Here is a 56,782-nt window from a genome sequence, read left to right on the forward strand (position 1 = left end):
GAGCAGTGTGTCCGACGGCACGCGATAGCGTGACCACCGTGGACGCCGGCCGGGAACCCGGGCGCGGTATCGCCCGTTGACCTGCGAGAGGCTCACAGGGGATGAACGCGGCAGCGGACGGTACCCTGATGGGACGGGTGTCCAAGGCACCGCGGGTTGTCAAGATCGTGATGGCGGGTATCACAGGAGCCGCCCAACCAGGGAGGGTCGAGGCCACCAGGGCCGAGTCGTATGAACCGGAAGAGCGTGCTCAGGAACCCACTGCTGTGGATCGTCGCGGGGTTGCTGGCGTTGTTCGCGTACAACACGATCTTCGACAGTGATCGTGGGTACACCCAGGCACCCATCTCGGTGGCGAACTCCCAGATCACCTCGAACAACGTCAAGGAAGCGAACCTCGAGGACAAGGAACAGCAGCTCAAGCTGCTGCTGATCAAGCCCATCGACGTCGACGGCCAGCAGGTCACCCAGATCATTTCGCAGTATCCGTCGGATGCCACCCGGCCGATCTACGATTCGCTGATCGCGACCAAGCCCGGCGTCCCGCCGATCAAGTTCACCACCAAGGTGACCCAGCAGGGCGTGCTGACGCAGATCCTCATCTTCGCCATCCCGCTGGCCCTCGTCCTGGGCCTGCTGATGTGGATGATGAACAACGCGCAGGGCGGCGGCAACCGCGTCCTCAACTTCGGCAAGTCCAAGGCCAAGCAGCTGAACAAGGACATGCCCAAGACGACCTTCGGGGACGTCGCGGGTGCCGACGAGGCCGTCGAAGAGCTGTACGAGATCAAGGACTTCCTGCAGAACCCGGCGCGATATCAGGCGCTCGGCGCGAAGATCCCGAAGGGCGTGCTGCTCTACGGGCCGCCCGGTACCGGCAAGACGCTGCTCGCGCGGGCCGTCGCCGGCGAGGCGGGCGTGCCGTTCTACACGATCTCCGGTTCGGACTTCGTCGAGATGTTCGTCGGTGTCGGCGCGTCGCGTGTCCGTGACCTGTTCGAGCAGGCCAAGCAGAACGCGCCCTGCATCATCTTCGTCGACGAGATCGACGCGGTCGGCCGCCAGCGCGGCGCCGGCCTCGGCGGCGGGCACGACGAGCGCGAGCAGACGCTGAACCAGCTGCTCGTCGAGATGGACGGCTTCGACGCCCGCGGCGGCATCATCCTGATCGCGGCGACCAACCGGCCCGACATCCTCGACCCGGCGCTGCTGCGCCCCGGCCGGTTCGACCGGCAGATCCCGGTGTCCGCGCCCGACCTGCGCGGCCGCAAGGCGATCCTCGAGGTGCACGCCAAGGGCAAGCCGATCGCCCAGGGCACCGACCTGACCAGCCTGGCCAAGCGGACCGTCGGCATGTCCGGCGCCGACCTGGCGAACGTGCTGAACGAGGCCGCGCTGCTCACCGCCCGCCAGAACGGGCACGTGATCACCGACGTGGCGCTGGAGGAGTCGGTCGACCGCGTCGTCGGCGGCCCCGCCCGCAAGAGCCGGATCATCTCCGAGAAGGAGAAGAAGATCACGGCCTACCACGAGGGCGGGCACGCGCTCGCCGCGTGGGCGATGCCGGACATCGAACCGGTCTACAAGCTGACCATCCTGCCGCGCGGCCGCACGGGCGGGCACGCGCTGCTCGTCCCGGAGGACGACAAGGACCTGATGACCCGCTCCGAGATGATCGGGCGGCTGGTCTTCGCGATGGGTGGCCGCACGGCGGAGGAGCTCGTCTTCCACGAGCCCACCACCGGTGCGTCGTCGGACATCGAGCAGGCGACGAAGATCGCCCGCGCGATGGTCACCGAGTACGGCATGAGCGCCCGCCTCGGCGCGGTCAAGTACGGCCAGGAGCAGGGCGACCCGTTCCTCGGCCGGTCGGCCGGGCGGCAGGCGGACTACTCGCTCGAGGTGGCGCACGAGATCGACGAGGAGGTGCGCAAGCTCATCGAGACGGCGCACACCGAGGCGTGGCACGTGCTCAACACCTACCGCGACGTGCTCGACGAGCTGGTCATCGAGCTCCTGGAGAAGGAGACGCTGACCCGCAAGGACCTGGAGCGGATCTTCGCGACGGTCGAGAAGCGCCCGCACATCACCGTGTTCAACGAGTTCGGTGAGCGGACGCCGTCGGACAAGCCGCCGATCAAGACCCCGGGCGAGCTGGCGATGGAGCGCGGCGAGCCGTGGCCGCCGCCGGAGAAGGAGAAGCCGGTCCTGAAGCCGGAGCCGACCCCGGTCGGCACCGCCCAGGGCGCGGGCGACCTGCCGGGCGGCCCGCCGTACCCGGCGCCCGACCCGAACGCCAACCCGTACGCCCCGCCACCGCCGGGCGCCTACCCGAACGGCGGCCGTCCGTACGGCGGCGCGAACGGCGGACCCAACGGCACGGCGCACTGGCCGCAGAACTACGGCGGCCAGCAGGCCGGCGGCCACCCGGGTGGCCCGGCGGGCCAGAGCGGCCCCCCGAACTACGGTGCCCCTCCGGGCTGGACGCCCGCGACCTCGCCGGGCGGCCAGCCGGGCCAGTCGTGGCGGCCCGGTGGTGAAGAACGCCCTCGTGAGCACGGCTGGTTCGCCGACCAAGCCGGCAACCAGCAGAGCGAGGGGGAGCGACGTGACGTGGATGGACCAGACAAGTCCCAGTGACGCCGACCGCCCGGTCTTCGACCAGGACCGGGCGGAGAAGGCGATCCGCGAGCTCCTCTTGGCATGCGGCGAAGACCCGGAGCGGGACGGTCTCAAGGAGACCCCCGCCCGGGTCGCCCGCGCGTACCACGAGATGTTCGCGGGGCTGTACACCGAGCCGGACTCGGTCCTGGACCGCACTTTTGACGAGTCCCACGAAGAACTCGTGCTGGTCACGGACATCCCGATGTTCAGCCAGTGTGAACACCACTTGGTGCCCTTCCACGGCGTCGCGCACGTCGGGTACATCCCGAACGCCGCCGGGAAGGTCACCGGGTTGTCCAAACTGGCCCGGCTCGTCGACCTCTACGCCAAGCGGCCCCAGGTCCAGGAACGCCTGACCTCCCAGGTGGCCGATGCCATCGTCCGGAAGCTCGAGCCGCGCGGCGTGATCGTCGTCATCGAGGCCGAGCACCTCTGCATGGCCATGCGCGGCATCCGGAAGCCGGGTGCCCGCACGACCACCTCCGCCGTGCGGGGGCAGCTGAAGAACTCGCCGTCGTCGCGGGCGGAGGCGCTCGATCTGATCAGGGCACGCCGGTGAGCGTGGGGCTTCCCGCTCCCGGCCGGTGCGTCGTGATGGGCGTGCTGAACGTGACGCCCGATTCCTTTTCGGACGGTGGCCGGTACCTCGGGCTCGACCAGGCGCTGGAGCACGCCCGCGAGATGTGGGCGCGCGGGGCCGACCTGATCGACGTCGGTGGCGAGTCGACCCGTCCCGGTGCGGCGCGGGTGGCCGCCGACACCGAAATGCAGCGCATCCTGCCGGTCATCCGCACCCTCGCCGGCGAAGGCATTCAGCTTTCGGTCGACACCACCCGCGCGGCCGTCGCCGCGGCCGCGCTGGAAGCCGGGGCGAAGGTGATCAACGACGTCTCGGGTGGGCTGGCCGATCCGGACATGGCGCGGGTCGCCGCGGACAGTGGGGTGCCGTGGGTGCTGATGCACTGGCGCGGGCACAGCAAGGACATGCAGGCACTGGCGAAGTACGAAGACGTCGTCGCCGACGTCCGGGCCGAGCTGCTGTCCAGAGTGGACGAAGCGCTCGCGGCGGGCGTCGCCGAGAGTGCCATCGTGCTGGATCCTGGCCTGGGTTTCGCGAAGAACGCCGAGCACGACTGGGCGTTGCTGCGTGGGCTGGATTCGTTGCTGTCCCTGGGTTTCCCGGTGCTCGTCGGCGCTTCGCGCAAGCGGTTCCTCGGCCGCCTGCTGTCCGAAAAGGACGGTACGCCGCGCCCGCCGGACGGCCGTGAGGACGCCACCGCCGCCATCTCCGCGCTCGCCGCGGCCGCGGGGGCGTGGGGCGTGCGGGTGCACGAGGTCGGGGCGTCGCTGGACGCGGTCGCCGTGGCCGCCGCCTGGTGGAAGGGTTCGCCGGATGCCTGACCGGATCACGCTGACCGGCCTGCGGGTGTTCGGCCGCCACGGCGTGTTCGAGCACGAGAAGCGGGACGGGCAGGAGTTCGTCGTCGACGTCACGGTGTGGCTGGACCTCGGGCCGGCCGCCGCGTCGGACGACCTGACCAAGACGCTGCACTACGGCGAGCTGGCCGAACTGGCGGCGGGGATCGTCGCGGGCGAGCCGTACGACCTCATCGAGAGCGTCGCGGGCAAGATCGCCGGCGAAGTCATGCGTGACGAGCGGTTGAGCGCGGTCGAGGTGACGGTGCACAAGCCGTCGGCGCCGATCCCGCTGACCTTCGACGACGTCGCGGTGACGGTGCGGCGGAAGCGATGAGCCGCGCGCTGCTGTCGCTGGGCTCGAACCTCGGCGACCGGCTCGAGTTCTTGAAGCTGGCCCTGGACGCCGTGCGGCCCGCGTTGGTCGCGGTGTCGAGCGTCTACGAGACCAAGGCGTGGGGCGTCGAGGACCAGCCGGACTTCCTGAACGCGGTCTGCGTCGTCGACGACCCGGCGCGCGACCACTGGGCGTGGCTGCGCACCGGCCAGGCGTCCGAGCGGGCGGCGGGCCGCGTCCGCGAGCTGCGCTGGGGCCCGCGGACGCTGGACGTGGACGTCGTCACCGTCGACGGCGTCACGTCCAACGACCCGGAGTTGCTGCTGCCCCACCCCGGAACCCCGGACCGCGCGAGCGTGCTGGTGCCCTGGGCCGAGATCGAGCCGGCAGCGGTCCTGCCGGGCCACGGCCCGATCGCGGAGCTGCTGGCAGCGCGCCCGGCGGCCGAAGTCGCGACGGTCCGCCGGACGGATTTCGTCTTGCGCTGAGTAAGTCAAGACCCCGGCGCCCGTCGATCGCCGAGCTGTGGTTGCGGGTCGGCGATCGGGCCGGGGTCAGCCGCGTAGCGCCGCGATCATGAACTGGACCGCCGGTTGGACTGTCGGGACCGGGGGCCACCCGTTGATGGTCGCCAGCAGCTGCCAGTACCTCTCCGCTCGCGGGTCGCCGCTCGTGGCGAACCGGTCCGCCATCTCGGCGCGGAACTCCGGCGAGGACGGGTCCTGGTCCGGCCGGGCCGTCGCCGCCGCGATCTCGGCCGCAAGCGTTTGCCCTGCCTTCGACGTGGGCGAATCGCCCGCCGTCACCGCCGCTTCGGCGCGTGAGACCCAGCTGGGCCAGTTCTCCTGCCAGGCCGAAGACGGCTGCTCGAAGTCGCCCTCGCGGATCTGCCGGGACTGGGTTTCGCTCATGCCGCGGATCAGGGCCCGGAAGTCCGGGTCCTGCACCAGCTCGGCGAACTCGATCCAGGCCTCGAGCTGCTCCGGCGACGGATCGTCCGGCAGCTCCGGCTTGCCCGCGCGCATGCGGCGGTAGAACTCCTCGTCCACCTCCAGCCCGGCCACCATTTCGTCCCAGAACTCGTCGACCAGCCGCTTGCGCTCTTCGTCGGACATCGACGCGAGACGGTTCATCAGGTTCACTTCCTCCAGCTCGGAATTCCGCTTGGCCACCGCGCGCAGCACCGCCCGGCGCAGCCGCAGCCGCCGGATCTGCTCGTCCAGCGCCTCGACGTGCCGGGTCGCCAGCTCGCCGACCGTCGCCGACTGCGTCAGCGCCGCGGAGACGTCGGCGAGGCCGAGGCCCAGCTCCCGCAGCGTGCGGACCAGCTCGAGCCGGGCCATCGCCGCCGCGTCGTAGAGGCGGTAGCCGGCATCCGTCCGGTCGGTCGGGGGCAGCAGGCCCTCGTCCGAGTAGAAGCGGATGGTCTTGACCGGCAGGCCGGTCCGCCGGGCCAGCTCGCCGATGGTGAAGATCGCGGTGGTGCCCACAAGACGCATGGTGAACTCTCCAGTCGGGGGAGAGTCAACCCTCCCACGGTACGGTTGGGGCATGCACTTCACCCGGCCCCGTGACCTGGTGGTGGCGGGGGTACTCGGCCTGGTTCTCGGCTACCTGCTCTTCCTGACCGCGTACGGCTCGCTGCCCCAGCTGCCGACGTTCGCCGGCGTCACCTTCGCCGTGCTGGCGGTGATCGAGGCCGGGCTCGCGCTCTCCATCCGCTCGCGGATCAAGAACGGCCGCGTCGTCGCCGCGATCGGGATCGCCCGATCGGTGGCCCTCGCCAAGGCCTCGTCACTCGCCGGCGCGTTCATGGGCGGCGCCTGGCTGGCCGCGCTCGCCTACGTTCTGCCGCGACGTGACGAACTCGTCGCGGCGGTCCTCGACACCCGGGCCGGCGTCGTCGGCGTGGCGTCGTCCGCAGCCCTGGTAGCAGCGGGTTTGTGGCTCGAGCACTGCTGCCGGACCCCCCGTGACCAAGACCGTGAGCACACCCGCGGGACGACCGGTTAGCGCTCGATTCCCACCGCTCGCGGGACCGAGTAGGTCTCGTTCGGATTACGAGCAGGTACGGTGTCAGTCATGACCGGCGTGGGTGACGACTCGCGCGGCCGCCTACTGGGCAGGCCGTGGCTCGTCGTCGGATTCGTCCTCGCCATCGGAGCCACCCTCGCACTGGTGCTCAGCAACGATCTCCGCTATCTCCGGCTCGGGATCGTCGCCGCCCTCTGGGCTGCCCTGATCGGCGCTTTCCTCGCCGTGAAGTACCGCAAGCACGCGGCACAGAGCGAGGACGCGGTCGCCGAGGCGCAGGCTGTGTACGAGCTGGAGCTGGAACGCGAGATCGCGGCCCGGCGTGAATTCGAGCTGGAGGTGGAGGCGGAGAACCGGAGCGAGGCCGACTCCCGCGGCCGCGAGGAGCTGGAGGCGCTGCGCGCCGAGGTGTCCGCGCTGCGCGACAGCCTCCAGTCGCTGTTCGGCGGCGAGGTGCTGCTCGAACGCGTCGCGCTGACCGCGCAGGCGACCCGGATGCGCAAGCTCTCCGACGAGAACCGGATGATCCCGGACGCCGCGCCGAAGAAGAAGCCGGCTCAGCTGATGGCCGGGAAGAAGCCGGCCGAGCAGGGCGAGCGGCCGACCGAGCTGATCGACCGCGTGCTCGACGAGCGCCGCCGCAAGGCGTCGAACGGCAAGCCCGCGAACGGCAAGGGCCTCGGCAAGGGCAAGGGCTTCGGCGGCAAGCCGGCCCCGAAGGCCCCGGCGAACGTCACCGCGCAGAGCACCCAGCAGATCGCCCGGCCGAAGCCGCTGAGCGATCGCCGTCCGCCGGTGCCGGCCGTCGACCCGGCCCTGAACGCCGCGCAGCGCGAGCTGAAGGCCGCCGAGCTGCGTGCCGAAGCCGCGCGCCGCCAGGCGGAGTCCCAGCCGATGCGGCTGCCGAAGCCGGACGAGGTCAAGCAGCCCGAACGCCGTCCCGAGGCCGCCGCCGAGCCGACGCGCCAGGTGCCGCGGCCCGACCCGCAGACCGAGATCCGCCGCCCCGTGGAGCCGAACACGGAGATCCGCCGTCCCGAGCCGCCACCCGCGCGCCGGGCGGAGCTGTCGCGTCCGGCGATGCGGCCCGCCGAGGTGTCGCGGTCGGACATCCCGCGCGTGGAGCGGTCGATGCCGGCCATTCCGCGGGTGGAGATGTCGCGTCCGGACATTCCGCGCGTCGAGATGTCCCGGCCCGACATCCCGCGGGTCGAGCGGTCGATGCCGGCCATTCCGCGGGTGGAGATGTCGCGTCCGGACATTCCCCGCGTCGAGATGTCCCGGCCCGATATCCCGCGCGTCGAGATGTCCCGTCCGGACATCCCGCGGGTGGAGATGTCCCGCCCGGACCTGCCCCGCGTCGGCGGTCAGCCGAACGGTGCACGTCCCGAGCCGCGCCAGCCCGAGCCGCCGCGGCCCGCGCCGCCCCGGCCGGCCCCGCCGGTGAGGCCGTCGGAGATGTCGCGGTCGGACATCCGTCTGGTGACCGACCTGAGCGCGGCCTTCCAGAACCGTGACGACTTCGCCGAGCGGCAGCGGCCGAACCGGCCGAAGCCGCCCGAGCCGAAGGCCCCGCCGATGCCGAGGGACGCCTCGGCCTCGCGCCGCGACCTTCCCCCGGTCGTCCCGCCGACGACGCCCGTGCCGAACAACGCCCCGGCCGCGCGCCAGCCGTCGCGGACGAACCTGCCTCCGGTGGTGCCGCCGACCACGCCGGTCCCGGCCGCCGACGGGCGCCGTCCGTCGCGGCTGGAGCAGTTCTCGCGGGCGGACATGTCGCCGATCCTCGACGAGCCCGCGTCCCGCCACGGCGGTTCGCACCGCGCGCCCGCCGAGGCCGCCAACGCCGACGGGCCGATGGCGAACCCGACGCTCCCCGAGTCGGTCCGCAACTACCAGGGCCGCTCGGGTGGCCGCCGCCGCAAGCCGGACGAGTCGCAGCAGATGCCGGCGGTGCCCGCCCCGGAGCCCACCGGTGGCGGCCGCCGCCGTCGCCCGGACGGCGAGCCGCCGGCGTGGGAAGGCATGGTCGCCGAGCGGGCGTCGATGTCGCGCCGCAACATGACCCCGGTCGACCCCGCGGACATCGAGCAGAACGGAAACGGCCACAACGGAAACGGCCACAACGGTGCGAGCAACGGCCACGCCCGCAACGGCCACCGGTCGGCCGAGGCGCCGGGCAGCGGTTCGCACGCGGCCGGCCGGTCGGTGAGCGAGCTCCTGGCGGCCAACGGCGGCACGGGGTCGACGCCCCGCCGCCGACGCCGCGCGGAGGACTGAAGCCCGGGCCGCGCGAGGTCGCCCCGCGGGATCTGAGCGGATGGCTCGCGTGTCCGGGCGGTCGGCTCAGATACGAGGAGGGTCGGCTTGCGTGCCTGGGCGGTCGGCTCGCGTACCTGAGCGGACGATCCGTGTACTGGGCGGTCGGCTCGCGTACCCATGCGGTCGACTCGCGTGCCCGAGTCGGCTCGCGTGTCTGGGGCGGCTCAGGTGTGGGCTGGCTGCCGTCAGGCGGTGGTCACCGGCGGTGATCTGCGGTCGCCGAGTCACGCGCGGCGGTACCGGTGCCCGTGGCGCGCCTTGTGTGCCAGGTGGCGTTTCCGTTCGTGTCCGGTCTGCGTAGGGTGACCGGCTGTGAGCGGAACCCTCTCGCCCGCGACGGGACTCGATCGTGGACGGCGGCCTCGCCGGATCACCGTGCTGCTGCCGGTGCTCGGGCTGATCGTGGTCGCCCTGTGCGGCCTGTTCCTGTTCGGCCTGGCCACCGCGCGGGTCGGCCCGCTCGCCGTCACCATCGGGGTGCTCGCCGCGCTCGTGCCGGTCGCGGGCGTGGTCGCCGGGTTCCTCTGGGTCGACCGCTGGGAGCCCGAACCGGCCAAGTTCCTGCTTCTCGCCTTCGCCTGGGGCGCCTGCATCGCGACGATCACCGCACTGCTCATCAACACCACCGCCGAGGCGGTCGGGGACGAGCTGCTCGGCAAGGGCAGCGGCAACACCGTCGCCGCGCTGGTGTCCGCGCCCATCGTCGAGGAGGCAGCGAAGGCGCTCTTCGTGGTCCTCATGCTCTGGCGCCGGTCGGAGGAGTTCGACGGCGTCGTGGACGGGGTCGTCTACGCCGGGTTCAGCGCCGCCGGGTTCGCGTTCACCGAGAACATCTACTACTTCGGCCGCGCCTTCTACGACTACGGCTTCGGCGACGGGCACAGCCAGGGCGTCATCACGGCGTTCTTCCTCCGCGGCGTCCTCGCTCCCTTCACGCACCCGCTGTTCGCCGTGCTCACCGGGATCGGGATCGGCATCGCGGCGCGGACGACCACGAAGGCGATGAAGGTCGTCGCGCCGCTCGCCGGCTACCTGGCCGCCGTCTGCCTGCACGCGCTGTGGAACAGCGCCGCGCTGCTCGGCGGGTCGAAGTTCCTCACCGTCTACTTCCTGATCATGCTGCCGCTGTTCCTCGGCGTGGTCTACCTGGTCGTCCTGCAACGACGGCGGGAGCAGCGGATCATCGCCACCGCGCTGCCGCACATGGCCGCGCAGCGCTGGATCGCGCCGTCGGAGGTCGACCTGCTCGCCAGCCTGCCCGGCCGCCGCGCGTGGCGCCGTCAGGCGAAACGCCAGTCCGGAAAACGTGCTGCCCGCGCCGTCGCCGTGTACCAGGCGAGCGTGACCGAGCTCGCGTTCCTGGACCGGCGGGAGATCACCACCGACGCCGACCGGCAGCGCCAGCAGGAGCTGCTGCGCACGTTGAAGGCCGCCCGGGCAGAAGCGACGCGCCTCGCCGACGAGGCCGCCCGAGGGTGACCCGGTCCGGGTGAAGCTGGTCACCCGGGCTCAACGCGTCGAGCTCAATCGAGTTAGTCTCGCGCCGTTCGTCCGGTACCCGGAGCGGGACTGGAACGAGAGCAGAGGGAGTCTGCCAGCCATGAGCGTCCACAGGCGCACGCCATGATGAGGCCCGCTCGCCTCGCGGTCGGTGTCGTGTCCGCCGGCCGGGTGGGCAGTGTGCTCGGCGCCGCGCTGGCCCGGGCGGGGCACACCGTGGTCGCCGCGTCGGGGCTGTCCGCCGCGTCGCTGGCCCGCGCCGAACGCCTCCTCCCCGACGTGCCCCTGCTGCCGCCCGACGAAACCGTCCGCCGGGCCGACCTGGTGCTGCTCGCCCTCCCCGACGACGCGCTGGCCGGCATGGTCCGCGGGCTCGTCGCGACCGAATCGCTGCGGCCGGGGCAGATCGTCGTGCACACCTCGGGCGCGCAGGGCGTCGGCGTGCTGGCGCCGGCGGCCGAGGCCGGGGCGCTGGCGCTCGCCCTGCACCCCGTGATGACGTTCACCGGCCGCGAAGAGGACCTCGAGCGGCTGACGGCGTGCAGCATCGGCGTCACCGCGGCGGCGGACGACGAGGCGGCCTGGAACGTCGGCGAGGCGCTCACGGTCGAGATGGGTGCCGAGCCGGTGCGCATCCCCGAGTCCGCGCGGGCGCTCTACCACGCGGCGCTGACCCACGGCGCGAACCACCTCATGACCCTGGTCGCCGACTGCACGGAAGTCTTGCGGGAAGCGGGAATCGGGCACTCCGAACGCCTGGTGGCGCCGCTGCTTTCGGCGGCGTTGGATAATGTGCTCCGACACGGCGACCGCGCGCTCACCGGCCCGGTCGCGCGTGGCGACGCCGGTACCGTCCGCAAGCACCTCGAAGTGCTGGCGGAGCGGGCGCCGGACGTGGCGCCGGCCTACCGCGCGCTGGCCAAGCGCACGGCGGAGCGTGCCGAAGCCGCCGGGCTGCTGGACACCGCGGCCGCCAAAGACCTCACCGAACTCCTCGACGATCCCGCCGAAGGGCACCAAGACCAGTGACCACACCGAAATTCAGCCGCGGCACGCTGAACACGTTCGCGTCGCCCGAGCAGATGAGCCAGGTCAGCCGGGCCCTGCACGGCGTCGGCCGCAAGCTCGCGCTCGTGCCGACCATGGGCGCGCTGCACGCCGGGCACCGCGAGCTGATCCGCCGCGCGAAGCGGCTGCCGAACAACGTCGTGGCGACCTCGATCTTCGTCAACCCGCTGCAGTTCGGCGAGGGCGAGGACTTCGAGGCGTACCCGCGGCCGTTGGAGAACGACCTGGCCGTCCTGGGCGAGGACGGCGTCGAAATCGCGTTCACGCCCAGTGCCGAGGCCCTCTACGGCGAAGGCGCCGTGGTGACCGTGCACCCGGGGCCGCTCGGCGAGCAGCTCGAAGGCGCCGTCCGGCCCGGCCACTTCGCGGGCGTGCTGACCGTCGTGGCGAAGCTGTTCAACCTGCTCCGTCCGGACTACGCGCTCTTCGGTGAAAAGGACTACCAGCAACTGGTCCTGATCAAGCGGATGGTGCGCGACCTGAACATCGACACGCACGTCATCGGCGTGCCGACCGTGCGCGAGCGCGACGGGCTGGCGCTGTCGTCGCGCAACGTCTACCTCACGCCCGAGCAGCGTGAAGACGCCGTCGTCCTGTCGGCCGCCCTCACCGCGGGGGCGTTCGTCGGGCGCGACGGTGCCGAGGCGGTCCTCGAGACCGCGTGGAAGACCCTCGCCGCGCGGCCCGCGGTCGAGGTGGATTACCTGGAGTTGAGGGGAACCGACCTCGGGCCCGCGCCCGTCGACGGTGAAGCACGACTGTTGATCGCGGCCCGGGTGGGGAGTACCCGGCTGATCGACAACGTTCCGGTGTTGCTCGGCGCCGCGGTGGAACACCCGGCGCACCCGGAGCGGGACGCAGGGGAATAGGAGTCCACGATGTACCGCACCATGCTCAAGTCGAAGATCCACCGGGTCACCGTCACCCAGGCCGACCTGCACTACGTCGGCTCGGTGACGGTCGACGAAGACCTGATGGAGGCCGCGGACCTGCTGCCGGGGGAACAGGTGTCCATTGTGGACGTCACCAACGGGGCGCGGCTGGAGACCTACGTCATCAAGGGGGAACGCGGCAGCGGCGTGCTCGGCATCAACGGCGCCGCGGCGCACCTGGTGCACCCGGGCGACCTGGTCATCCTCATTTCCTACGGGCAGATGGACGACGCCGAAGCCGCGACGTATGAACCGCGCGTGGTGTTCGTCGACGCGGACAACCGGATCGTCCACCGGCACACCGACCCCGGCCACGCGCCGGAGGGGTCCGGGCTGCTGTCCGGCACGGTGCCCCTGCCGCCGGAGGAGGAGACGGCGGTGTTCCCGGTCGCGGAGACGGCGGACGCCCGCCGCCTCGACGCGCTGCTGCACGCGGAAAGCTGACCCGCTTGCTGCTCACCGTCGACGTCGGCAACACGAACATCGTGCTGGGGCTCTATTCCGGCAGCGAACTGGTCGGCGACTGGCGCATGCGCACGGACGCCCGCATCACGGCGGACGAGCTGGCGTTGACGGTCCGCGGCCTGCTGGGCCCGCACGCGGACGCGGTGACGGGCATCAGCGCGCTGTCGACGGTGCCGGCGGTGCTGCGCGAGCTGCGGGTGATGCTCGCGCGGTACTACGAGCGGATCCCGAAGATCGTGGTCGAGCCGGGGGTGCGCACGGGGGTGGCGCTCCTGGTGGACAACCCGAAGGAGGTGGGCGCGGACCGGCTGGCGAACACCCTGGCCGCGCACCACCTCCACCGCGGGACGGCGTGCGTGGTGGTCGACTTCGGGACGTCCACGAACGTCGACGCGATCTCGGCGCGCGGCGAGTTCCTCGGTGGCGCGTTCGCCCCCGGGATCGAGATCTCGGTGGACGCGCTCGCGTTGCGCGCGGCGGCGTTGCGGAAGGTCGAGCTGGTCCCGCCGCGGTCGGTGATCGGGAAGAACACGGTGGAGTGCCTGCAGTCGGGGATCCTGTACGGCTTCGCCGGCCAGGTGGACGGGTTGGTGCGGCGGATCGTCCGGGAGCTGTCGCCGAGCGGCTCGGAACCGGTGGCGGTGCTGGCCACCGGCGGCCTGGCGCCGCTGGTGATCAGCGAGTCGGAGACGATCACCGACCACGTCCCGGACCTGACGCTACTCGGGCTGCGGCTGGTGTTCGAGCGGAACATCCGCCCCTGACGGCTAGGGCCTGTATCGAAGTCGGTCATAGCCATTCGTTGATCGCTGCGATCTGGACGGTGGCTTCGTAGCGAACGGCAAGCTTGTCGTAGCGGGTAGCCACCCCACGGTGGCGTTTAAGCCGGTTGATACCGCACTCCACCGCATGACGCTGCTTGTAGATTTCGGGGTCGAAGGCCGGTGGCCGACCGCCCTTCGACCCCTTGGCCTTACGATGCGCGTCCTGGTCGGTCTTGCTCGGGATGGTCGCCTTGATCCCACGACCGCGCAGGTGCGCCCGGTTGGCCTTCGAGGTGTAAGCCTTGTCCGCCAGGACCCGATCCGGACGGGTCCGCGGCCGGCCACCGCCCGGTCGGGGCACCCGGATCCCGGCCAGGACCGGAACGAACTGCGGGCTGTCGCCACGCTGCCCGGCGGTCAGCACGATCGACAACGGCTTCTGTCCCTGCTCACACCCCAGATGCACCTTCGTGGTCCACCCACCACGGGACCGGCCCAACGCGTGATCATCCGGTTCGGTGGTGATCCCGCCCGGCGGTTCGGCCTGCAGGTCCCCCTTTTCCGCGCACCCGCAGCATGCTGATGCGCCCGCGCGATCGTGGAATCCACGCTCACGTCCCAGGTGATCCGCCCCTCGACTTCGGCCAGAGCCTGCAACGCGGTCAGAATCCGCTGCCAGACACCAGCCCGTTGCCAGCGCCGGAACAACCCATAAACAGCCGCCCAGGATCCATATCCGACCGGCATGTCCCGCCATGGTGCGCCGGTGCGGACCCGCCACCGGATCCCGTCGATCAGCTGCCGTCTGCTCCACAACGACGGCCGACCCGGCCGTGACGGCGCGGGCAGCAACGGCTTCAGCGTTGCCCACTGCTCGTCGGTCAGGTCGAACCGCCCCGTCCCCGCTAGGGTGTCCACGAGGTCTCCGGTGGTGTTCAGGTTCTTCTTGGTCGACGAACCACCTACCGGAGACCTCACCTATTTCGGCCATCGACACGCCCGACAGCGCCAACTCAACCAGCTCGAGATGACTTCGATACAGGCCCTAGTCGCGGGCCAGCCGCCGCCGCTCCAGCACGTAGCCCAGCGCGGTGATCGCCAACGCCGGGAAGGCCACCACGGCCTGGGGGAACTTGGCCGTCCCGGGTGGGTCCACCGCCTTCGACTCCGGATAGGCCAGCGCCGAGATCTGCGTCAGCCAGTACAGCGACGCCAGGACCGCCCCGGCGTCGAGACCGGCCCGGCTCGGCCGTCGCCACAGCTGCCAGAGGCTGGTGGTCCCGAGCGCGAGCCCGAGGCTCATCGTCTGGCCGTTGTGGAACTTCGCGTGCGGTGGCCAGGCGGGGTTCTTGACGTGCGTTTCGTTCCAGTCGGCGCGGTACGGGCCCACGGCCGTCACCACCGACACCAGCGAGATCAGGGTTCGTCCCAGTGATTTCCTGCTCATCGTGCCAGTATCGTCCCACTACGGCGATCGAGGTCGATCACCGGCGGCGGGCGCGGAACGTCCAGGTGCGCAACGGCAGGTCGAACTCGCCCGACGCGGTGTGCGGATTCGCGGCGAGGAACCGCCGGATCTCCGCCAGGCCCGCGGCCGCTTCCGCCGGATCCGCGACGATCATGTGCGAATGCGTGGCGATCGTTTCGACGAGGCTTTCCGCCGTGCGCCGTTGCACATGGCGAAACGTCGAGCTTTCGAAGGAATCGAAGGCGGGGTGCGTGGCCGGTTCCCGGTCGCCTTCGGTCCACGCCCGGCTCACCCCGGTTCGGCCGAGCTTCGCGAACTCCGCGACCCACGGCACCGAATCGTCTTCGTAGTTCCACATCGGCACGAGCACGCCGCCCGGGCGCAGTACGCGCCCGATCTCCGTCATCGCCGCCGGCACGTCGAACCAATGGAACGCCTGCCCGACGAAAACCGCGTCGACGTCGGCGTCGGGCAACGGGATCCGTTCCGCCTGCCCCTCGAGAGACGTCGCAGAGGGCACCACGCGGCTCAGTTCGGCGCGCATTTCCGGGTCGGGCTCGACCGCGACGACGTCCAGCCCGAGCCCGGCGAGACCGAGGGTGAGCTTGCCCGTTCCGGCGCCCAGATCGAGTACCCGCCGCGGTGTTCCGCTCGCGCCCGAAAGGCCCCATTCGATCGCTTCCCGCGGGTAGCCGGGCCGGTGCTCGGCGTACGCGGCCGCTCGGCTGCCGAAAGAAGAAGCGCGCTGGGCGCGTGTGGGATCACTCACCGGCCCAGGCTAATGGACGGAAAGGAAGGGTAATCCGGTTGGCGTAGCGCGCGGCCGGGTTCGTACCCTAGTGGCCATGACCGAAAACCCCGCTTCCACCAGCGAGCCCGCCGAAGACGAACTGCCCGAGCAGATGCGGGTGCGCCGGGAGAAGCGCGACCGGATCCTCGCCGAGGGTATCGATCCCTACCCGGTCGAGGTACCCCGGACGCACTCGCTCGCCGAGGTGCGGACGGCGCACGAGGGGTTGCCCGTCGACACCGCCACCGGCGACGTCGTCGGCGTCACCGGGCGGGTGATGTTCCTGCGCAACACCGGCAAGCTGTGCTTCGCCAGCCTCCGCGAGGGCGACGGCACCGAGCTCCAGGCCATGATCAGCCTGGCGAAGGTCGGCGAGGACGCGCTGGCGGCGTGGAAGTCCGACGTCGACCTCGGCGACCACGTCTTCGTGCACGGTGAGGTCATCACGTCCAAGCGCGGCGAGCTGTCCGTGATGGCCGATTCCTGGCGCATCACGTCGAAGGCGCTGCGCCCGCTGCCGGTCGCCCACAAAGACCTCGCCGAGGAGACGCGGATCCGCCAGCGCTACGTCGACCTCATCCTGCGCCCGCGCGCGCGGGACGTCGTGCGCACGCGCGCCGGCGTGGTCCGGTCGCTGCGGGAGTCGTTCCACCGCCGCGGGTTCACCGAGGTCGAGACGCCGATGCTGCAGACGCTGCACGGCGGCGCCGCGGCCCGGCCGTTCGTCACGCACTCGAACGCGTTCGACCTGGAGCTGTTCCTGCGGATCGCGCCGGAGCTCTACCTCAAGCGCTGCGTCGTCGGCGGCATCGAGAAGGTCTTCGAGATCAACCGCAACTTCCGGAACGAGGGCAGCGACTCGTCGCACTCGCCGGAGTTCGCGATGCTCGAGTACTACGAGGCGTACGCGACCTACGACACCAATGCGGTGATGACGCGGGAGCTGATCCAGGAGGCCGCGCAGGCGGTGCTGGACACCCAGGTCGTCACCCTGCCCGACGGTTCGGAGTACGACCTGTCCGGCGAATGGACCACCCTCGGAATGTACGAGTCGTTGTCCGATTCCCTCGGCGAAGAGGTGACGCCGGAGACGCCCGCCGCCAAACTGCACGGATTCGCGCAGGCCAGGGGCCTGGAAGTGGATCCGAAGCTGGGGCACGGCAAGCTGGTCGAGGAACTGTGGGAACACCTCGTCGGAGATCACCTGCACGCACCCACGTTTGTCCGTGATTTTCCGCTGGAGACGTCGCCTTTGACGAGGCAGCACCGCTCGCGGCCCGGCGTGGCCGAGAAGTGGGACCTCTACGTGCGCGGATTCGAACTCGCCACCGGATACTCCGAGCTGGTCGATCCGGTCGTCGAACGGGAACGGCTCACCGAACAGTCCCGGCTGGCCGCGCAGGGCGATAGCGAAGCCATGCGCCTCGACGAGGATTTCCTGCGTGCCCTCGAGTACGGAATGCCGCCGAGCGGTGGCGTCGGAATGGGGATCGACCGGCTGCTCATGGCGCTGACCGGTCTCGGTATCCGGGAGACGATCCTCTTCCCGCTCGTGCGTCCCGAATAACCCGGCAGTGTCGTTTACCGCAATGAGATTTGCGCTGTCCTCCGGAAGCGGGTACTAATGTTCTAGACAAAGTCTTCTGTCCCGGGGCTCGCCCCGTAACCAGATCATTGCGCAAGTCCCCGCAGGAGGAATCGGATGGCACAGAAGGTGCTCGTCTCGCTGGTCGACGACCTCGACGGCAGTGAGGCGGAAGAGACCGTCGAGTTCGGTTTGGACGGCGTCAGCTACCAGATCGACCTCTCTTCGGATAACGCCGAGGAGTTGCGGGACGCCCTCGCCCAGTATGTCGAGCACGCGCGTCGCGCGGGTGGCCGCAAGCGCGCTTCCGTGCGCCCGGTCGCGGGCAAGGGCTCGGCCCGGCCCGCCGCCGTCGACCGCGAGCAGAACCAGGCCATTCGGTCGTGGGCGCGCAAGAACGGTTACGCGGTTTCGGACCGGGGCCGGATCCCGTCCGAGGTCGTCGAGGCCTACCACAAGAAGAACTGAGGATTCTTCGGCTACCCGGGTGTCCGCAGGTCACCGGGTGGCCGGGGAAACTCCTCGAAGCGGGGTTCAGCCGAGGCCGCCGGGCGAATTGCGCCCGGCGGCTTTCTTGATGTCCGATCCTTGTCCGGTGTCCGTTCGGCCCACTCGCGCGGTCCGGGCGTACTCGGCGGGCGGCTGACCCGTGACCGCGTGGAAATCGCGGATGAAGTGCGACTGGTCGCTATAGCCCAGTCGAACCGCCAGTCCGGCGTAATCCGGCTCTCCTTCCGCCGCGATCCGCTGCGCCGCGTCGTTCAGCCGGTATATCCGGATCGCCCACTTGGGTGGGCAGCCGACGTGTTCGGCGAACAACCGCTGTACGGACCGGGTGGTCAGTCCAGTATCCGCGCACAGTTGCGCCACCCGGGTAATTCCCGGATCCCGTGCGATTGATTCCACGGCGTCGGCCGCCAGCCGCGCGGCCGGCGTCAGCTCCACCGGATTTGCGATCAGCAAGTTGTCGATCGCACGCACCATTTGCGCGTCGCCGGCCGCCTTCTGCACCGATTCCGCGGCTTCGATCGACTTCGGGCCGAATACGTCCTCGAGCGGGACAGCCCGGTCGGCGATGTCACTTACCGGGCCGCCGAGGAACGCGCGGAAGCACCCGGGCCGGAAACGCACGCCCAAGCCCTGGACGCGGCCTTCGAGCCGGTGGGAAAAGACGTCGCGGGCCGGTCCGTACACCCCGGACGCGCCGGGGAAGAACGTCACGTGCACGGCGAGGTTCGGCAGGACGCGCTGGTCGTGCGGCGGCCGGCCGCGCAGGTCCCAGCGCAGCACCCAGTGGTAGTCGACGAACTCCGCCAGTTCGGGCGCGGGTGCGTGCCTGGTCAGCGTGAACATCGTGCGCGCGGTGGCCTCGGCCACGATGCCGCGGGGGATCCGGTGCTGGCCCACGTGCCCACGGTAGCTGTCGCGTTCCTTCAAGACGGCCCCCACGGCTCTCGGATGGGATCAGCGGATGACTGCCTCGCTCGTCCGGCCCGCCGCGGCCGAGTTCCTCCGGGTCGCCCACGCGGTGACCGACCTGTCCGCCCCGACGCCGTGCGCCGGCTACGACGTCCGCGGGCTGCTCAACCACCTCTTGTACTGGGCCCCGTGGCTCCTCGCCGCGGGCCGCCGCGAGGACCCGCCGTCGCCGTCGGCCCCCGAAGCTTCGGCGGGGCTCGTGACGGCGGACTGGCGGGCGCGGCTGGAGAAGCAGACGGAGACGCTCGTGGACGTCTTCGGGACGCCGTCGGCGTGGGACGGCATGACGGCGCTGGGGACGGCCCGGCTGCCGGCGTCGGTGGTCGGCGACATGGTGCTGGGCGAGTTCGTCCTGCACGGCTGGGACCTGGCCCGGGCGAGCGGCCAGGAGCTGCGATGCCCGCCGGAGGCGGCGACGGCGGTGTACGAGTCCGCGGTGGCCATGGGCGAGCAAGCACGCTCGATGGGCGTCTACGGGGAGGCCGTGACGGTGGCGGCCGAGGCTTCGCCGCTGGAGCGGGCGCTGGGTGCCTCGGGGCGCGATCCGGGCTGGACCGCCTGATTCAGCGGGCACACGTGCGCGGGCAGCCGTCGCATTCCGGCTCCGCCGGGAGCAGGTAGGAGAAGCAGCAGCTCTCGCGGCGGCGCGTCCACTCGCGGTGGCCGTCCGGGCCCTCGGCCAGGCGCAACGTCGATGCCGACGTCAGCGGCGGGTACCGCGCGTCGAGGACCAGGGCCGCGTCCGCGACGCCCGCGCCCTCGGACTCCGGGGTGCCGCCCTGGCGGCCGGCCCACCACAGCGAGTTCTCCAGCGCGTCGGTCGCCGCGGCCCAGAGCATGCGGCGGCCGAGCCTGCTGACCGGCGCGTACGCCCGGACGAACCGGGCCGCGTGGGCCAGGTAGCGGGCGCGCAGGACCGCCGCCAGGGCCCGCTCGTCCCGGACCACCGTCGCCTCCGGGCGCGCCGACCCCGGGTCGGTCGGGAGGCAGTGGAACGCGTCACCCAGGACCGCCATGCCGTCCGGGTGGGGGCGGTCGTCGGCCAGCCGGAACGCCAGCTCCTCCGGCTTCAGCGACGGCACGCGCCGCTCGTGGTGCAGCAGCAGCGCGCCGACGTACGCCGGGACGTGCAGGTACCACGTCATGACGTAGCTCGCCGTGGTCCGCGCCGGGGCCGCGTCGTGCTCGCGCAGCAGCCAGTCGCCGAGGACGGCGCGCCACTCGTCGAAGTACGCGGGCGTCTCCAGCAGCTCCGAGCAGCGGATCCAGCCCGGTGGGACGTCCCGCCGCAGCTCGCTGCGTTCCTGCAGGCCGGAGACCCGCAGGAGCGACGACGCGAGGCCGTCGCCGACCTCGCGCGCGTCACGGAAGGACCGCTGCTGGTTCACCTGCGGCCCTCCTTCGCGGCGTAGTATTAGGACTGCCTAACCTTACAGGGCGAGGGAGGCTGCGCCAATCGGGTGGGGCACTCCCAGCTTGCGGACTGTTCGCGGTGAGCGGACACCGCGCGGATGGCGGAATCCGGGTGGCCGCCCGCACGTTGGGGTTGACGTAAAGGTGCAGGGCAACCTGAAGATGGAAGCACCCGGCAGACCCCACGTCCGGGTGCGGAAAAGGCCACGAAGAGCCGTAGTGGTACGCCAGCGCGACGGCTTGGCTACTAGAGTGGTCTCACGGTGCTGAATCCATCGCGGTGAAAGCACGATGGAAACGGGCCGCCGGCGCAGCAGTCGAGGGAGTGCACATGTTTGAGAGGTTCACCGACCGCGCGAGGCGGGTGGTCGTCCTGGCTCAAGAAGAGGCCAGGATGCTCAACCACAACTACATCGGCACCGAGCACATCCTCCTGGGTCTGATCCACGAGGGTGAGGGTGTCGCCGCCAAGGCGCTGGAGTCGCTGGGCATCGCCCTGGAGGGCGTGCGCCAGCAGGTCGAGGAGATCATCGGCCAGGGCCAGCAGGCGCCGAGCGGGCACATTCCGTTCACGCCGCGGGCGAAGAAGGTGCTGGAGCTGTCGCTGCGCGAAGCGCTGCAGCTCGGCCACAACTACATCGGTACCGAGCACATCCTGCTGGGCCTGATCCGCGAGGGCGAAGGCGTCGCCGCGCAGGTGCTGGTCAAGCTGGGTGCGGACCTGAACCGCGTCCGCCAGCAGGTGCTGCAGCTGCTCTCGGGCTACCAGGGCAAGGAGTCCACCGAAACCGGTTCCGGCGGCCGTGGTGAAGGCACCCCGTCGTCGTCGCTGGTGCTGGACCAGTTCGGCCGCAACATGACCGTGCTCGCCCGCGAGGGCAAGCTCGACCCGGTCATCGGGCGCGGCAAGGAGATCGAGCGGGTCATGCAGGTGCTGTCCCGCCGGACCAAGAACAACCCGGTGCTCATCGGCGAGCCCGGCGTCGGCAAGACCGCCGTCGTCGAGGGCCTCGCGCAGAGCATCGTCAAGGGCGAGGTGCCCGAGACGCTCAAGGACAAGCAGCTCTACACGCTGGACCTGGGCTCCCTGGTCGCCGGCTCCCGCTACCGCGGTGACTTCGAAGAGCGCCTGAAGAAGGTGCTCAAGGAGATCAAGACCCGCGGCGACATCATCCTGTTCATCGACGAGCTGCACACGCTGGTCGGGGCGGGTGCCGCCGAGGGTGCGATCGACGCGGCTTCGATCCTGAAGCCGATGCTCGCCCGCGGTGAGCTGCAGACGATCGGCGCGACCACGCTCGAGGAGTACCGCAAGTACATCGAGAAGGACGCCGCCCTCGAGCGCCGGTTCCAGCCGATCCAGGTCGGCGAGCCGTCGCTGGAGCACACGATCGAGATCCTCAAGGGCCTGCGTGACCGGTACGAGGCGCACCACCGCGTCTCGATCACCGACTCGGCGCTGGTCGCCGCCGCGACCCTGGCGGACCGGTACATCAACGACCGGTTCCTCCCGGACAAGGCGATCGACCTGATCGACGAGGCCGGCGCCCGGATGCGCATCCGCCGGATGACCGCGCCGCCGGACCTGCGCGAGTTCGACGAGAAGATCGCGAACGTCCGCCGCGACAAGGAGTCCGCGATCGACGCGCAGGACTTCGAGCGGGCCGCCCGCCTGCGTGACGAGGAGAAGACCCTCCTCGGCCAGAAGGGCGAGCGGGAGAAGCAGTGGAAGGACGGCGACCTCGACGTCGTCGCCGAGGTCGACGACGAGCAGATCGCGGAGGTGCTGGCCAACTGGACCGGCATCCCGGTGTTCAAGCTGACCGAGGAGGAGACCACCCGGCTGCTGCGCATGGAGGAAGAGCTCCACAAGCGCATCATCGGCCAGGAGGACGCGGTCAAGGCCGTCTCGCAGGCGATCCGCCGTACGCGCGCCGGTCTGAAGGACCCGAAGCGCCCGTCGGGCTCGTTCATCTTCGCCGGCCCGTCCGGTGTCGGTAAGACCGAGCTGTCCAAGGCGCTGGCGTCCTTCCTGTTCGGCGAGGACGACGCGCTCATCCAGATCGACATGGGTGAGTTCCACGACCGCTACACCGCTTCGCGGCTCTTCGGTGCCCCTCCGGGCTACGTGGGCTACGAAGAGGGTGGCCAGCTGACCGAGAAGGTGCGGCGCAAGCCGTTCTCGGTGGTCCTGTTCGACGAGATCGAGAAGGCGCACCAGGAGATCTACAACACGCTCCTGCAGGTGCTGGAGGACGGCCGCCTGACCGACGGTCAGGGCCGCACGGTCGACTTCAAGAACACGGTCCTCATCTTCACGTCCAACCTGGGCACGTCGGACATCTCGAAGTCCGTCTCGCTCGGGTTCGCCGGGTCCAACGACACCGGCACCCGGTACGAGAAGATGAAGCAGAAGGTCAACGAGGAAATGAAGAAGCATTTCCGCCCGGAGTTCCTGAACCGGATCGATGACATCATCGTGTTCCACCAGCTGACGCAGGAACAGATCATCATGATGGTCGACCTGATGATCGGTCGTGTGGAGAAGCAGCTCAAGGCCAAGGACATGGAGCTGGAGCTGACGGCGAAGGCCAAGGCTCTGCTGGCCAAGCGCGGCTTCGACCCGGTGCTGGGCGCTCGCCCGCTGCGCCGCACGATCCAGCGCGAGATCGAAGACCAGCTGTCGGAGAAGATCCTCTTCGGCGAGGTCGAGCCCGGCCAGATCATCCTGGTCGACGTCGAGGGCTGGAGCGGCAACCCCGAGGACAAGGACGACCAGGCCAAGTTCACCTTCCGCGGTGAGCGCCGACCGTCGTCCATCCCGGACGCCCCGCCGGTCAGCATCGGCGCGGGCCACGAGGAGCAGGGCGGCGAAGCCGAGAACGACTGATCCCGGCTCGTAGTTCGCAGGAGGGCGGTTCCCCGATGGGGAGCCGCCCTTCTCGCGTGCCCGGGGCCGGACCTGACAGCGTCCGGTCGGAAGCATGAGACGATGTCCGCGGGGCTTGGGGAGGGGAACCGCGTGGACGTGCTGTCGATCGACTTCGGGACTTCCAGCACCGTCGGTGTCCTCTCCGCCTCCGGGCGCGGGCCGCGGGCGGTCGAGGTCGATGGGTCGGTCACCATGCCCTCCGCCGTCTTCGTCGCCGATGACGGGCTGCTCGTCGTCGGGCAGGAAGCCGAACGGCGGGCGCGGCTCGATCCACGCCGGTTCGAGCCCCTTCCCAAGCGGCGCATCGACGAAGGCACCCTGCAACTCGGCGAGACCACTGTCGACGTCACCGACGCCTTCGCCGCCGTGCTGCGCAGGATGGGTGAGGAGGCCGGTCGGCAGCTCGGCCGCCCGCCCGCGCAGACGCGGATTTCGCACCCTGCCGGCTGGGGTGCCACCCGGCAGGGAGCCATCCGCACCGCGGCCGCCAAGGCCGGCTTCGGTGACGTCCGGCTGATTCCCGAACCGGTGGCCGCCGCCGCGCACTACGCGAGTGCCGGGCGGCGCAACGCCGGGCCCATCGGGGTCTACGACCTCGGGGCCGGCACGTTCGACTGCGCGGTCGTCGGCGTCAGCCGGCAGGGCTTCGCCGTGCTCGCCGAGGACGGCCTGCCCGACCTCGGCAGCATCGACATCGACCAGGCCCTGCTCGTGCACATCGGCCGCTCGGTCTCGCACACCGATCCGGCGCAGTGGCAACGTCTTCTCCGCCCGCGGTCCACCGCCGACCGCCGCACCCGGCGTGCGCTGCTGCTGGACGTCCGCGACGCCAAGGAAAGCCTCTCCCGCCACAGCCGGACCCACGTGCCGATGCCGGAGCCGTTCGGTGACGTCCTGGTCAGCCGCGACGAACTCGACGCGCTCGTGCGGCCCAGCCTGCTCCGCAGCGCCGAGCTGCTCGGCGCGACGATCCGCCGCGCCGGCCTGCACCCCGGGCAGCTGGGCGGGGTCTACCTCGTCGGCGGGCCGAGCCGGATGCCGCTGCTGGCCACGCTGCTCGGGCGCCAGCTCGGCGTCGCGCCCACGACGCAGGACCAGCCCGAGACGGCCGTCGCGTTCGGCCTCCACCACGTGCCGCTGGGCGCCACCGACGACCTCACCGTGCCCGCGTTCGCGCCGGTCCGGCCGCCCGTTCCGCCGCCGCCCCAACCCTGGCGGCAGCAGGCCGTCCGGCCGCCGCGGTACGCGCCGCCAACGGCCGAGCGCCGGAGCTGAACCCGACCTGGCTCACCAGGTCTCGTCGAACCACGGTCCCTGGCCGGACCGGTCGCGACGCGGTGGTCAATGCTCCGCGCCCGCGCTGACGGCCAGGTCCTCCGTCGTGCGCAACGCCGTGTCCACCAGCACTTCCAGCGCGTCGGCGACCCGGTCCACCCCGAGCGACGGTGCCGCCGTGCCGGACGCCGCGACCTGCTCCGGGCTGAACGGGACGTGCACGAACCCGCCGCGCACGCCCGGCAGGGTCGACAGCAGGTGCATCAGCCCGTAGAAGACCTGGTTGCACACGTATGTACCCGCGGTGTGGGACACCGAAGCCGGCACGCCCGCCGCGCGGATCGCCGCCACGCACGCCTTCACCGGCAACGTCGTGAAGTACGCCGCCGGGCCGTCCGGGACCACCGGGACGTCCACCGGCCGCTCGCCCGCGTTGTCCGGGATCCGGGCGTCGATCAGGTTGATCGCGACGCGCTCGGGCGTCACGTCGAGCCGGCCACCCGCCTGGCCCACGCACACCACCAGCGACGGCCGGTGCGCCAGGACCGCGTCGCGCAAGACCGGCAGCGACGCCGAGAACTCGCACGGCAGCTCGACCGCGGCGACGTCGTCCCGGCGCGCGCCGAGCAGCGAAACCGCCTGCCACGACGGATTCACCTGCTCCCCGCCGAACGGCGCGAACCCCGTCATCAGCACCTCGGCCATGCATCCTCCCCAAAACGCCGTGAGGGCCACCCTACGACGGCAGGGTGGCCCTCACGAGCTCAGGCGGCGGGCTTCAGCCCACCCGGGAAGAGGTACTGGTCGGCGGGCTTGCCGGCGCCGTACACCCACGCGTCGAAGAACCCCTGGAGGTCCTTGTGCGCGACGAACTCGGTGTACCGCTGGAAATCCTGCATGCTCGCGTTCCCGTTCCGGTGCAGCGACGGCCAGGTCCGGAGCACCCGGTCGAACGCGGCCTGCCCGAGGTAGTTGCGCAGCGCGTGCAGCATCATCGGGCCCTTCGAGTACACGTACGTGAACTCGTTGCCGGCGCCCATGTCGTACAGCTTGCCGTTCCAGAACGCCGTCGACGCCTTCTTGACGTCGGCCGCGTACTGCGCGTTCAGGTCGACGCCGTTCTTCGCCTCGTCCCAGAGCCACGTCGCGTACGACGCGAAGCACTCGTTGAGGCAGACGTCCTTCCAGTGCTGGACCGCCACCGAGTCGCCGTACCACTGGTGGGCGTTCTCGTGGACGATCGTCGGCACCGTGCCGGCCCAGCCCGCGGAGTAGATCGGCCGGCTCATCGTCTCGAGCGAGAAGCCGATCTGCTCGTTGAGGAAGATGCCGCCCGCCGCGTCGATCGGGTACTTGCCGAACTTCGACTCGAGGAAGTCGAGGATCTCCGGCAGCCGGCCCTCGGCCTGCTTGGTCGCGTCGGGCGTGCCCGGGGCGAACGCGCTGACGACCGGCGTGCCGTCCTTGCGCTTCTGGCGGTCGAAGGTCCACTTGTCGATCGCGACCGTCGTCATGTAGGGCACGATCGGCGTTTCCTCGGCCCAGACGTGCGTGGTGCCGCCGGGTGCCTTGAACGACGGGTGCTCGCGGCCGTTGGCGATCACGCCCCACTCGTCGGGCACGGTGATCGCGAGGTGGAACGTGGCCTTGTCGAGCGGGGTGTCGTTGACCGGGTACCAGGTGGTCGCCGACTTCGGCTCGCCGGCGACGAACGCGCCGCCCGCCTGGGCGTACTGCCAGCCGTTGTTGCCGAGCGACGGGTCCTCGATCGGCGCGGGCACGCCGTGGTACGCGATCTCGGCCTCGAACTGCTCGCCGCGCCGCAGCGACCGCGCCGGCGTGATGACCAGCTCGTGGTCGCCGGTCCGGCTGAACTGCGCGCCGCGGCCGTCGACCTGCACCGAATCGACGGTCAGGCCGCGCAGGTCGAGGTCGAACGAGCTGAGCGCCTGCGTCGCCCGCGCGGAGATGTCCTGCAGCCCCTCGAGCTGGTGCGACGCGGGGTCGTAGCTCACCTTGAGGTGGTAGTCGGCGACGTCGTAGCCGCCGTTGCCGTCCTGCGGGTAGTAGCTGTCGCCGGCGCCGTCGCTGCCCGGCTTCGCGGCGCCCCAGTCGTTCCCGGCGGCTGCGACCCCGCTGCTCAGGCAGAGGCCGGTGAGCAGTGCGGTGGCGAGAACGACCGGTTTCTGTCCCCTCATGAACGCTCCTGTCCGTCTGGGTGGACGTGGAATCGCAACGTATCGCCACGAATGTGCCCTCGAGCGAGGTGACATCGCATTTGTCCGGAAAATCAGCACTTCCGTCGGTGCCGCTCCGGCCATCCGGCCCCGGCGCCGGTGCGGGGTCTGGAAAGCTGGACACGTGCGCGTTGCGCTGCTGGGCCCACTGCGGGTGACCGACGACGAAGGCACGCCGATCGACATCGGCGGAGCCCGCCTCCGCATGCTCCTGGCCCGGCTCGCGCTGGACGCCGGGCGGGCCGTCCCGGCCGACGCGCTCGTCGACGGCCTCTGGGGTGCCGAACCGCCGGCCGACGCCGCCAACGCCCTCCAGTCGCTGGTCTCGCGGCTGCGGAAGGCCCTGCCGGTGGCCGTCGAATCGGGCCCGGGCGGCTACCGGCTCGCCGTGGCGCGGGAAGACGTCGACGCCGAACGCTTCGAACGGCTCGCCGCCGAGGGCCGTCGTGAACTGGCCGCGGGCCGGGACGCCCACGCGGCCGAGCTGCTGGCCGGGGCACTCGCGCTGTGGCAGGGCGGCGCGCTCGCCGACGTCCTCGACGCGCCGTTCGCGCCCGCGCCGGCCCGCCGGCTCACCGAGCTGCGGGCCGAGGCGGCCGAAGACCGTTTCGAGGCGCTGATCCGGCTGGGCGAGCACGCCGGAGTCCTCGCCGACCTGACCGCCGCGGCCGACGCCGACCCGCTGCGCGAGCGGCTGGCCGGGCTGCGGATCCGCGCGCTGTGCGCGGCCGGGCGCCAGTCGGAGGCCCTGGCCGTCTACACCGGGCTCCGCCGCACCCTGGCCGACCAGCTCGGCGTCGACCCGTCGGCCGAGCTGCAGGAGGTCCACCTCGCCGCGCTGCGTGGCGAGTTCGCGCCGCCGTCGCCGGTGACCGACCGGCTGCCGACCCGGCTGACCACGTTCATCGGCCGTGACGACGAGCTGAAGCTGCTGGCCGAGCTGCTCGGCGGCGCCCGGCTCGTCACCCTGGCCGGCCCCGGCGGGGCGGGCAAGACCCGGCTGGCCACCGAAGCGGCGTCGCGGCACCCGGCGCACGCGCGCGGGCGGGTGTGGTTCGTGCCGCTGGCCGGCGTCCGCGACCCCGGCGACGTCGGCGGCGCGCTGCTCGCCGCGCTGGAGGTGCGCGACATCCGCAGTGCCGAAACCGAGGTGCGGCGGCGGCCGGACCTGCTCGGCCACGCCGTCGAGGTGCTGGCGGGCGGTGAAGCCCTGCTGGTGCTGGACAACTGCGAGCACGTCATCGACGCGGCCGCGTCGCTCGCCGACGACCTGCTGGGCCGGCTGCCCGGCCTGCGGATCCTCGCGACCAGCCGCGAGCCGCTGGCCATCACCGGCGAGGCGCTCTGCCCGCTCGGGCCGCTGCCGGTGCCCGCCGAACGCGCGGCGCCCGCCGAAGCCGCCGAACTGGACTCGACGCGGCTGTTCCTCGACCGGGCGAGCGCGGTCCGGCCGGACTTCGTGCTCGACGAGTCCACTGTGGACGACGTCGGCCAGATCTGCCGCCGGCTCGACGGGATGCCGCTCGCCCTCGAGCTGGCCGCCGCGCGGCTGCGGTCGATGACGCCGGCCCAGATCGCCGCCCGGCTCGACGACCGGTTCCGGCTGCTGACCTCGGGCAGCCGCACGGCGCTGCCGCGGCAGCGGACGCTGCGCGCGGTCGTCGAGTGGAGCTGGGACCTGCTCACCGAGCCCGAGCTGGTGCTCGCGCGGCGGCTCGCGGTGTTCCCCAGCGGGGTGCCGATGGACGCCGTCGAGCAGGTCTGCGCGGACGAGTCGCTGCCCGTCGCCGACGTCCCGTACGTGCTCGGCACGCTCGTCGAGAAGTCCATTGTGGACACGGTGAACCGCGGCGGCGAGCCGCGGTACCGGATGCTGGAGACGCTGCGGGCCTACGCCGGCGAGCGGCTCGCCGAGTCCGCTGAGCGGGACTCGTTCCAGCGTGCGATGACCGGCTACTACGCCGACCTGGCCGAACGAGCGGAACCGCTGCTCCGCACGGCCGGGCAGCTGTCCTCGATCGACTTCTACGAGGCCGAGTCGGTCAACCTGGCCGGCGCCCTGCGCGTGGCCATCGAAATGTCCGATGTGGACACTTCGGTGCGGCTGCTCAACGGGATGTTCTGGTACTTCACCATCCTCGGGCAGGGCGAGCGGGCCGAGGAGTTCATCGACGCGGTGCTCGGCTTCGGCGACCGGCTGCCCCCGGACGTCCGGGCGGCCTACCGCGCGATCTCGCGGCTGTTCCGCCAGGTGCCGGCCCGGTTCCCGCTCGACGGTGTCCGCGAACTGGTCGACGAGTGCGTCCGCACCGGCGCGGTGGGGAAGTACCCCGGCCTGGCCGTGGCCCTGCCGATGCTGGCGTTCCTCGGCGGCGACCGCGAGCTGGCGATGCGCGAGGTGCGCCGCGCGCAGGCCGCCGACGACGTCTGGACCCGCTCGGGCGGCCACTGGGTCGAGAGCTTCCTGCTCGACGACACCGGGGACGTCGACGGCGCGGACCGGGCGCGGGACCGGGCGCACGCGGGCTTCCGCGAGGTCGGCGACCGCTGGGGCACGGCGATGACGTTGAGCTTCAAGGCAAACGCGCTGTCCCAGTCCGGCCACGGCGAGAGCGCGATCGAGGTGTACCAGCAGGGACTGGCGCTGTCGATGGAGCTGCGGTCGCCCGAGGACGTCGTCCAGCACTGGTGGCGCCTGGCCATCGAACGCGCCCGCCTCGGCGACCTCGACGGCGCGTGGCGCGACCAGGAAGCCGCCGAGCGGTACGGGCAGGGGTTCGAGAACCCGCAGCAGCGGGCGCTGCTGATGTTCGGCCGGATCGAGCTGTGCCTGAGAAGCGGGCGGACGGCGGAAGCACGCGCCGCGCTGAGCCAGCTGACGGCGCTGACCTGGGAAGCGGCGTTCCCCGAGGGCATGGGCGAGGAGTGGGTCAGCGCGTTCGAGGGGCGGCTCGCGCTGGCCGAGCACCGGCCCGACGCGGCCGAGGCGCACGTGGCCAAGGCCATCCGCACGAGCCGGGACCGCGGTGACATGCCGGACCTCGCCGGTGCGGTCGAGCTGCTGGCGCTGGTGCGCGGCGAGCAGGGCCGACCGGCGGACGCGGCCCGCATGCTGGGCACGTCGGCGCGGATCCGCGGCCGGTTCGACCTCGGCAGCCCGGAGGTGCGCGAGCTGATCGCCCACCTGCGTGAAGAGCTTTCCGAAGCACGGTACGAAGAGCTGATCGCGGCGGCCCTCGCGGCGTCCAAAGAGGACGCCATCGCCGGGGTGTACGCCGAAATCGGCTGAAGGGGACGCCCGCCCCCGCGAACGCCCCCTCCCGCACTGGTCGTGAGTGAGAAACAGTGTTCTAACCCTGTGCGCTGTCTCAGGACATATCGGACAGATATGTCTCAGGACTTTCCGGACAGTTTCTGGTTGGTGAGGCGTTGGTAGCGTACCGAGCGGTCTAGCGTGAGTTGGCGGGCGACCATGTCGTCGACCATGACGGTGACGCGGTCGCCTTGCCAGTAGACGGTGGCGGCGTGCCCGGCCCAGGTGCGGCCGAGGACGATGGAGCAGCCGGAGAAGGCGATCACGCCGGTGGCGGAGACGGGGCGGGTGGTGACGCCGCTGGGCCGGTGGGGCCCGGTGGCGGGGGTGGCTTTGGGGCGGGCGTCGTAGCGTTGCTGGGGTGTCTGGCCGTCGAGGCTTTGGTGGCGGCGGTTGTTGTACTCCTGTCGGTATTCGTCGAGAAGCTGTTGCAGGGCAGCAAGGTTCTTGGAGCAATAGTCAAGACCTGTGGATGAAGATCTTTTAGGCGGCTGCGGGTGGGGTGTGTTCGGTGGGGCGTTCGACGAGTTTGCCTGCCTCGAACCGTGCGCCGGCACGGACGAGGGCGACCAGGTGGGGCGCGTTGACCGCGCGCCAGCGAGCCTGGGCCGCTTCGATGAGCTTGAATGCCATCGCCAACCCCGCCGCGCGGGAGCCAGGACCCTTGGTGACCTTGGTGCGGTGCCGCACGGTGGCGAAGGTTGACTCGATCGGGTTCGTGGTCCGCAGGTGGATCCAGTGCTCGGCCGGATAGTCGTAGAACGCCAGCAGCACGTCAATGTCGTCGGTGATCTTGGCGGCGGCCTTGGGGAACTTCGCGCCGTAGGCGGCATCGAACGCCTTCACCGCGTCCAGGGCGTGCCGGCGGTCTTCGGCGTTCCAGATCTGCGCGAGGGCCTTCTTCGCCCCGGGATGCGCGGACTTGGGCAGCGCCGCCAGCACGTTGGCGATCTTGTGGAACCAGCAGCGCTGCTCCCGGGTCTCGGGAAACACCTCCCGCAGCGCGCCCCAGAACCCCAGTGCCCCGTCGCCCGCGGCCAGCACCGGGGCACGCATCCCGCGGCGGCGGGCATCGCGCAGCAGATCCGCCCAGGACTCGGCCGACTCGCGGTACCCGTCAGCCAGTGCCACCAGCTCCTTGCGGCCGTCGGCGCGCACCCCGATCATCACCAGCAGGCACAGTTTCTGCTCTTCCAGGCGGATGTTGACGTGGATCCCGTCCGCCCACAGATAAACAAAGTCCACAGTGGACAGATCACGTTCGGCGAAGGCGCGTTGTTCGGCCTTCCACTGCTCGGTCAGCTTCGTGATCACCGGACCCGACAGGCCCTTCGCCGACCCGAGGAACTGACCCAGCGCCGGCACGAAGTCCCCCGAGGACAGGCCGTGCAGGTACAGCAGCGGCAGCACCTCGGTGATCTTCGGGGTCTTGCGTGCCCACGGCGGCAGGATCGCCGAGGAGAACCGCTCGCGTTCGCCGGTGTCGGGGTCGATGCGCTTGTCGTTGACCCGCGGCGCGGTCACCTGCACCGCGCCCGCGCTGGTCAGCACCTCGCGCGGTTCGTGGTGACCGTTGCGGACCACCAGGCGATGCCCGTTCTCATCACGCTCGCCGGCGAACCGGGCGATATAGGCCTCGACCTCGGCCTGCAACGCCTCGGCCAGCATCCGCCGCGCGCCTTCACGCACCAGCTCATCGATCACCGACGACGCGGACGAGCCGCCCGCCGCACCATCATCACCAGCAGCAGGATCAGGGACTACGCTCAGCATCGGGTCGTACCTTCCCGGCCGACGTTGGCGCGTCGGCCATGCTTGGAAACCTCATCCGGTCACCGGGAAGGTACGCCCCCTTCCCAGCCATCCACAGGTTTCAAGCATTGCTCGGTTCTTGGCGGGTGGTCGGGCGGCGAGCCATTTCTGCAAGGTCTGGTGGAGGCGTTCGTTTTTGCCGCAGGTCTGCGGGTGGTGCGGGGTGGAGGCGATGCTGGTGACCCCGAGTTCGGCGAGGTGGCGTTCCAGTTCGACCATCCAGCCGCGGTGGCGGCCGGTGAAGGCGAGCCCGTTGTCGGACAGGAGTTTCACGGGTACGCCGTAGCCGGCGAAGGCCTGTTGTAGCGCGGTCCAGGTGTCGGCGGTGGTTTCGCCGGGGGCGGCGTAGGAGCCGACGTCGAGGCGGGAGTGGTCGTCGAGGATCTGGAGGATGCAGACCTTGGTGCCGTCGGCGAGGTGGTGCTCCATGCCGTCGATCTGCCAGCAGCCGTTGGGGTCGGCGTAGGTGAACCGGCGCCGGGTCCGGGGTTTCTTGCGCGGCTGCGGGACGATCTGGCCGTGGGCGCACAGGATCCGGTGGATCGAGGCCCGCGACGGGACCGGGGTGACCCCGGCGTCCTTCAGCCGCCAGCGGATGGAGATCGGGCCGTTGTCGAGGCCTGCCTCGGCCAGTTCCTTGCGGGCCCGCAGCACCGCCTCGGCCACCGCCGCGCCGAGGGTGCTGGGGCGGTGGTGCGGGGCAGTGCTGCGGCGGGTGAACCCGCTGGCTCCCTCCGTGCGGAACCGGGTTACATACTTGTAGAAGGTGTCCCGGGACACGCCGTGCTCGTGGCAGAACCGCGCCACGTTGATCTTCTCGCCGTGAGCGGCCTGCGCGACCGCGGCGACGAACTCAGGATCCATCGAAAACCCTGTTCTGCCCATCGCCGCATGATCACCACAAAAGCCCTGGTCACTACGCCGACAGGCCGATCAGTGTCCGCGATGTCCTGAGACATCAACTGTCGGCGATGTCCTGAGCTGCGGCACAGTGTTCTAACCCTGTTTCTCACTCACGACCCCCCTGGCGCGACTCACCCCCGTGTGTGCGCCTTTTTCAGACCCGCCGGCGGTAGGCCCAGGTGGCCAGCGGGAAGAACACGATCACCGCGCCGGCCATCCAGGCGAGCGCCCCGGCCAGCGGGCCGGCGACGGCGCCGCCGTTCATCAGGCCGCGCAGCGCGTTCGCCATCAGGCTGACCGGGCTGATGTCCGCCCATGCCCGCAGCCAGCCCGGCATCGTCGACGTCTGGACGAACACGTTGCTGCCGAAGGTCAGCGGCATGACGAACACGAACATCAGCGCTTGCGCCGAGCCCGGCGACTTCATCACCATGCCGACGAACACCGAGGCCCAGCAGAAGCACAACCCGAACGCCAGCGCCAGCAGGATCGCCACGGCGAACTCGGCGGGGCTGGTCGCGATCCGGTAGCCCATGATCGTCGCGACGACCATCAGCACGGTCAGGCAGACGATGTACCGCACGACGTCGGCGAGCACCGCGCCGATCAGTGGTGCCGAGCGGGCGATCGGCATGCTGCGGAAGCGGTCGAACACGCCCTTGGTGATGTCGGTGTTGAGGTTCGTGCCCACGGTCAGGCACGCCTGCAGGATGTTCATCACGATGATGCCGGGCACGACCATCTGCAGGTAGGCGTCGGTCGAGCCGGACAGCGCGCCGCCGAACAGGTACACGAACATCACCAGGAAGATGATCGGCATCAGGGTGACGTCGGCGAGCTGTTCGGGGTTCTTGCGGATCTTCAGGATGCCGCGCCAGGCCAGCGAAAGCGCGTGGCCGAAGCCCTTGGCGGGGCTGATGTGCCGCGGCGGGGCCGGGCGGTCGAGCGCCAGCGTCGTCATGCCAGGCTCCCTTCGAGGTCGCGAGTGTCCTCAGTGGACTCTTCGGCGGCGTGCCCGGTGAGGGCGAGGAACACCTCGTCGAGGCTGGGCAGCCGCAGCGCCAGCTCGTCCGCGGTGATCCCGGCTTCGTCCAGCTTGCGGACCAGGGTGGACAGCAGCACCGGGTCGTTGACCGGCGCGGTGAGCAGCCCGGACGTGTCGTCGCGGGTCGGCCGGACGCCGGAGAGGTCGCCGAGGATCCGGTTGACGGCGTCCATGTCGGACAGCTGGGTCGGCCGGACCTGCAGGGTCTGCCCGCCGACGCGGCGCTTGAGCTCGTCGGCCCGGCCGTCGGCCACGACGCGGCCGTGGTCGAACACGGTGATCTTGTCGGCCAGCTGGTCGGCCTCCTCCAGGTACTGCGTGGTCAGCAGCACCGTGGCGCCCTCGGCGACGAGGGTGCGGACGACGTCCCAGACCTCGTTGCGGGCGTGCGGGTCGAGCCCGGTGGTCGGCTCGTCGAGGTAGAGCACCTCGGGGCGGCCGACGAGGCTGGCGGCCAGGTCGAGCCGCCGCCGCATGCCGCCCGAGTACGTCCGGATCGGCCGCTTGGCCGCCTTGGTCAGCTCGAACCGCTCGATCAGCTCGGCGGCGCGGGCCTTGGCCTGGGCGCGGGAGTGGCCGTACAGCCGGCCGATGAGGACGAGGTTCTCGATACCGTTGAGGTCCTCGTCGACCGACGCGTACTGCCCGGTCAGCCCGATCAGGCTGCGGACCCGCACCGGGTCGGCGACGACGTCGTAGCCGCCGACGGTCGCTCGGCCGGCATCCGGTTTCATCAGGGTGGCCAGGATCCGGACGGCGGTCGTCTTGCCGGCGCCGTTCGGCCCGAGCACGCCGACGACCTGCCCGAACGGGACCTCGAGGTCCACCCCGTCGAGCGCCTTGGTGTCCCCGAAGTGCTTGACCAGGCCCTCGGCCTGGATCGCGTGCGACATGGGCGTTCCTCCTTCGCTGTCGCTGGTGAGCTTCACTGTGGCGGTCGGCGCTGGCAGGCCGCGCACAGCGCGCTGGCAGGCGCTGGCAGCCGCTGGTGGAGATCTTGTGGAGGAGTTGTCGCCGCCCGGGCCCGGCGGTGGGCACCTGGGCATACTCGGCACATGACCGTTGCGGAAGAGACGCGCGTCCGGCGGAAGAACCCGCTGGTCACGGCCCTGCTGGTGGTGCCGCTGGTGCTGCTGGCGGCCGAGGCGGTGCTGCGCCTGATCGGCTACGACGGCGACTGGTACACCCTCGTCGCGCTGGCCCTGACGCCGTACCTGGCGGCCGCGGGCCTGCTGCTCGGCGGGCTGGCGCTGGCCCTGCGACGCTGGTGGGTCGGCGGGGTCGCGCTGGTGCTGGCGGTCGTGCTGGCCGTGCTCGTGCTGCCGCGGCTGTCGGCGAGCGACCAGCGCGAGGTGCGCGGCAAGACACTGCGCGTGCTCGCCTCCAACCTGCTCTACGGCCAGGCGGACCCGAAGGCCGTCGTCGACCTGGTCCGCGAGCAGCGGATCGACGTGCTCAACCTGGTGGAGATGACGCCGCGCGCGGTCGACGGGCTGACCGCCGCCGGGTTGTTCCAACTGCTGCCGTATCGGGTGCTGCACCCGGCGCCCGGCGCGTTCGGCTCGGGGATCGTGTCGCGCTTCCCGCTGACGGAGGTCAACCTGACGGGTGATTCGGCGGCCAAGCAGCCGGGCGCGCAGGCCGACCTCGGCGACGGCGTGGTGGCCGAGATCGTCGCGGTCCACCCGATCTCCCCGGACGTCGACACCCCGCAGTGGGAGCGCGAGATCAAGGACCTGTCCCGCGCGGCGGGCGAGCACGGCCTGCGCATCCTGGCGGGCGACTTCAACGCGACCCTGGACCACGCGGCGTTCCGCACGGTGCTGTCCCGCGGCTACAACGACGCGGCGTCCGAACGCGGCGACGCGCTGGAGCCGACGTGGCCGTCGTCGTCGCCGCTGGTGACCATCGACCACGTGGTGGTCGACAACCGGGCGGCGGTCCAGGACTACCGCGTGTTCGACGTCGCGGGCAGCGATCACCGGGCGGTGTTCGCCGAGGTCCGCCTGCCGTGATCAGGCCAGCTTTTCGAGCGTCTCCAACGCACCGGCCGCGATGGACACGCCCCGGCCGTGGCGGATCTCGGGTTCGCGCGGGTTGATCCGGATCAGCGCGCCGCTCGCCGCGCTGGCCAGCTCGCTGTAGCGGCGGACCGTCGGGACCGCCTGGCCCGCGCCCAGCTCGACGACGACCAGGCCGGAAACCTCGCGGCGCCACGCCGCCAGCTCGTCGAGCTGGGCCTGGCTGCGGTCCGGGACCCACGAGAAGTCGCCGAACATCAGGATGTTGGGCCGCGCGAGCCCGCCGCAGCTCGGGCACGACGGCAATGGCGGCACCGCGCGCATCGTTTCGTTGTCGATCTCGACGTCGACGCCGGAAGCGGCCCAGATCTCGGGCGTGCACCCGGCCAGGCACTGCAGGTGGTGGATCGAGCCGTGCGCCTCGGCGACGTGCGCGAAGCCGGCCGCCTGGAACTGTCCGTCCACATTGGACGTGAAGACGCGGGTGCCGCCGGGCGGCTCGAAGCCGAGCAGCAGCCGGAAGCCGTGGTGCGGCACGGTCTTCCGGTACAGCGAAAGCCGGTGGCCGTAGAACCCCCAGGCCAGCTCGGGGTCGTCGGCGAAGTGGCGCGGGTCGGCCAGCTCCTCGAACCGCAGCCCGAGCCGGGCGTACGGCGGGTACGCACGCCAGAACCCTTCGCCGCCGCGGAAGTCCGGCAGCCCGGAATCGACGCCCATCCCGGCGCCGGCGCAGATCAGCAGCGCGCCGGCGCCGTCCAGGAGCTCCGCGGCCCGCTCGAGCGCGTCACTCACCCGGCTGCGAGCCGAGGACGACCTCGAACTCCAGGAGGTTCGCCCCGGTGGACACGGGCTTGGCGCGCTCGCCCGAGTGGGCCGCCGCGGCCGGGCCGCCCTTCGCCCACGCCTGGTAGTGCTCCTCGGTCTCCCACTTCGTGTACACGAAGTAGCGCGTTTCGCCGGAAACCGGGCGCAGCAGCTCGAACCCGAGGAAGCCCGGCTGCTGGTCGACGGCGTGCATTCGAGCGGCGAACCGCTTCTCCAGCTCGGGGCCGGCGCCTTCGGGGACCTCGATCGCGTTGATCTTCACGACACTCATGGGTCCCAGCGTAGTTGTCCCGGCGCTGTGATCCGTGCCACTGTGGATCTCATGGGGAGCGCAGAGCGGGACCTGGCGGCGGACCTCGCCCGGATCGTCCGCGCCACCGCCGACGAGGTCGCCGGCGAGCGGAGCAGCGAACTGATCGAGCGGGTGACCGGCCACCTGGGGGCGCCGCTGCCGGAGATCGTGGTGGTGACCCGCAACTGGGCGATGTGGGAGCACGCGAACATCCAGCGCAGCGTGGACGCCTACCTCGCCGAGCACGGCACGGCCGTCGACTGGTTCGGGATCGCGGGCGGCCAGCGCACGCACGAGGACCTGATCGGGATGCTCGCCACCGCGCGCAGGCAGGGGATGTACGAGCTCGGCTCGGTGGACTACACGACCACGGCGATCGGCCCGGACGTCGCGACCGAGGCGGTGCAGCTCGGGCTCGTCGGCACGCACGCCCCGGGCGGCGAGCCGGTGCTGCTCGCGGTGCGGGGCGCGAACCCGCAGTGGGGCCAGGAACAGTGCCGGCTGGAGGTGCTCGCGACGTCGCGGGTGATCGCCACCGGCGTGCGGGACCGCGTCGAGCGCCTGATGGTCGAGCACGACCTCCTGCGCGGGCAGGTCCTGGCCTTCGGCAGCAGCGAGAACCGCGGCAACGAGCTGCTCACCTTCCTCCCGCGGCCGAAGCTGCGGGGCGACGAGGTGGTGCTGCCGGACGGCGTCCTCGACGCGATCGAGCGGCACACGATCGGCATCGCCCGGCACGGCGAGCGGCTGCTGGCCGCCGGGCAGCACCTCAAGCGCGGCCTGCTGCTGCACGGCCCGCCCGGCACCGGCAAGACGCACACGGTCCGGTACCTGATGGGCCGCCTGCCGGAGACGACGGTGGTCATCCTGACCGGCACGGCGATGCGGTTCGTGGCGAAGGCGGCGGAGCTGGCGCGGCGGCTGCAGCCGAGCGTGGTCGTGCTGGAGGACGTCGACCTGATCGCCCAGGACCGCAGCTACGGCCCGCAGGTGCAGCCGCTGCTGTTCACGCTCCTCGACGCGATGGACGGCGTGGGCGGCGACGCCGACGTCACGTTCCTGCTGACGACCAACCGCGCGAGCGAGCTGGAGCGCGCGCTGGCCGACCGCCCGGGCCGCGTCGACCTGGCGGTGGAGATCCCGCTCCCGGACGCGACGGGCCGCGAGGCGCTGCTGCGCCTGTACGCGCGGGGGCTCAAGCTGACGGCGAACCTGACCCCCGTCGTCGCGGCGACCGAGGGAGTCACGGCGTCGTTCGCGAAGGAGCTGCTGCGCCGGGCGTCGCTGCTCGCGCTGGCGGCACGTCCGGAAGAGGATGTCGTGGTGGGCGACGAGGAGCTGTCGACGGCGCTGCGCGAGATGCAAGACGCGCGAAGCGCCTTGACGCGGTCGTTGCTGGGCAGCTCAGCTGCGCAGTGAGCCGGGGAAGAGGTCGGCGTCCGCGGGCAGTGTCGTGCCGTGGAACCAGTCGGCGAAGAAGGCGTGCAGGTTCTTGCCGCTGACCTGGGCCGCCATGTTCTCGAAGTCGGCCCAGGTCGCGGTGCCGTGGCGGTAGCGGGCCGGCCAGGCGTGCAGGAGCCGGTCGAACGCCGGGTCGCCGATCTGGCGGCGCAATGCGTGCAGCGCCAGGATTCCCTTGTTGTACACGCCTTCGAACTCGTGGCCCTGGCCCATGCCGACGAGCTTCTGGGACCAGAAGTCCGTGCTGTCGCGGGTGATCTCGATCGCCGCGTGGTAGCGGGCGTCCAGGTTCTGGCCCTCGCGCTCGGCCCACAGCCACTGCGCGTACGACGCGAAGCACTCGTTCAGGCAGATGTCGGACCAGTCGCGCAGCGACACCGAGTCGCCGAACCACTCGTGGGCGTTCTCGTGCACCAGCGTCGGCAGGTCGGCCCACTTCGCGTACGTCGGGCGGGTCTGCGTCTCGAGCGAGAAGTGGACGTCCTCGTCGAGGAAGATCCCGCCGGCCGCCGACTGCGGGTACGGCCCGAACTTGCCGCTCAGGAAGCCGAGCACCTCCGGCAGGCGGTCGCCGATCGCGCGGTGCTCCTCGGCCCCGGGCGCGTACGCCGAGACGACCGGCGTGCCGTCCGGCAATGTCGACCTGTCGACACTGAACTTGCCGATCGCGATCGTCGTCAGGTAGCTCGCGATCGGGTTCGGCTCGGTCCACGTCCCGGGCGGCCCCTCCCGGCCGTTCGAGATCACCGTCCAGCCCGCCGGGACGTGCGCGGTGAGCGTGAACGACGCCTTGTCGCGCGGGGTCTCGTTCACGGGGTACCAGAACGCGGCCGAATGCGGCTCGCCGACCATGTACGCGCCGCCGTCGGCCGAGTGCTGCCAGCCGTTCTCGCTGCCGCCGTCGTGGGGCGTCTTCGCCGGGTCGCCGCCGTACCGGACGCGGGTGCGGAACGTCGTCCCGGCGCGGATCGGCGCGTTCGGCGTGACGACCAGTTCGAACGCCTTCTCGCGCGTGAACTTCGCCGGCTGCCCGTCGACCTCGACGCTGTGGACGTCGAGCCCGCGCAGGTCGAGGTCGAACCGGCTGAGGTCCTGGGTGGCCTTCGCGGTGACCGTGGTGTCGGCCTCGAGGTGGCCGCTCGGCGGGTCGTAGGACGCGTCGACGTGGTAGTCCAGCGCGTCGTACCCGCCGTTGCCGTCGTCCGGGTAATACGGATCACCGGCGCCGGCCGCGCCCGGCAGCGGGTGCATCGGCGCGGGCGGGGCCGGCACCGTGACGGCGTCACCCCCGCACGCCGCGGCGACGATCACCGCGGCGCAGACGGCGAGGGCAGCGAGTCGGCGGCGCATGGGAACCACCTTAGGTGATGGACTGCGATCACTTGGTCACGTTCCGCACCTGCGGTTTTGTGGTTAGGTGGCCGCGTGCTCTGTTTCGGCGGCAGCGGCGTGCCGATCGTTCTGCTCCACGGCCTGATGGGCCGCGCCCGGACGTGGTGGCGCGTCGCGGAGTGGCTCCGGCCCTACGGCGCGGTGTACGGCCTCGACGCCCGCGGCCACGGCAGCGCGCCGCGCGTCGGGCCCTGGACGACCGAGCGGTTCACCGACGACGTCGCCGCCGCGCTGCGGGCCCTGGACGCCGGGCCGGCCGTGCTCGTCGGGCATTCGATGGGCGGCCTGCACGCGTGGACGACCGCCGCGCGCTACCCGGAGCTGGTGCGCGCGGTCGTGTCCGAGGACTTCGCGCCCGACCAGCGCGGCCGGACCGTCGAGACGTGGCGTGGGTACTTCGAGAGCTGGCCGGTGCCGTTCAAGTCACGGGACCACGTCCGCGAGTTCTTCGGCGACGCGGGCGACTACTTTGCCGACTGCGTCGAGGAACGCGCGGACGGCTTCCACCTCGTCGCCGACCTCGAAGACCTGTACGTCATCGCCGCCGAATGGGGCCGGCGGGACTACTGGGACGTCGTCGCCAAGATCCGCTGCCCGCTGCTGCTGGTCGAGGGCGAGCACACGGCGATGCCGCCCGGCCAGCAGGCGCTCGTCGCAGAACGGGTGCCGGGCGCGAAGCACGTGGTGGTCCCGGGTTCGGCCCACCTGCCCCACGACGAAGCCCCGGAGACCTACCGGGGCGCGGTGGAAGCGTTCCTCTCGGCCGTGCTCAACCGGTGAAACCACGCGTGACCAAGCAGACGGCACACCGAGCGCGCCGTTGAGCCCGGTGCACCGACCACTCGGTCACGCGCGGGTCAGGTCGGCTCGCCAGGCGGCCGTGGAGCGGTCGGACGGGACGATCAGCGGCCAGACGTCCGCGCCGAGGAAACCGGTCTCGTCCGTCGCCCTCGCCGCGGTGCACGTGTCGCGCGGCAGCCCGGCCTGGACGGCCAACGCGGCCACAGCGTCCTTTGTGGACTTCCCGAAGACGCCGTCGGTCGGCACGCCGAAGCCCGACGCGCGCAGGAACTGCTGCGCCAGCTGCACCTGACGACCCGTGTCACCCGGCTTCAGCAGCGGCCATTCGGGCTCGGACCGCGCCACCGAGACGCCGAGGACGCGGCCCACGGCCGTCCGCAGCTCGGGCAGCCGGTTGTAGAGCACCTGGCCGGGGCACTCGGTCGTGTTGAAGTCGCGGTGGCCCTTGATGAACTCGGGCGTGATGCCGTACTGGTGCGCGATGTAGGCGACCAGCGAAACCAGCGAGTCCCACAGCGCCTGCGGCACGTCCACCGTGCTGTACATGCCTTCGTTCTCGATGCCGATGACCTCGCTGTTGTGGTTGCCCACGTTCGCGCCCTGCACGTGCTGGGTGCCGCCGCGCAGGATTTCGAGGCTCCGGTGCCTGCCCTCGGTGACGAACCCGCCGCGGCTGTTCGTGAACTGCTGGCCGCTGTCGATCCAGCCGTTCTTGTCCATGTGCAGGTTCTGGATGTACCGCGAGACGTAGAACGCGCGCGCCAGCGAGAAGTCGTCGTTCATCGGCGGATCGACGGCGTGGTGCACGACGATGTAGGTCGGCTTGTGGTTCTCCACCACGATCGGGCCCGCGGCGGGCCGCGCGCCCCATTCGGACGTCGGGTGGATCGTCGGTGTCGGCACGGCCGCCGAGGCCGTCCCCGTGGTCGTCATCCCCAGTGCGCCGGCCGCGGTCGCGGTCACCCCCGCCTTGAGCAGGGTCCGGCGGTCAACAGTGACCATGCGGGAAAGGTAGCCCCGGACCGCGCCGATGACAACTATTGACCAACTTTTGTCGTAGCGCGTTAGTGTTCGCCCGGGAGAGCGAAGAGCCCGCCGCTGGTCTGCTCCAGCAAGCCGTCGACGAGCAGGGAGTCCAGGCAGCGGTCGCGCTGGCCGCCGTCGTGCCAGACCAGGTCGAGGCGCGCCTTCTCCACCGGGCCTTCGGAGCCGCGCAGGACATCCAGCAGCAGGCCGCGGACCTGCCGGTCGGTGCCGGCGAACTTCTGCACCGGCTTGGCCGGGCCGGCGTACTCGGGCCGGCCGGCCAGCTGCCACGCACATTCGTCGTACACCGGGCAGTCCGCGCACCTCGGCGAACGTGCGGTGCAGATCAGCGCGCCGAGTTCCATGATCGCGGCGGAGAACTTCGCGGCGGGCGCGTCGCCGGCGGGCAGCAGCGCCTCGACGTCGTTCATGTCCCGGGTGTTCGACGCGGGCCCGGCGTCCCCGGCCCCGTGCACGGCCCGCGCGACGACGCGCCGCACGTTCGTGTCGACGACCGGCGCCCGCCGCCCGTAGGCGAACGCCGCGACGGCGCGTGCGGTGTACGCGCCGATCCCGGGCAGCGCGAGCAGAGTGTCCACATCGGACGGAACGACGTCCCCGTGGTCGCGCGCGATCACCCCGGCGGCCTCGTGGAGCCGAAGCGCGCGCCGCGGGTAGCCGAGCTTGCCCCAGGCCCGCACGACCTCGCCCTGCGACGACGCGGCGAGCGCCGACGGAACCGGCCACCGCGCCATCCACTCGTGCCAGATCGGCTGCACCCGCGCGACCGGCGTCTGCTGCAGCATGATCTCGCTGACCAGCACACCCCAGGCCGAGCACCCCGGCTCGCGCCAGGGCAGGTCCCGGCCGTGCGTGGAAAACCAGTCGAGCAGTACGTCAGCGTCCACAGCCACGCGGGGAGGCTACTTCGCCCCCGTCGGCAGCTCGCGGGCGACCTCGTCCGGCACCCGAACGGCCTACTTGACCTCGGTCAGCTTCCCGGCCTTGACGTCGTAGACGAAGCCGCGGACGTTGTCCGTGTGCGGGAGGTACGCGCTGCGCCGCACCCGCTCCATCGACGTCCGGACGCTGTTCTCGACGTTGCGGAACGCTTCGACCGCCCAGGTCGGCCGCAGGCCGGTGGCTTCTTCCAGCTCGTCCTTGAAGTCGTCTTCGGTGACCATCGACAGGCCGCACTCGGTGTGCTGGACGATCAGCACCTCACGCGTGCCCAGCTTGCGCTGCGACAGGGCGAGCGAGCGGATCACGTCGTCGGTCACCACGCCGCCCGCGTTGCGCAGGACGTGCGACTCGCCCTGCAGCAGGCCGAACACCTCGAACACCCGAATCCGGGCGTCCATGCAGGTCAGGATGGCCACCTGCAGCGACGGCCTGGCCGACGAGCGGTCGCCGGGCGTCACGTCGCCGAGTTCCTGGTTGCGCTTGAGCAGTACGTCGATCGAGGTCATCGGTCACCTTCCGGCCAGTGGCCCCGCGAGGCGGGCGTACCACTCCATTTGACCTGGTGAGTACCCGTTCGAGCAATGCACTACGAGCTATGTCACGGCCCCTGAAAACTCAGCCGCCGAACCAGGGCTCCTCGACCGTGCGCGGCGGCGCCGACGTGCGCCCGACGCGCAGCTCGGTCGGCAGCGTGATCACCTTCGGCGAGCTGCGCTCGGCCGAGCCGAGCAGCAGCCGGCCGGCCACCTTGCCCTTCTCCAGCACCGGCTGGTGGACCGTGGTGAGCCCGATCCGCTCGGCCTCGGCGATGCCGTCGAAGCCGGTGACGGTCAGGTCCTGCGGCACCCGCAGCCCGCGCCGCTCGGCCTCGGCCATGGCGCCGAGCGCGAGGATGTCCGAGGTGCAGATCACGGCCGTGATCTGCGGGTACGCGTCGAGCAGCTGGCGGGCGGCGGACGCGCCGTCGTCCACCGTGTGGTCGAAGCGCTCGACCACCGGGACGCTCGCCCAGTCGACGCCGGCGGCCGAGAACGCCACGGCCAGCGCCTCCAGCCGGGTGCGCTGGACGTGGAAGTGCGCGCCGCTCTGCCGGGTGGCCGAGACGAAGTCGTCGTTGCGCTCGCGGGCCAGCCGCATGCAGATGACGCCGACCTGCCGGTGGCCCAGCGAGACGAGGTGCTCGGCGATCTTGCCGACCGCCGCCGCGTCGTCCGGGCCGACGCGGTCGATGCCCTCGATGCTCGGCTGGTCGATGATCACCGTCGGCACCGGGCGTTCCAGCACGGCGGCCAGGCTCGGGTCGTCGTCCGGCACGGAGTAGACGACGAAGCCGTCGACGCCCGCGCGGTGCACCGCGCCGACGTCCTCACGGCCGGGGCTGGCCGGCACCAGGTGCAGGCCGACGCCCGCGTCTTCACAGGCCAGGGCCAGTCCTTCGAGCACGCCGACGGCGGCGGGGTCGCGGAAGGCGTAGGAGAGGTTCTCGGTGAGCAGTAGCCCGACCGCGCCCGCCTTGCGGGTGCGCAGGGAGCGGGCGACGGGGTCGGGACCGGGGTAGCCGAGGCGCCGCGCGGTCTCGAGGACCCGGCGGCGCAGTTCCGGGGACAGCTGGTCCGGCCGGTTGTAGGCGTTGGACACCGTGGTCCTGGACACACCGAGCTCCGCCGCGAGCGACGCCAGCGTCGCCTGCCTCCGGGTGCGAATAGGACGTCCCATCAGCAAACCGTAACGGTTCAGATCGTTTTCCTGAAGAGACACCCCGGGTGGTCGATGTCTCGATCCGCATGCGTGAAGACGCATACACCAACCCGGGATCGGATGGCCAGGAAGTCATCCGGATGGGGTAAGGTGAATCTGACAACGGTTTCCATTAGCGTCTCAGTGTCGTCAGGAGAGTCCCGCAGATGAGTTCCCGCCGTACCAAGAGCGTCCTCGCGGCCGCTTCGGCCTTGTCCGTCCTCGCGCTGGCCGCGTGCTCCGGTGGCACCTCCGGCTCCGACGGCGGCGCGGAGTCCGGCGGCTCCGGGAAGATCAAGGTCGTCGCCTCGACGGACGTCTGGGGCAGCGTCGTCAGCGCCGTCGGCGGGGACAAGGTCGACGTCAAGGCGATCATCCACGACCCGTCGGCCGACCCGCACTCGTACGAGACGACCGCGGACGACGCCCTCGCGGCGAAGGACGCGAAGCTGCTCCTGTCCAACGGCGGCGGCTACGACGAGTTCTTCGGCAAGCTCACCGACCAGGCCGGGGACGCGAAGAAGCTCGTCGCCTACGACATCGCCGCGACCGGCGACGAGAACGAGCACGTCTGGTACGACCTGCCGGGCGTCGACAAGGTCGCCGACCAGGTCGCCGCCCAGCTGGGTGAGCTGCAGCCGGCGTCGAAGCAGGCGTTCACCGACAACGCGACCGCGTTCAAGGCGAAGGTCGACGCGCTGGAGAAGCGGCTGGCCCAGCTGGGTGCGTCGCACCCGGGCACGAAGGTCGTCGTCACCGAGCCGGTGGCGCACTACCTGCTCCAGAGCGCGAAGCTGACCGACGCGACGCCGAAGGCCTTTTCGGACGCCGTGGAGAACGACACCGACGTCCCGGCCGGCGCCGTGAACGAATACCAGCAGCTCATCGCCACCAAGCAGGTCAAGGCGCTGATCAACAACGCGCAGACGGTCACGCCGCTCACCCAGGACGTCGTGGCGCGGGCCAAGGCCGCCGGGATCGGCGTCGTCGACGTGACCGAGACGCTGCCCAAGGGTGTGACGGACTACATTGGCTGGATGACCGGGGAAGTAGCCGCGCTGGCGGGAGCGTTGAAGTAGCCATGTCTCCCGTTTCCGACGACGTACGTCCCGCGGTCCGGGTCCGCGGGGCGGGGCTCGCGTTCGGTCCCCGGACCCTGTGGTCGGGGCTGGACCTCGTCGTCGAGCCGGGCGAGTTCGTCGCCGTGCTCGGCCCGAACGGCTCCGGCAAGAGCAGCCTGCTCAAGGCGCTGCTCGGCATGCAGGGCCTGTCGGCGGGCGCGGTCGAGATCGCCGGCGGCCGCCCGGGCGGCGCGAACCGCAAGGTCGGCTACATCCCGCAGCAGCGCGCGATCGACGAGTCGCTGACGCTGCGCGGCGTCGACCTGGTCGGCCTCGGCCTCGACGGCCACCGCTGGGGTCCGGGTCTGTTCGGCATGGCCGCGCGCCGGCGCCGGGTTTCCGAAGCGATCGACGCGGTGGGCGCGACTCGTTATGCGAAGCAGCCCGTCGGGCGCTTGTCCGGCGGCGAGCAGCAGCGGTTGCGGGTGGCGCAGGCGCTGGTCGGCGACCCCGAGGTGCTGCTGTGCGACGAGCCGCTGCTGTCCCTGGACCTGGCGCACCAGCGCGCGATCAGCGAGCTGATCGATTCCCGGCGGCGCACGGCCGGCACCGCGGTGCTGTTCGTGACGCACGAGATCAACCCGGTGCTGCCGTTCGTCGACCGCGTGGTGTACCTGGTCAACGGCCAGTTCCGGATCGGCAAGCCGGACGAGGTCATGACCACCGAGACGCTGTCGGAGCTCTACGGCACGCGCGTCGAGGTGTTGGAGGTGGGCGGCCAGATCCACATCGCGGGCGCGCAGAGCGCGTTGTGCGAGGAGGAGCCGCACCACCACGAACACGACGTCGAAGAGCAAGTGGGCTGAGTCTTGGATCTGTTCGACTTCGGCAAGACGTGGGAGCTGATCACCGAGCTGCCCGGCGTCCAGACGGCGCTCCTCGCGGCGGCGATCCTCGGCCTGGTGGCAGGGGTACTGGGCCCGCTGATCGTGATGCGGCGGATGTCGTTCGCGGTGCACGGGACGTCCGAGCTGGCGTTCACCGGCGGCGCGGCGGCCCTGCTGCTCGGGATCGGCGTCGAGTACGGCGCGCTGATCGGCGCGGTGGTGGCGGCGCTGCTGCTGGGCATCCTGGGCGCGCGGGACGCGGACCGCGACTCGGTGATCGGCGTGATCCTGTCGTTCGGCCTCGGCATGGGCGTGCTGTTCCTGTCGTTCTACAAAGGACGGTCCGGGAACAAGTTCGGCATCCTCACCGGCCAGATCATCACCATCGACTCGACGAACCTGACGTTGTTCGTGGTGTCGTCGGTGGTGGTCCTGGCGGTGCTGGCGCTGGTGTACCGGCCGTTGCTGTTCGCTTCGGTGGACCGGAACGTGGCGGTCGCGCGCGGTGTCCCGGTGAAGACGCTGACGGTGGTGTTCGCGCTGCTGGTGGGCGTCTCGACGGCGTTGAGCGTGAAGGTGGTCGGGTCGCTCCTGGTGGTGGCGTTGATGGTGACGCCCGCGGCCGCGGCGGCTCGCGTGACGGCGTCGCCGTGGAAGGCGACGGTGCTGTCGATCGTGTTCGCCGAGGTGGCGGCGCTGGGCGGGATCGTGCTGTCGCTGGCGCCGGGGCTCCCGGTGAGCGCGTTCGTGACGGCGATTTCGTTCCTGATCTACGTGGTCTGCCGCGTGATCGCCTGGCAGCGGGACCGCCGGACGAGGGTCCGGGCGGTCGACCCGGCCCCGGACCTCGTCGCGGCAGCCTGAACCACTGCACCTGAAGCGTGTCGCTGATCGCGGCGTTGCCCCCGGCGGGATAGCCGACGGACTGGTACGCCGCGCGGCTGCGGTGCAGGACGCACGTGTTGCTCGGCGTCTGCCTCACCGAACGGGCCGGTACGGCGAAGTTCGTGATGTAGGCACAGGGGTAGTACTCGCCGGACTTGTAGAAGTTGATGTTGACCCTGGACGGGATCCAGTTGTAGTGCGAGGCGTTGCCGAGGTGGAGGGTGAAGTAGACCTCGTTGTTGTCGGCCCAGGCACAGGACTGCCAGTACAGCGCCGAGTTGCCGGGGGCGTACTGGTAGCCGCTGCACACGTGCCCGAACTGGCCCGGGCCCACGATGACGTCGGCGGACGCGATGCCCGCGCCCGCGAACAGGCCGGTGAGCGAAAGTACGACTGCGGTGACGAACCGTTTCATGAGTTCCCCTCGAGTGTGTCCTGGACGGCCGGGTGGCCGACCAGGACACTCGCGAACCGCCGCCGGGTTTAGGCGCGCCGCCGCCGTCACCTGATCAGCCGAGCATCAGCAGGACCTGCAGCTCCCCGACGACGAACCCGATCACCCCGCCCACCGCGATCAGCTTCCACTCGTCCTGCCGGAACGCCGGCCGCAGCAAGCCCTCGAACTCCAACGGCGTCAGGGCCAGCATCCGCTGCTCGATCATCTTCGCGACGTCCATCGCCTCGGTCAGGTAGCCCTCGGCGTACCGGGCCGTGTCGGGCAGCTGTTCGAGGGCTTTCCGGGCCGCCGCGTGCTTCATCTCCCGCAAGCGCGTGCCGCCCACTGTCCGGGAGAGCGGCATCTGCGTGTCGACCGCTTCCGAAACGAGGTGCTCGACCAGCGCCGCCAGCCGATCGGCGCGCGGGCCGCGCAACACCGCGTCCAGCAGGTTCTGGACCGTCAGGACCTCGGTCGCGATCAGCTCCCCGTACTGCCGCGCGACCTCGGCCCGCCGGCGCTGGAACTTGCCCTGGAAGATCACCCGGCCGACGCGGACCGGCTCGCGCGGGACGAAGATCAGCTTGATCGCCAGCCAGTCCGTGCACAGCCCGATCACGCCGCCGAACGCCGGGAGCACCCACGGCTCGCGCGTGAACGCCCAGACGATCGTCTGGACCAGGCCGAGCCCGAAGCCGAAGTAGATCCCCATCCGCGCGATGAACGCCATCTCCGGGCGGGACGTCTCGCGGATCAGCCGGACCAGCAGCGCCTTGTCGCGGGTCAGCCGCTGGACCGTCATGTGCTGGACGTCGAGGACCTCGTCGAGGTTCTCGCGGACGTCGTCGAGGAACTCCCGCACCAGCCGCGGCGCCGACGCCTGGACCTGCTTGATCAGCATCTCCTGGGCCAGCGTCGGCAGGACCTCCCACAGCCGCGGGTGGTGCTCGGCCAGCACCTCGCGCGCGATGTGGTCGACCGCGCGCAGCAACGGCTGCTCCAGCTCGCTCGTGATGATCACCGGGTCGATCCGCCCGATGACCTCGCGCAGGTCGAGCAGGTTGGCCGTGAGCAGCTCGGTCGCGACCGCCGCCATCCGCCCGCCGTGCTTCGGGACGACGCCCTGCCAGCCCAGCAGCGGGGGGATCCCGAGGAAGTCCAGCGGCCGGAACATCATCTCGATGGCGACGCGCTTGGTGACGTACCCGATCAGCGCCGCGATGAACGGCATCGCCGCGTACAGCGGCCAGTGCAGCGCGAGGTCGTGCCGGACAGCGTCCATCCCGACCTCCCTCGCACACCCGAGAGCGAAACCGTACCGGCTACCCGAGCAGCGCGAGCACCTGCAGTTCCCCGACGAGGCCGCCGATCACCGCGCCGACGGCGATCAGCTTCCACTCGTCCTGCCGGAACGCCGGCCGCAGCAGCTGCTCGAACTCCAGCGCGCTCAGCTTCTTCATCCGGTCCACGATCGTGTTGCGCACGTCGAGGGCGTTGATCGCGTAGTTCTCGGCGTGCCGGATCGTCTCCGGGACGCGTTCCGCGGCCTTCGCGGCTGCCGTCTGCTTCATCTCCTGGAACTTCCTCGTCCCGACGGCGATGGCGACGAACGGCTTGACGACGCTCGCCTGCGCGTCGATCGTCTTCTGCACCTCGCGGGTGATCATCGCGAACAGCTTGTCGGACTTCGGCCCGCGCAGCACCGCTTCCAGCAGGTTCGGGATGGTGATGATCTCGCGGGCGATCATGTCGCCGTAGTCGGCGGCGACCTGGTCGCGGCGCTTCTGGAAGATGCCCTGCCAGGTGTAGACGCCGAAGAACCGGCGGGGCTCGCGCGGCAGGAAGATCATCTTCAGGGCGAGCCAGTCGGTCAGCCAGCCGATGCCGAGGCCGAACAGCGGCAGCACGACCGGCGACTTCGTCAGCGCCCACACCACCAGCTGCACGCAGCCGAGGACGAACCCGAACCCGATGCCCGACCGCGCGATGAACCGCATCTCCGGTCGCGAGATGTCGCGGATCAGCCGGTTGAGCAGCGCCTTGTCGCGGACGAGGTTCGTCACGACCATGTGCTGGAGGTCGAGGACGTCCTCGATGTTGCCGGCGATCTCCCGCATGATCTTGGTGATCGCCTTCGGCGCCTCGGCCTGGACGCGCTTGAGCAGCAGCTGCTGCGCGCCGTTCGGCAGCACCTCCCACAGCCGCGGCTGGTAGGTCTCCATCACCTCGCGGGTGACGTCCTCGACGACCCGCAGCAGCGGCTGCTCGATCTCCTTCGCGACCTGCTCGGGGTCGAGCCGGGCGAAGATCTCCCGGGGGTCGACGAGGGTGGTCGTCAGCATCTCGGTGGCGGTGGCCGCCATGCGCTCGGCGTTGGCGGGCAGCACGCCCTGCCAGCCGAGGAACGGCTTGATCCCGGTGAACTCGAGGGGCCGGAACATCATCTCGATGGCGACGCGCTTGGTGACGTAGCCGATCAGCGCCGCGATGAACGGCATGGTGACGTACACCTGCCAGTGCGTGCCGAAGTCCACGCCGCGCACGCTATCGGCCCGGCGTCGGTGCAGCAGGAGCAGCACCTGCAGTTCACCCACCAGGCCACCGGTGACCGCGCCGACGGCGTGGCTCGCGCGGATAGAAGATCACCTTCCCGGGCGAGCCGGCCCGTGACGAAGTCCGTGACGAAACCGAAGATCGGCAGGAGCCGCTTGACGACCTCGGGTGCGCGCCGATGTCGGCGAGGTCGGCCGGTACGTCCACAGTGGCCTCCTCGCGTCAACCGGCTGGTCAACCGACGTCAGAATGCCATCCGTGATCGGGGGTTCCCAAAATCGTGATGCATCCGTTTGGCGGTACGTCCGGATGGGTCCCGGCTCATTAAGGTGGCGCGATGGTCGCGCCTGAGAAGCCCCAGTCCGCCCCGAAGACCGCCCAGTTCGCCGTGGGTGTCCGCGGCTACAACCAGCGTCAGGTCGACGAACGTCTCGCCGAGCTGAACAAGGACCTGCGCGAGACGTCCCGCAGCCGCGACGAAGCCGTCGCGACGTCGTCGGACCTCTCCAAGGCCCTCTCGTACGCGCAGAAGGAGCTCGCCGAGACGAAGGCCGCGCTGGCCAGGATGAGCTCGAGCCCGTCCGGCGCCGGTGCGATGGCCGAGCGCGTCCGGATGATGATGCAGCTCGCGGAGGAGGAGATCGCCGACCTCCGCGCGGCGGCGGAGGCGGACGCGGCGTCGACCCGCGACCAGGCGGACAAGTACGCCCACGAGACCCGCCGCACGGCCGACAAGCTGGCGAAGGACGCGGAGGAGGAGCGCGCCCGCCTGCTGTCCGAGGCGAAGGGCGAGATCGAGAAGCTGAACGCGGCGGCGGGCGCGAAGAGGGTCGAGCTGGCCGCGGCGGCCGAGCGCGCCCGCAAGGAAGCGGACGCCGCGGCGGAGGCTGCGGCGGCCGAGGCGCGGGCGGAGGCGGACCGGAAGGTCGCGGAGGAGCTGGCCGCGCGGAAGAAGGCGTTCGACGAGGACATCGCGCGCAAGAAGCAGGAAACCGAGGCGGCGTTGGCTTCGGCCCGATCGCAGCAGGCCACGGCTGATCAGAACCGGAAGCTGGCTTTGGACCTGCGGTCGAAGGTCGCCGAGCGGATCGCGGCGACGGACGTGGCGGTCCAGGAAGCCATGCGGTTGCTGGCCCCTCTGGAGGAGGCGCCCGCGGCCGGGAACGGGGACCGGAAGCCGGCTCCTGCGCCGGCCGCTGCCGCTGCCGCGACGGCTCCTGCGAAAGCCTGACCCTTTCCCCAGACGCCGGCGCCTCTCGGATCTTCGAGGGGCGCCGGGCCAATTTCGCGGCGAAGTTGTCCACATCGGGTCCGGCTGTCCACAGATTTCCGGCGCGGCCGTTTTGGCAGGTCAGCAGCGATAGACTGGACAGGGGACGCCCCCAGGGAAGGGCGGGGGTGTCGGCGTGGGCGAGTTTCGCGGCGCCGCCGCCGGAGATGCGCCGGGTGGCGAACCGCACATATCCCCCGGCCGGGGAGGTGGCCGAAGCTCGTGGGCGGCTGGCAGTCTGCTTGGCAGCTGCTTGATCACCCACGAGACGGGACCCGCACATGATCCTCGAGACCGAGCGGGCCGCCGTGTGCGCCTACGCGCGCCGGATGGTCGGGGACGGCCTGGTCGTCGGGACCTCCGGGAACGTCTCCGTGCGGGCCGGTGACCTCGTCGCCGTCACTCCGACCGGCGTGCCCTACTCCAGCATGAATCCCTCCGACGTCGCCGTCGTCGATCTCGGCGGGCAGGTTGTCGACGGCTCACTGAAGCCGACGAGTGAGCTGCCCATGCACCTGTCCGTCTACTGGGACGTGCGTGATCCCGACCGCGAGCCCGTCACCGCCGTCGTCCACACGCACGCGCCGCACGCCACTGCCGTCTCGACGCTCGTGCGCGAGGTGCCGCCCATCCACTACGTCCTCGCCACGATCGGGCCCTCGGTTCGCGTGGCGCGCTATGCCACCTACGGCACGCCCGAGCTGGCCGCGGCCGTGCTCGAGGCGCTGCAGGGGCGCCGCGGCTGCCTGATGGCCAACCACGGCACCCTCACCTACGGCGACGGCCTCGAGGCCGCCTACCACCGGGCCCAGCAGCTCGAATGGGCCTGCCGCGTCTGGCTGCTCGCGCAGAGCGCCGGACGGCCCGCCCTCCTGCCGCCGCCCGAGGTGGCCAAGGTCGTCGACCGGCTACGCGGATACGGCCAGAACTAGGACGCCAGCGCGTCGACGGCGTGGACCGCGTCCAGCAGCTCCGCCACCGTCGGGTCGTCCACCGCCTCCTTGATGCACTGCCACAGCTGGAGGTTCGCCATCGCCCAGCGCGAATACGTCGCCGCCGCTTCCGGGTTGTAGAAGTAGTACCCCTCGTCGTGGACGTCGCACTGCTCGCCGACGATCTTGTGCGCCAGCTCGCGCAGGCTCAGCCCGTTCTCGCGCAGGTACCGGTGCGCGAGCACCACCGGCGTCACCGGCAGCGCCTTGAACAGCGTGTCCGCGTCGCTCAGGGCCTGCGCTTCCAGCGAAATGTCGCGGCCGCGCGTGGCCATTTCGGCCTCGTCGACGATCTCGTCGATCCGCCGCGCGACACGAGGAGGGACCCCGCACTCCGCGAGGATCTCCAGCCGCAGGCTCCGGCCCGCCGCCGCGGGCGAGTTGCGGAGCACCAGGTAGTTGACGTCGTGCACCAGCGCGGCGACTTCGACCACGGCGCGGTCGGCGCCGTTGTGCTCCGCGAAGCCGACCGCCTTCGCCCGGACGAAGCTCACGTGGTGCCAGCCGTGGAACGGCAATCGTTCGGCATATCGGCGGCAGAGCCGGTGAACCCGGTTTTCGACGGCGTCGACGATGACATGGTCGATCGTGCTTTCCTGCGTGCGCATACACCTCTCCGATCCCGGCCGTGGTGTTCAGACGGGTGGAGTAATGGTAGGCGCCGCTGACGCCGGTGTGTAGCTAGATGCGGTCGGCCAATTCCCCCAATCGGCTCTCTACCGGAACGTGCCGATGACCGACTCCCGTGGCGGGATCGAAAGAAAGGCTGAAACTGCTCACCGGCCGTGATTTCACGAGGAACGTCATCGTGCCGTCGGCCGCTTCGGGGATGCGGTGGAACTCGTCGGCCAGCATGGTGGCGCAGGCTCCGGCCTGGCACGACGTCCTTCTGCGCAGCCGCGCCGACGCGATCAGCCCGGTGCCGGCGTCGATCGTCGTCGCGTACCGTTCGTGCAGGTAGTCACCACGGAGAATGGTGGTGCAGAAGTGGTACCTGTGGTTGTGCACGGAATCCGCGTACCCCTCCCGCCAGTCCTCCTGCGCCTTGTATTCGTGCAGCCAGAAGGAAAACGGGTCGGACGGCGAATCGAGCAGGCACCAGGCGAAATGCGTGGTCGTTTCCCGGGACGAGCGCAGCACCTGCGCGGCCTGCGCGGTGGTCAGCGTGCGGAGCTGTTCGCGCAGCTCGTCGCGCAGGCCGGGCTGGGCGGCCCACGGCCGGAACCAGCCGTCGACCGCGCGCCAGCCGGCGGCGAGCGGGAACTCGGCCGCACGCAGGCGCGTGGCCAGTTCGGATAGTGGGGACAGGCGGGTGAGCAAGGTCAGCTCCCTAGCTCGGCGACTTCGGAGAACTCCGCGCGGAAGGCGTGGAACTTGCGCTCCAGCTCGCGGCACTGCTCCTCGGACAGGGGGGATCCGGTGATCTTTTCGAACAGCGCCAGGAAATCCGTCCGCGTCGTCGCGGACGTGATGCGGAAGTGGCGGCCGGTCCGGGACTGCGAGACGCGCACGAACTCGGCGCGCTCCATGTTGTAGAGGAAGGACCCTTCGGTGAACCGCAGGGTCCGCGGGTACAGCTTCGTGGCGCCGCGGACGTCGCTGTAGAGCGACACCCACACGCTGTCGTCGAACATCTCCAGCCGGTCCAGCGGCGGGTCGGCGACCACGGTGATGTCGACCTGCGCGCAGCGGCTGCGCGCCAGGAAGAGGCCGACGAGGCCGATCCGGATCTCTTCGTCGAGCCGGGTCTGGATCTGTTCGGAGTCGACGTCACCGGCTTCGCGGCGCAGCAGGTAGCGGGCGCGCCCGCTGATCGCGCTGGCGTCACGCGGGTCGGCGATGACGGCCCGCAGCTCGCGTTCCGTGCGGGAAAGCAGCAGGCGGGCGGCCGCGTGCCGGCCGGAGAAGCCGCGGAAGAAGTACTGCCGGGTCGCGTCGAGGTCGGCCATCAGCGCTCGGTTGAACGCGGGATCGGGGTCGGTGGTCGCCTCGAACACGTCGGTGGGGAAGAACTCCTTGTTCAGCGCGCGGTATTCGGAGCTCAGGTCCTCCAGCGCGCGCCGGCTTTCCTCGATCACCGGGGTCACCAGCGCCCGCTGCGACGCGCTGGCGGTGATCAGCGTGGTGCCGAACCCGACGATCGCGGAGATCAGGGTGCCGGTGCCCAGCGACGTCACCAGGTTCTTCCCGGTGCCGGGTTCCATCAGACCGGCGAGCCACAGGCTCAGCCCCGCGACCACGACGAGCACGGTGAGCAGCAGGCTCGTCCTGGTCCAGAAGATCTCCTGCAGTGGGGTACGGCGGAGGTGTCCGCCATCCGCGGCCACGTGCTTCACCTCCCTCGAAGCCACCCGAACGGACGAATGCGTAAAGTGTCTGTTCGAGCGCGGGGAGTTACTTTACGCGCCTGAGGGGGCGTGCGAAATAAGAAGTTCGGGGGACAGTGCTGACGGACAGGCGTCACTCTCGGCAATGATTCACCAGGTTGCCGAGGTTTCCGAAAATGGCGGAAAACCTGGCTCAGAGGGTGGCGGGAAGGGCCTTTTCGTACCAGCCCGCACCGGGTTCCGCCGTCATCAGGAAATCCACGACCACCGGCGCGGGCGCCGGGTGGATCTCCAGGTGATCACGTTCGCCGCGCGCGAAGTCCACCGGCCAGGCCAGTTTCTCCTCGTCGAGCGAAAACTCGCCGCCGGCCCCGGTGCGGTTGCCGCGGGCGTCGAGGCGCGACCACCGGCCGTGCAGGTACACGGCATTCAGCCCGTGCAGCGCGGAGAGCTCCTGGTAGCAGAATCCGGCCGGAATCCCTTGTGCGCGAAGCAAAGCGGCGAGCAGGTGCGCCTTCGCGTGACAGATCCCGACGCGCTCGCGCAGGACGTCCGACGCTCGCCAGGTGACGCGCGGATCGCACGCGTCGATCACGTGATCGACCTCGTCGCGGACGAAGAGGAACGCGGCTTTCGCGCGCTCGACGGGATCTTCGCTCGCGGGCGCCAGGGCTTCGGCTCGTGCTCGGATCGAGGGGTGCTCGTGGTCGACGACGGTGTCGGCGGCGAGGTAGTCACTCAGCCGATCGGACGTGGGCGACGGAACAGGGCTCATCCGCCCATCCTGACAGGCTCGGCCATTCGGGCGAGACTCCTTTACGAGGGTGGCGACGCTCCGCGTTCACCGGTTACGGAAGGTAAAACTCGGGGGAAAAGCCGGTCCAGCGCAGTTCCGCGGGCAGGTGGCCGACGTCGTTGTACGTGAGCAGCGCCGCCGGCCGCCCGGGCGAGTAGCGGATCACGGTGAGCGCGGCGTTGGCGTGGTCGAGGGCGAGCCACCGCCACGGCGGCGCGTCCTGCGACGCGCGCACGAGCCAGCCGGCGAGGAAGTTGTGCGTGACGAGCACTTCGTAGCGCGTCTCGGCGCCGGGCACGGGGCCGGTGAACCGCCGCTCGGCCTCGGCGGCTCTTTCCTCGTCAGCGGGCGGAAGTTGCCGCGCGAAGGCGTGCAGGAGATCGCCGGAGGTTTCGGGGAGTTCCTCGCGCATGGGCGTGTAGGGGACGAAGTCGCCGGCCGCGTCGTCGACGTAGATGGGGACGCCGGGCAGCTGGGTGGCGAGCAGCGCGGCGGTTTGCGAGGCGCGCGGGAGGGGGCCGTGGTGGACGGCGGTGACCGGGATCTCGCGAAGCCGCCGGCCGAGCAGGACGGCTTGCTGTCGCCCGGCGTCGGTGAGTTCGCCGGTGGGTGCCGCTTCGCCGTGGCGGGTGAGGAAGAGATACCGCGTCGCGAGCACGAGGCCAGGTTGCCATGACACGGCGCACGCGCTTCAGCCGACAGGCTTTCGACGCGTGTCATCAACCCCGACCCAGTCAGAACTGGTAGTACAAGAACGGGCTGAACGTTCCCGTCGTGATCAGGATCGCCGCGTACACCAGGCCCACCGTCATCACGCCGATGCGCAATGCCGTGGCCGGACGGCTTCTCGACGACTCCAGCAAGGGGCCCGTCACCGGGTGGGCCGGGAGCAGGAACACCGCCAGCGCCGCCAGCAGCAACACCAGTCGCTGGTTGGTGAACGCCTCTTCCACCCCTGTTCCCAGGCCGTTGAAGTCGGGGATCAGCATGTGGCCGATCATCGACAGCGCGTGGCCCAGGTCCGCCGATCGGAAGAACACCCAGCCGAACACCACCAGGAGCATCGTCAGGGCGCGGCGCAAGTAGCGCTGCCGCCGGGATGCCGGGTCGAGGTCGAGGCTGAAACGGCGCTCGATCACCAGGAGTGCTCCGTGGTAGCAGCCCCACACCAGGAACGTCCACTGCGCGCCGTGCCAGAAACCCGTCAGGACGAACACGATGCAGAGGTTGCGGTAGGTCTTGGCCGCCCCGTGCCGGTTGCCGCCCAGGGCGATGTACACGTAGTCGCGGAACCAGCGGCTCA

The 56,782-nt window shown here is 70.8% G+C and carries 54 protein-coding genes and 1 pseudogene (2 of these 55 running past the window's edge); 27 read left to right on the top strand and 28 right to left on the bottom strand.

The features are described 5' to 3' along the window. The 6 genes from OG738_RS14430 to folK all read left to right on the top strand — a co-directional run. Positions 1-28: the final stretch of an ESX secretion-associated protein EspG gene (locus OG738_RS14430; RefSeq protein ID WP_329054332.1), read on the top strand. 788 nt of this gene lie to the left of the window's left edge; the window shows 28 of its 816 coding nt (coding positions 789-816); its start codon lies off the left edge, out of view; the stop codon is at positions 26-28. Between the two features lie 203 nt (positions 29-231). After that, positions 232-2,640 (top strand): ATP-dependent zinc metalloprotease FtsH, encoded by a 2,409-nt coding sequence (gene ftsH / locus OG738_RS14435; RefSeq protein WP_329054334.1) that lies wholly within the window; start codon positions 232-234, stop codon positions 2,638-2,640. Further along, a complete protein-coding gene (folE, locus tag OG738_RS14440) occupies positions 2,618-3,223 on the top strand; it encodes a GTP cyclohydrolase I FolE (protein ID WP_329054335.1) in 606 nt (201 codons plus the stop codon). The genes ftsH and folE overlap by 23 nt, the downstream gene beginning before the upstream one ends. A gap of 35 nt (positions 3,224-3,258) precedes the next feature. After that, entirely contained in the window at positions 3,259-4,065 is an 807-nt protein-coding gene (gene folP / locus OG738_RS14445; RefSeq protein ID WP_329056705.1) for a dihydropteroate synthase, read from the top strand. Next, entirely contained in the window at positions 4,058-4,417 is a 360-nt protein-coding gene (gene folB, locus OG738_RS14450; RefSeq protein ID WP_329054336.1) for a dihydroneopterin aldolase, read from the top strand. Before folP ends, folB begins: the two co-directional genes overlap by 8 nt. After that, positions 4,414-4,905: a 2-amino-4-hydroxy-6-hydroxymethyldihydropteridine diphosphokinase gene (folK, locus tag OG738_RS14455; RefSeq protein WP_329054338.1), complete on the top strand. Its 492-nt coding sequence runs from the start codon at positions 4,414-4,416 to the stop codon at positions 4,903-4,905. Before folB ends, folK begins: the two co-directional genes overlap by 4 nt. A gap of 66 nt (positions 4,906-4,971) precedes the next feature. On the opposite strand, the gene OG738_RS14460 is transcribed toward folK, so the two are convergent. After that, positions 4,972-5,907, bottom strand: coding sequence for a helix-turn-helix domain-containing protein (locus OG738_RS14460; RefSeq protein WP_329054340.1), 936 nt, complete (start codon positions 5,905-5,907; stop codon positions 4,972-4,974). A gap of 61 nt (positions 5,908-5,968) precedes the next feature. Between OG738_RS14460 and OG738_RS14465 the strand changes: the two genes are divergently transcribed. The 7 genes from OG738_RS14465 (at position 5,969) to OG738_RS14495 (ending at position 13,502) form a co-directional block, all read left to right on the top strand. Continuing rightward, positions 5,969-6,430, top strand: a complete 462-nt coding sequence (locus OG738_RS14465; RefSeq protein ID WP_329054342.1) for a DUF3180 domain-containing protein — start codon at positions 5,969-5,971, stop codon at positions 6,428-6,430. 69 nt (positions 6,431-6,499) lie between these two features. Beyond that, positions 6,500-8,731, top strand: a complete 2,232-nt coding sequence (locus OG738_RS14470) for a DUF6779 domain-containing protein (RefSeq protein ID WP_329054343.1) — start codon at positions 6,500-6,502, stop codon at positions 8,729-8,731. A gap of 417 nt (positions 8,732-9,148) precedes the next feature. After that, positions 9,149-10,252 (top strand): PrsW family intramembrane metalloprotease, encoded by a 1,104-nt coding sequence (locus OG738_RS14475; RefSeq protein WP_329056706.1) that lies wholly within the window; start codon positions 9,149-9,151, stop codon positions 10,250-10,252. A 90-nt stretch (positions 10,253-10,342) separates the two neighbouring features. Next, a complete protein-coding gene (locus OG738_RS14480) occupies positions 10,343-11,302 on the top strand; it encodes a Rossmann-like and DUF2520 domain-containing protein (RefSeq protein WP_442875940.1) in 960 nt (319 codons plus the stop codon). Then, positions 11,299-12,210: a pantoate--beta-alanine ligase gene (panC, locus tag OG738_RS14485; RefSeq protein WP_329054345.1), complete on the top strand. Its 912-nt coding sequence runs from the start codon at positions 11,299-11,301 to the stop codon at positions 12,208-12,210. The genes OG738_RS14480 and panC overlap by 4 nt, the downstream gene beginning before the upstream one ends. Before the next feature lie 9 nt (positions 12,211-12,219). Beyond that, positions 12,220-12,717: an aspartate 1-decarboxylase gene (gene panD, locus OG738_RS14490; protein WP_329054346.1), complete on the top strand. Its 498-nt coding sequence runs from the start codon at positions 12,220-12,222 to the stop codon at positions 12,715-12,717. 5 nt (positions 12,718-12,722) lie between these two features. Beyond that, a complete protein-coding gene (locus tag OG738_RS14495) occupies positions 12,723-13,502 on the top strand; it encodes a type III pantothenate kinase (protein ID WP_329054348.1) in 780 nt (259 codons plus the stop codon). Between the two features lie 25 nt (positions 13,503-13,527). Here OG738_RS14495 and OG738_RS14500 read toward each other — a convergent pair. From OG738_RS14500 to OG738_RS14510, 3 genes are all read right to left on the bottom strand, one after another. Further along, positions 13,528-14,420, bottom strand: a protein-coding gene (locus OG738_RS14500; RefSeq protein WP_329044379.1) for an IS5 family transposase whose coding sequence is annotated in 2 segments (ribosomal slippage) — positions 13,528-14,012 and positions 14,012-14,420 — 894 coding nt in all. Because the reading frame shifts where the segments join, the coding sequence is not laid out codon by codon here. Positions 14,421-14,547: 127 nt separating this feature from the next. Beyond that, positions 14,548-14,949 (bottom strand): DUF6640 family protein, encoded by a 402-nt coding sequence (locus tag OG738_RS14505; protein WP_329054349.1) that lies wholly within the window; start codon positions 14,947-14,949, stop codon positions 14,548-14,550. Positions 14,950-14,986: 37 nt separating this feature from the next. Continuing rightward, positions 14,987-15,739, bottom strand: coding sequence for a class I SAM-dependent methyltransferase (locus OG738_RS14510; RefSeq protein WP_329054350.1), 753 nt, complete (start codon positions 15,737-15,739; stop codon positions 14,987-14,989). 76 nt (positions 15,740-15,815) lie between these two features. Between OG738_RS14510 and lysS the strand changes: the two genes are divergently transcribed. Both lysS and OG738_RS14520 read left to right on the top strand, forming a co-directional pair. Beyond that, on the top strand, positions 15,816-17,327 hold the full coding sequence (lysS, locus tag OG738_RS14515) for a lysine--tRNA ligase (RefSeq protein ID WP_329054351.1): 1,512 nt from the start codon (positions 15,816-15,818) through the stop codon (positions 17,325-17,327). A 135-nt stretch (positions 17,328-17,462) separates the two neighbouring features. Beyond that, positions 17,463-17,813, top strand: coding sequence for a histone-like nucleoid-structuring protein Lsr2 (locus tag OG738_RS14520; RefSeq protein WP_155547769.1), 351 nt, complete (start codon positions 17,463-17,465; stop codon positions 17,811-17,813). A gap of 66 nt (positions 17,814-17,879) precedes the next feature. On the opposite strand, the gene OG738_RS14525 is transcribed toward OG738_RS14520, so the two are convergent. Further along, positions 17,880-18,722: an AraC family transcriptional regulator gene (locus tag OG738_RS14525; RefSeq protein ID WP_442875898.1), complete on the bottom strand. Its 843-nt coding sequence runs from the start codon at positions 18,720-18,722 to the stop codon at positions 17,880-17,882. 94 nt (positions 18,723-18,816) lie between these two features. Between OG738_RS14525 and OG738_RS14530 the strand changes: the two genes are divergently transcribed. Further along, positions 18,817-19,386: a TIGR03086 family metal-binding protein gene (locus OG738_RS14530; protein ID WP_329054356.1), complete on the top strand. Its 570-nt coding sequence runs from the start codon at positions 18,817-18,819 to the stop codon at positions 19,384-19,386. Between the two features lies 1 nt (position 19,387). Here OG738_RS14530 and OG738_RS14535 read toward each other — a convergent pair whose 3' ends face one another. Continuing rightward, complete coding sequence (locus OG738_RS14535; protein ID WP_329054358.1) at positions 19,388-20,212, bottom strand: (2Fe-2S)-binding protein; 825 nt, start codon at positions 20,210-20,212, stop codon at positions 19,388-19,390. A gap of 356 nt (positions 20,213-20,568) precedes the next feature. Here OG738_RS14535 and OG738_RS14540 point away from each other — a divergent pair, with 356 nt between their 5' ends. Further along, on the top strand, positions 20,569-23,127 hold the full coding sequence (locus tag OG738_RS14540) for an ATP-dependent Clp protease ATP-binding subunit (protein ID WP_329054360.1): 2,559 nt from the start codon (positions 20,569-20,571) through the stop codon (positions 23,125-23,127). A gap of 132 nt (positions 23,128-23,259) precedes the next feature. Continuing rightward, positions 23,260-24,438 (top strand): annotated as a pseudogene (locus OG738_RS14545) (Hsp70 family protein); the annotation flags it as partial. A 72-nt stretch (positions 24,439-24,510) separates the two neighbouring features. Here OG738_RS14545 and pcp read toward each other — a convergent pair. Both pcp and OG738_RS14555 read right to left on the bottom strand, forming a co-directional pair. After that, positions 24,511-25,149, bottom strand: coding sequence for a pyroglutamyl-peptidase I (gene pcp, locus OG738_RS14550; protein ID WP_329054361.1), 639 nt, complete (start codon positions 25,147-25,149; stop codon positions 24,511-24,513). 59 nt (positions 25,150-25,208) lie between these two features. Continuing rightward, a complete protein-coding gene (locus tag OG738_RS14555) occupies positions 25,209-26,642 on the bottom strand; it encodes a M1 family metallopeptidase (protein ID WP_329054363.1) in 1,434 nt (477 codons plus the stop codon). A 163-nt stretch (positions 26,643-26,805) separates the two neighbouring features. Between OG738_RS14555 and OG738_RS14560 the strand changes: the two genes are divergently transcribed. Beyond that, on the top strand, positions 26,806-29,970 hold the full coding sequence (locus OG738_RS14560) for a BTAD domain-containing putative transcriptional regulator (protein WP_329054365.1): 3,165 nt from the start codon (positions 26,806-26,808) through the stop codon (positions 29,968-29,970). A gap of 104 nt (positions 29,971-30,074) precedes the next feature. Here the strand turns inward: OG738_RS14560 and OG738_RS14565 are convergent, their stop codons facing one another. The 5 genes from OG738_RS14565 to OG738_RS14585 all read right to left on the bottom strand — a co-directional run bounded on the left by OG738_RS14565 (position 30,075) and on the right by OG738_RS14585 (position 34,647). Beyond that, entirely contained in the window at positions 30,075-30,551 is a 477-nt protein-coding gene (locus OG738_RS14565; protein WP_329057101.1) for a hypothetical protein, read from the bottom strand. Then, positions 30,478-31,767 (bottom strand): IS256 family transposase, encoded by a 1,290-nt coding sequence (locus OG738_RS14570; RefSeq protein WP_329054367.1) that lies wholly within the window; start codon positions 31,765-31,767, stop codon positions 30,478-30,480. The genes OG738_RS14565 and OG738_RS14570 overlap by 74 nt, the downstream gene beginning before the upstream one ends. A 51-nt stretch (positions 31,768-31,818) precedes the next feature. Beyond that, entirely contained in the window at positions 31,819-32,670 is an 852-nt protein-coding gene (locus OG738_RS14575) for a DDE-type integrase/transposase/recombinase (protein WP_329054368.1), read from the bottom strand. A gap of 193 nt (positions 32,671-32,863) precedes the next feature. Then, positions 32,864-33,670, bottom strand: a complete 807-nt coding sequence (locus tag OG738_RS14580; RefSeq protein WP_329054369.1) for an ABC transporter permease — start codon at positions 33,668-33,670, stop codon at positions 32,864-32,866. After that, positions 33,667-34,647: an ATP-binding cassette domain-containing protein gene (locus tag OG738_RS14585; protein ID WP_329054372.1), complete on the bottom strand. Its 981-nt coding sequence runs from the start codon at positions 34,645-34,647 to the stop codon at positions 33,667-33,669. Before OG738_RS14585 ends, OG738_RS14580 begins: the two co-directional genes overlap by 4 nt. 162 nt (positions 34,648-34,809) lie before the next feature. Here OG738_RS14585 and OG738_RS14590 point away from each other — a divergent pair, with 162 nt between their 5' ends. Next, positions 34,810-35,769, top strand: coding sequence for an endonuclease/exonuclease/phosphatase family protein (locus OG738_RS14590; protein WP_329054374.1), 960 nt, complete (start codon positions 34,810-34,812; stop codon positions 35,767-35,769). Here the strand turns inward: OG738_RS14590 and OG738_RS14595 are convergent, their stop codons facing one another. Both OG738_RS14595 and OG738_RS14600 read right to left on the bottom strand, forming a co-directional pair. Further along, positions 35,770-36,567 (bottom strand): SIR2 family NAD-dependent protein deacylase, encoded by a 798-nt coding sequence (locus OG738_RS14595; RefSeq protein WP_329054376.1) that lies wholly within the window; start codon positions 36,565-36,567, stop codon positions 35,770-35,772. It lies immediately after the preceding gene. Then, positions 36,560-36,871, bottom strand: coding sequence for an antibiotic biosynthesis monooxygenase family protein (locus OG738_RS14600; protein ID WP_329054377.1), 312 nt, complete (start codon positions 36,869-36,871; stop codon positions 36,560-36,562). Before OG738_RS14600 ends, OG738_RS14595 begins: the two co-directional genes overlap by 8 nt. 51 nt (positions 36,872-36,922) lie before the next feature. On the opposite strand from OG738_RS14600, the gene OG738_RS14605 reads away from it, so the two are divergent. Continuing rightward, a complete protein-coding gene (locus OG738_RS14605) occupies positions 36,923-38,311 on the top strand; it encodes an AAA family ATPase (protein ID WP_329054378.1) in 1,389 nt (462 codons plus the stop codon). On the opposite strand, the gene OG738_RS14610 is transcribed toward OG738_RS14605, so the two are convergent. Next, positions 38,297-39,703 (bottom strand): M1 family metallopeptidase, encoded by a 1,407-nt coding sequence (locus tag OG738_RS14610; protein ID WP_329054380.1) that lies wholly within the window; start codon positions 39,701-39,703, stop codon positions 38,297-38,299. The genes OG738_RS14605 and OG738_RS14610 overlap by 15 nt on opposite strands. Before the next feature lie 75 nt (positions 39,704-39,778). Here OG738_RS14610 and OG738_RS14615 point away from each other — a divergent pair, with 75 nt between their 5' ends. Further along, positions 39,779-40,525 carry an alpha/beta fold hydrolase gene (locus OG738_RS14615; RefSeq protein WP_329054382.1) on the top strand — a complete coding sequence of 249 codons (747 nt, stop codon included), beginning with the start codon at positions 39,779-39,781 and terminating at the stop codon, positions 40,523-40,525. Positions 40,526-40,591: 66 nt separating this feature from the next. On the opposite strand, the gene OG738_RS14620 is transcribed toward OG738_RS14615, so the two are convergent. From OG738_RS14620 to OG738_RS14635, 4 genes are all read right to left on the bottom strand, one after another. Beyond that, a complete protein-coding gene (locus OG738_RS14620; protein ID WP_329054384.1) occupies positions 40,592-41,548 on the bottom strand; it encodes a peptidoglycan recognition protein family protein in 957 nt (318 codons plus the stop codon). Positions 41,549-41,610: 62 nt separating this feature from the next. Next, positions 41,611-42,486, bottom strand: a complete 876-nt coding sequence (locus tag OG738_RS14625; RefSeq protein ID WP_329054386.1) for an A/G-specific adenine glycosylase — start codon at positions 42,484-42,486, stop codon at positions 41,611-41,613. Positions 42,487-42,549: 63 nt separating this feature from the next. After that, on the bottom strand, positions 42,550-43,041 hold the full coding sequence (locus OG738_RS14630) for a beta-class carbonic anhydrase (RefSeq protein ID WP_329054387.1): 492 nt from the start codon (positions 43,039-43,041) through the stop codon (positions 42,550-42,552). Positions 43,042-43,150: 109 nt separating this feature from the next. After that, entirely contained in the window at positions 43,151-44,251 is a 1,101-nt protein-coding gene (locus OG738_RS14635) for a LacI family DNA-binding transcriptional regulator (protein WP_329054388.1), read from the bottom strand. Between the two features lie 188 nt (positions 44,252-44,439). On the opposite strand from OG738_RS14635, the gene OG738_RS14640 reads away from it, so the two are divergent. Genes OG738_RS14640 through OG738_RS14650 form a run of 3 tightly spaced genes read left to right on the top strand, consistent with a single transcriptional unit; the run spans position 44,440 to position 47,084 of the window. Beyond that, the gene (locus tag OG738_RS14640) at positions 44,440-45,351 is read left to right on the top strand and encodes a metal ABC transporter solute-binding protein, Zn/Mn family (RefSeq protein ID WP_329054389.1); all 912 of its coding nucleotides are present in this window, start codon (positions 44,440-44,442) and stop codon (positions 45,349-45,351) included. Positions 45,352-45,353: 2 nt separating this feature from the next. Beyond that, complete coding sequence (locus OG738_RS14645) at positions 45,354-46,199, top strand: metal ABC transporter ATP-binding protein (protein ID WP_329054390.1); 846 nt, start codon at positions 45,354-45,356, stop codon at positions 46,197-46,199. A gap of 3 nt (positions 46,200-46,202) precedes the next feature. Next, complete coding sequence (locus OG738_RS14650) at positions 46,203-47,084, top strand: metal ABC transporter permease (protein WP_329054391.1); 882 nt, start codon at positions 46,203-46,205, stop codon at positions 47,082-47,084. Positions 47,085-47,614: 530 nt separating this feature from the next. Here OG738_RS14650 and OG738_RS14655 read toward each other — a convergent pair. Together OG738_RS14655 and OG738_RS14660 are read right to left on the bottom strand one after the other, a co-directional pair. Next, the gene (locus OG738_RS14655) at positions 47,615-48,823 is read right to left on the bottom strand and encodes a DUF445 domain-containing protein (RefSeq protein ID WP_329054393.1); all 1,209 of its coding nucleotides are present in this window, start codon (positions 48,821-48,823) and stop codon (positions 47,615-47,617) included. Between the two features lie 40 nt (positions 48,824-48,863). After that, positions 48,864-50,039 (bottom strand): DUF445 family protein, encoded by a 1,176-nt coding sequence (locus tag OG738_RS14660; protein WP_329056707.1) that lies wholly within the window; start codon positions 50,037-50,039, stop codon positions 48,864-48,866. 392 nt (positions 50,040-50,431) lie between these two features. On the opposite strand from OG738_RS14660, the gene OG738_RS14665 reads away from it, so the two are divergent. Continuing rightward, complete coding sequence (locus OG738_RS14665; RefSeq protein WP_329054394.1) at positions 50,432-51,325, top strand: hypothetical protein; 894 nt, start codon at positions 50,432-50,434, stop codon at positions 51,323-51,325. 320 nt (positions 51,326-51,645) lie between these two features. After that, the gene (locus tag OG738_RS14670) at positions 51,646-52,296 is read left to right on the top strand and encodes a class II aldolase/adducin family protein (protein WP_329054395.1); all 651 of its coding nucleotides are present in this window, start codon (positions 51,646-51,648) and stop codon (positions 52,294-52,296) included. Here the strand turns inward: OG738_RS14670 and OG738_RS14675 are convergent. From OG738_RS14675 to OG738_RS14700, 6 genes are all read right to left on the bottom strand, one after another. Next, the gene (locus tag OG738_RS14675) at positions 52,293-52,964 is read right to left on the bottom strand and encodes an HD family phosphohydrolase (protein ID WP_329054397.1); all 672 of its coding nucleotides are present in this window, start codon (positions 52,962-52,964) and stop codon (positions 52,293-52,295) included. The two genes, OG738_RS14670 and OG738_RS14675, sit on opposite strands and share 4 nt — an antisense overlap. A 73-nt stretch (positions 52,965-53,037) precedes the next feature. After that, positions 53,038-53,676 (bottom strand): hypothetical protein, encoded by a 639-nt coding sequence (locus OG738_RS14680; protein ID WP_329054398.1) that lies wholly within the window; start codon positions 53,674-53,676, stop codon positions 53,038-53,040. A gap of 2 nt (positions 53,677-53,678) precedes the next feature. Then, positions 53,679-54,692: a hypothetical protein gene (locus tag OG738_RS14685; RefSeq protein WP_329054400.1), complete on the bottom strand. Its 1,014-nt coding sequence runs from the start codon at positions 54,690-54,692 to the stop codon at positions 53,679-53,681. Between the two features lie 184 nt (positions 54,693-54,876). After that, positions 54,877-55,458 (bottom strand): transglutaminase-like domain-containing protein, encoded by a 582-nt coding sequence (locus OG738_RS14690; RefSeq protein WP_329054402.1) that lies wholly within the window; start codon positions 55,456-55,458, stop codon positions 54,877-54,879. Positions 55,459-55,531: 73 nt separating this feature from the next. Further along, the gene (locus OG738_RS14695) at positions 55,532-56,137 is read right to left on the bottom strand and encodes a histidine phosphatase family protein (RefSeq protein ID WP_329054403.1); all 606 of its coding nucleotides are present in this window, start codon (positions 56,135-56,137) and stop codon (positions 55,532-55,534) included. 76 nt (positions 56,138-56,213) lie between these two features. Further along, on the bottom strand, positions 56,214-56,782 hold the end of the coding sequence (locus tag OG738_RS14700) for an MBOAT family O-acyltransferase (RefSeq protein WP_329054405.1). It continues 865 nt past the right edge of the window; the window shows 569 of its 1,434 coding nt (coding positions 866-1,434); its start codon lies off the right edge, out of view; it ends in the stop codon at positions 56,214-56,216.

The sequence above is a fragment of the Amycolatopsis sp. NBC_01488 genome (assembly GCF_036227105.1).
Lineage (GTDB): Bacteria > Actinomycetota > Actinomycetes > Mycobacteriales > Pseudonocardiaceae > Amycolatopsis.

Coding starts and splice junctions, on each gene's coding strand:
- OG738_RS14570 (WP_329054367.1), bottom strand. CDS start 31,767: ATGCTGAGCGTAGTCCCTGATCCTGCTGCTGGTGATGATGGTGCGGCG.
- OG738_RS14655 (WP_329054393.1), bottom strand. CDS start 48,823: ATGGACGCTGTCCGGCACGACCTCGCGCTGCACTGGCCGCTGTACGCG.
- OG738_RS14530 (WP_329054356.1), top strand. CDS start 18,817: ATGACTGCCTCGCTCGTCCGGCCCGCCGCGGCCGAGTTCCTCCGGGTC.
- folB (WP_329054336.1), top strand. CDS start 4,058: ATGCCTGACCGGATCACGCTGACCGGCCTGCGGGTGTTCGGCCGCCAC.
- OG738_RS14645 (WP_329054390.1), top strand. CDS start 45,354: ATGTCTCCCGTTTCCGACGACGTACGTCCCGCGGTCCGGGTCCGCGGG.
- ftsH (WP_329054334.1), top strand. CDS start 232: ATGAACCGGAAGAGCGTGCTCAGGAACCCACTGCTGTGGATCGTCGCG.
- OG738_RS14555 (WP_329054363.1), bottom strand. CDS start 26,642: ATGAGGGGACAGAAACCGGTCGTTCTCGCCACCGCACTGCTCACCGGC.
- OG738_RS14590 (WP_329054374.1), top strand. CDS start 34,810: ATGACCGTTGCGGAAGAGACGCGCGTCCGGCGGAAGAACCCGCTGGTC.
- OG738_RS14670 (WP_329054395.1), top strand. CDS start 51,646: ATGATCCTCGAGACCGAGCGGGCCGCCGTGTGCGCCTACGCGCGCCGG.
- folP (WP_329056705.1), top strand. CDS start 3,259: ATGGGCGTGCTGAACGTGACGCCCGATTCCTTTTCGGACGGTGGCCGG.
- panD (WP_329054346.1), top strand. CDS start 12,220: ATGTACCGCACCATGCTCAAGTCGAAGATCCACCGGGTCACCGTCACC.
- OG738_RS14610 (WP_329054380.1), bottom strand. CDS start 39,703: ATGCGCCGCCGACTCGCTGCCCTCGCCGTCTGCGCCGCGGTGATCGTC.
- folK (WP_329054338.1), top strand. CDS start 4,414: ATGAGCCGCGCGCTGCTGTCGCTGGGCTCGAACCTCGGCGACCGGCTC.
- OG738_RS14690 (WP_329054402.1), bottom strand. CDS start 55,458: ATGAGCCCTGTTCCGTCGCCCACGTCCGATCGGCTGAGTGACTACCTC.
- OG738_RS14575 (WP_329054368.1), bottom strand. CDS start 32,670: ATGGATCCTGAGTTCGTCGCCGCGGTCGCGCAGGCCGCTCACGGCGAG.
- OG738_RS14580 (WP_329054369.1), bottom strand. CDS start 33,670: ATGACGACGCTGGCGCTCGACCGCCCGGCCCCGCCGCGGCACATCAGC.
- OG738_RS14630 (WP_329054387.1), bottom strand. CDS start 43,041: ATGACCTCGATCGACGTACTGCTCAAGCGCAACCAGGAACTCGGCGAC.
- OG738_RS14600 (WP_329054377.1), bottom strand. CDS start 36,871: ATGAGTGTCGTGAAGATCAACGCGATCGAGGTCCCCGAAGGCGCCGGC.
- OG738_RS14605 (WP_329054378.1), top strand. CDS start 36,923: ATGGGGAGCGCAGAGCGGGACCTGGCGGCGGACCTCGCCCGGATCGTC.
- OG738_RS14470 (WP_329054343.1), top strand. CDS start 6,500: ATGACCGGCGTGGGTGACGACTCGCGCGGCCGCCTACTGGGCAGGCCG.
- OG738_RS14660 (WP_329056707.1), bottom strand. CDS start 50,039: ATGCCGTTCATCGCGGCGCTGATCGGCTACGTCACCAAGCGCGTCGCC.
- OG738_RS14665 (WP_329054394.1), top strand. CDS start 50,432: ATGGTCGCGCCTGAGAAGCCCCAGTCCGCCCCGAAGACCGCCCAGTTC.
- OG738_RS14520 (WP_155547769.1), top strand. CDS start 17,463: ATGGCACAGAAGGTGCTCGTCTCGCTGGTCGACGACCTCGACGGCAGT.
- OG738_RS14505 (WP_329054349.1), bottom strand. CDS start 14,949: ATGAGCAGGAAATCACTGGGACGAACCCTGATCTCGCTGGTGTCGGTG.
- folE (WP_329054335.1), top strand. CDS start 2,618: ATGGACCAGACAAGTCCCAGTGACGCCGACCGCCCGGTCTTCGACCAG.
- OG738_RS14540 (WP_329054360.1), top strand. CDS start 20,569: ATGTTTGAGAGGTTCACCGACCGCGCGAGGCGGGTGGTCGTCCTGGCT.
- OG738_RS14620 (WP_329054384.1), bottom strand. CDS start 41,548: ATGGTCACTGTTGACCGCCGGACCCTGCTCAAGGCGGGGGTGACCGCG.
- OG738_RS14635 (WP_329054388.1), bottom strand. CDS start 44,251: ATGGGACGTCCTATTCGCACCCGGAGGCAGGCGACGCTGGCGTCGCTC.
- OG738_RS14585 (WP_329054372.1), bottom strand. CDS start 34,647: ATGTCGCACGCGATCCAGGCCGAGGGCCTGGTCAAGCACTTCGGGGAC.
- pcp (WP_329054361.1), bottom strand. CDS start 25,149: ATGGCCGAGGTGCTGATGACGGGGTTCGCGCCGTTCGGCGGGGAGCAG.
- lysS (WP_329054351.1), top strand. CDS start 15,816: ATGACCGAAAACCCCGCTTCCACCAGCGAGCCCGCCGAAGACGAACTG.
- OG738_RS14640 (WP_329054389.1), top strand. CDS start 44,440: ATGAGTTCCCGCCGTACCAAGAGCGTCCTCGCGGCCGCTTCGGCCTTG.
- OG738_RS14675 (WP_329054397.1), bottom strand. CDS start 52,964: ATGCGCACGCAGGAAAGCACGATCGACCATGTCATCGTCGACGCCGTC.
- OG738_RS14465 (WP_329054342.1), top strand. CDS start 5,969: ATGCACTTCACCCGGCCCCGTGACCTGGTGGTGGCGGGGGTACTCGGC.